Origin of the sequence: Pseudomonas sp. MONT-RG-20F-20-E-7-02 (genome assembly GCF_022662395.1) — a bacterium.
In the GTDB taxonomy this organism is placed as follows: Bacteria; Pseudomonadota; Gammaproteobacteria; order Pseudomonadales; family Pseudomonadaceae; genus Aquipseudomonas.
Map to the genome: position 1 here is coordinate 1 of NZ_JAKNQN010000013.1, position 57,671 is coordinate 57,671.

The following is a 57,671-nucleotide window of genomic DNA, read 5'->3' on the forward strand; positions in this document are numbered from 1 at the left end:
AAAACTAAACTTGTTCCATCATCCACTTCACAAACTCCCGCACCTTGGGCACCTCGGCCGAATGCTCCGGATACGCCAGGTAATACGCATCCTGGCTGGGCATCGCATGCTGCCAGGGGATCACCAGCTTGCCCTCGGCCAGTTCTTCTTCCACCAAAAACCGTGGCAGCAGCGCCACACCACAGCCCACCTGCGCCGCGCGGATGCACATATAAAAGGTGTCGAAACGCGGCCCGTGGTAGCTGTGCTCGGTGTGAAAGCCCTGGCTGGCAAACCAGTCATGCCAGCCTTGCGGCCGCGAGGCGTTCTGCAGCAGCACCAGGTCACTCAGTTGCGTGGGGTCGATGAACGGCTGCGCGGGCAGGCTTTCCGGCGCGCACACCGGCACAAGTTCTTCGCTGAACAGCTTCAAGCTCTCGGTGCCGGGGCGTGAGCCCTGGCCGAAGTAGAAGGCCATGTCGGCCTTGCCTTGCAGCAGTTCGTCCGGCTCCTGCTCGTTGCACAGGTCCAAATGGATCTGCGGGTGACGCAAGCGCCAGCCTTTAAGACGCGGCACCAGCCAGCGCGCGCCGAAGGTGTAGGGCGTGGAGACGCGCAGCACTTCGGTTTCGCCGCCGTAGGAGCGCAGGTAATGGGTGGACATCTCCACCTGTGTGAGGATTTTTCTCACTTCCACCAAATACAAATCCCCCGCCGGGGTCATCTGCAAACGACGGCGCACTCGGCGAAACAGCAGGTGTTGCAGCAATTCTTCCAGCTGCGCCACTTGTTTGCTCACCGCGCTCTGCGTGAGGTTCAGTTCCTCGGCGGCGCGGGTGAAGCTCAGGTGGCGGGTGGCGGCTTCGAAACACTGCAGGGCGGTGATCGAGGGCAAATGTCTTTTGTTCAGCACGGCACGCCTCTTTTTATTCTTTGCATGAATAAACGGAATGATATCTCGCCTAATCGTCGTTTGTTGGCAAGTCTTGGGCCAGCTACAAATAAGGCCTGGATCGCCGTGTCGGTGGCGGCGCGAATTTTCTGTTTGAGATTGAAGGAGTGACCCATGGTTGCCGCATTGCTTGACCGTCTCGGGGTGAACCCGGCGCTGTACCAGGCGGGGAAACAACCCGTGCATTCGCCGATCGACGGCAGCCGTATCGGCAGTGTGCACTGGGAAGGTGCCGCCGAGGTGGAGCAGCAGGTCAGTCGCGCCGAGCATGCATTCGAGGCCTGGCGCAAAGTGCCGGCACCGCGTCGCGGCGAGCTGGTACGCCAGTTCGGCGACGTGTTGCGCGAATACAAGGCCGACCTCGGCGAGCTGGTGTCGTGGGAAGCCGGCAAGATCACGCAGGAAGGCCTGGGTGAAGTGCAGGAAATGATCGACATCTGCGACTTTGCCGTCGGCCTGTCGCGCCAACTGTACGGTTTGACCATCGCCTCCGAGCGCCCAGGTCACCATATGCGTGAAACCTGGCACCCGCTGGGCGTGGTCGGCGTGATCAGCGCCTTCAACTTCCCGGTGGCCGTGTGGGCGTGGAACACCACGCTGGCACTGGTGTGCGGCAACGCAGTGATCTGGAAACCATCGGAAAAAACCCCGCTCACCGCGCTGGCCTGCCAGGCGCTGTTCGAGCGCGTGCTGAAAAACTTCAACGACGCGCCTCAATACCTGAGCCAAGTGATCATCGGCGGCCGTGACGCCGGCGCTGCGCTGGTGGATGATCCGCGTGTGGCGCTGATCAGCGCCACCGGCAGCACCCGCATGGGCCGCGAAGTGGCGCCGAAAGTCGCCGCACGTTTCGCCCGCAGCATCCTCGAGCTGGGCGGCAACAACGCGATGATCCTCGGCCCAAGCGCCGACCTGGACATGGCCGTACGTGCCATCCTGTTCAGTGCCGTCGGCACCGCCGGCCAGCGTTGCACCACCTTGCGCCGCCTGATCGCCCATGAGTCGGTCAAGGAAGAAATCGTCACCCGCCTCAAGGCGGCCTACTCCAAGGTGCGCATCGGCCACCCGCTGGAAGGCAACCTGATCGGCCCGCTGATCGACAAGCACGGCTTCGACAACATGCAGGACGCCCTGGAACAAGCCTTGAGCGAAGGCGGCAAGGTGTTCGGCGGCAAGCGTCAGCTGGAAGATAAATTCCCGAATGCCTACTACGTGTCACCGGCCATTGTGGAAATGCCCGAGCAAAGCGACGTGGTGTGCACCGAAACCTTCGCGCCGATTCTGTATGTGATCGGCTACAGCGACTTTGCCGAAGCCCTGCGTTTGAACAACGCCGTGCCGCAAGGCCTGTCGTCGTGCATCTTCACCACCGATGTGCGTGAAGCCGAGCAGTTCATGTCGGCGGTGGGCAGTGATTGCGGCATCGCCAACGTCAATATCGGCCCGAGCGGTGCGGAAATCGGCGGCGCGTTTGGTGGTGAGAAAGAGACCGGTGGCGGGCGTGAGTCGGGTTCGGATGCGTGGCGCGGTTACATGCGTCGCCAGACCAATACCGTGAACTATTCGCTGGAATTGCCGCTGGCGCAGGGTATTACCTTCGACTGACTTTCAGGCCGCAGTGAGGTCATGTGGGAGCTGGCTTGCCTGCGATAGCGGTGGTGACTGATACACCGCGATCGCAGGCAAGCCAGCTCCCACAGTTGATTGAGTTCGCAATTCAGAATAATGGTGGTTTGTTAGGTCTCATCGGAGTCTGGCAATGGCATTACGCGAAGCATGTTTATGGGAACAACTCACCCCTGGCCGACCGGATCGCGCCGCGCTCAAGGGCGAGGTCAAGGTCGATGTGTGCGTGATCGGCGCCGGGATCACCGGTTTGTCGGCCGCCATCCACTTGCTGGAGCAAGGTAAAAGCGTCGCCGTGCTGGAGGCCCATCGCACCGGCCATGGCGGTTCGGGGCGTAACGTCGGGCTGGTCAACGCCGGCATGTGGATTCCCCCGGACGAGATCGAAGCCGGTTTCGGCGAGGCGGTGGGCAGCCAGCTCAACCGCATGTTGGGCGCGGCGCCGTCATTGGTGTTCAGCCTGATCGACAAGTACAACATCGATTGCCAATTGCGCCGCGAGGGCACCTTGCACATGGCGCACAACGCCCGTGGCGAGGCGGATTTGCGCAGCCGTGAAGAACAATGGAAGCGCCGTGGCGCGCCGGTTGAATTGCTGACCGGCCAGGCGTGCGAGCACGCCACCGGGACCCAAAAGATTGCCGCCGCGTTGCTGGACAGGCGCGCCGGCACGCTGAACCCAATGGCGTACACCACGGGTTTGGCGAATGCGGCCGCCGGGCTTGGCGGGCAGTTGTTCGACCATTCCCCCGTCACCCAGCTGGAACGCCAAGGCGCGCAATGGTCAGTGCAGACCGCCCAAGGCGCTGTGCAGGCTACACAAGTGGTGATCGCCTCCAACGCCTACACCGAGGGCGAATGGACCGAGTTGCGGCGCAACTTCTTCCCCGGCTATTACTACCAGGTCGCGTCGGCCCCGCTCACGGATGCGGCGGCCGAACAGATCCTGCCGGGCGGGCAGGGCTCGTGGGACACGCGCCAGGTACTCAGCAGCATCCGCCGCGACGCCGATGGCCGCCTGTTGCTCGGCAGCCTGGGCAACGGCAACCAGAAACCCACGTGGTTTTTAAAGGCGTGGGCCGATCGGGTGCAGCAGCACTACTTCCCGTACCTCAAATCGGTGCAGTGGGAATGCACCTGGACCGGCTGCATTGCCTTCACACCTGATCACCTGATGCGCCTGTTCGAACCGGCGCCCGGCCTGGTGGCGGTCACCGGCTATAACGGGCGTGGCGTGACCACCGGCAGCGTGGTGGGCAAGGCATTTGCTGACTATTTGTGTCACCAGAACCCCCAGGCCTTGCCGATTCCCTTCGCACCGATGCAACCGCTGGCCGGGGTGGGCCTGCGCAGTTGCCTCTACGAAGCTGGATTCTCGCTGTATCACGCCGGCCAATGCCTGCGGATCGTGATCTGATCAGCGAAATACCTGTCAAAAGCCTGCATTTTCTTAGCAGCCTACTAATCTGTATTGGTGCAAGTCGTAGCAATCACGCACTGTAAATGTGCAGTTCCGTTACGCACATTGTTACAGGTGCAGGAACTGTCGTTTATCTGCCTGGTTGCAGGTGCGACCTGTCAGGGTTGTACTTATTGGATCCATCGGTTGCACCTCTCGATGCTAGACGGTTGCACGTCCTGGCAAAAGGAGCCGAAACGCCTGTAATAACAATGACACCGTGTCTTTTTGAAGAATAAAAAACTAATGGCACGCGCCTTGCTCTGGGCTTTCCCGTGAAAGTTCGTCGTGAATTCGTAGTGCCAATTAACAAAAACCTCGGAGCACCACTCATGTCCCAGACGTTTTACAAGAAAGGTTTTCTGGCCCTCGCCGTTGCAGCGGCGCTGGGTGTTTCTGCGTTTGTTCAAGCTGATGTGAAGATTGGCGTAGCGGGGCCGATGACTGGCGCCAACGCAGCTTTCGGTGAGCAGTACATGAAGGGTGCCCAAGCGGCAGCCGATGTGATCAACAAGGCCGGCGGCATCAACGGCGAGCAGATCAAACTGGTACCCGGCGACGACGCCTGTGAGCCGAAGCAGGCTGTAGCGGTCGCCAACCGCCTGGCAGACCAGGACAAAGTGATCGGCGTGGTCGGGCACTTCTGCTCGTCCAACACCATCCCGGCTTCCGAGGTTTACGACGAAGCAGGCATCATCATGATCACCCCGGGCTCCACCAACCCACAGGTCACCGAGCGTGGCCTGGGCGCAGTGTTCCGTATGTGCGGGCGTGACGACCAGCAAGGCATCGTGGCCGGCGACTACATCGTCGACGTGCTCAAGGGCAAGAAAGTCGCGGTTATCAACGACAAGGACACCTACGGCAAAGGCCTGGCCGACGCCACCGCTGCCCAGTTGACCAAGCGCGGCGTCAAGCCGGTGCTGGAAGAAGGCCTGACCCGTGGCGAGAAAGACTTCAGCGCCCTGGTGACCAAAATCCGCTCCACCGGTGCTGACGTTGTGTACTTCGGCGGCCTGCACCCGGAAGCCGGTCCACTGGTTCGCCAGATTCGTGAAGCCGGCCTCAAAGACGTCAAGTTCATGTCCGATGACGGCGTTGTCACCGACGAACTGGTCGCCACCGCTGGCGGCAAGCAGTACGTAGATGGCGTCTACATGACCTTCGGCGCCGACCCGCGCCTGCTGCCTGACAGCAAGACTGTGGTGGAAGAGTTCCGCAAAAATGGCACCGAGCCTGAAGGCTACACCCTGTACGCCTACGCCTCGATCCAGGCCCTGGCCGCCGGCTTCAACGGTTCCAAGTCCAACAAAGGCGAAGACGCCGCCAAGTGGCTCAAGTCTCACCCGGTGAAAACCGTCATGGGCGAAAAAGCCTGGGACACCAAGGGTGACCTGAAAATCTCCGACTACGTGGTTTACCAGTGGGACAAAGACGGTAAGTACCACCAGCTGGAAAAGCAGAAGTAATAGCGCGATCTAACCGGCGCCCCTGAACTCCAGGGGAGCCGGGCTTGTGTGGGAGCTGGCTTGCCTGCGATTGCATCGCCTGGGTATTGCTGAAGTACCGAGGTGTCTGCATCGCAGGCAAGCCAGCTCCCACAGAAGGCCAGCTCCCACAGGGAACCTGGTTGCCTGCTCCATCGTGTTCGGCAACAGATCTGTCTTTTCCTCCAGAAGCGCCGCACACCCCTCGGTGTGCAGGTGCTCACCGCGTGAGATTGCGTTATGGATGGTATTTTCCTGCAGCAACTGGTCAACGGCCTGGCCCTCGGGTCGGTCTATGGCCTGATCGCCATCGGCTACACAATGGTCTATGGCATCATTGGCATGATCAACTTCGCCCACGGCGAGGTTTATATGATTTCCGCTTACCTCGCGGCGATCAGTCTGGCACTGCTGGCTTACTTCGGCATCGAATCCTTCCCGCTGCTCATTCTCGGCACTTTGATATTCACCGTGGTCGTCACCGGCGTTTACGGTTGGGTCATCGAGCGTGTCGCCTACAAACCGCTGCGCAACTCCACCCGACTGGCACCGCTGATCAGCGCCATCGGTATTTCCCTGATCCTGCAAAACTATGCGCAGATTGCTCAGGGCGCGAAACAACAAGGCATTCCAACCCTGCTGGCCGGCGCCTGGCGCGTCGATATCGGCAGCGGTTTCGTGCAGTTGACCTACACCAAGGTGTTCATCCTGGTGGCCGCGTTCCTCGGCATGGGCCTGCTGACCTACGTCATCAAATACACCAAGCTCGGCCGCATGTGCCGCGCGACCCAGCAAGACCGCAAGATGGCCTCGATCCTGGGCATCAACACCGACCGCGTGATCTCCTACGTGTTCGTCATCGGTGCCGCCATGGCCGCCCTGGCCGGCGTACTGATCACCCTCAATTACGGCACCTTCGACTTCTATGCCGGCTTCATCATCGGCATCAAGGCGTTTACCGCAGCGGTACTCGGCGGCATCGGCTCCCTGCCTGGGGCGATGCTTGGCGGGATCATCCTGGGTATCTCCGAGTCGCTGTTCTCGGGGTTGATCAACTCTGACTACAAAGACGTGTTCAGTTTCTCCCTGCTGGTGGTGATTCTGATTTTCCGTCCTCAGGGCCTGCTTGGTCGCCCACTCGTGGCGAAGGTGTAAACATGTCTGCTGCCAAATCGATTGATATCAAGAAAAGTGTGGTCGATACGGTCCTCGCCGGGCTGATTTCGTTGATCGTGTTCGGTCCGATCGTCGGCGTGGTCCTCGACGGCTACAGCTTCAACCTGGAACCGGCGCGCGTGGCCGTGCTGGTCGCCATCGTCATGGCCGGGCGCTTTGCCCTGAGCCTGTTCCTGCAAACCCCCAAGGGCCTGAAGATTCTGCAGGGTTTCGAGAGCAGTGGCTCTGGTGTGCACGTGCTGCCGCCGGACTACAAGTCGCGCCTGCGCTGGATCATCCCGGCACTGATCGTGATCGCCATCGTGTTCCCGATCTTCGCCAACAAGTACCTGCTGACGGTGGTCATCCTCGGGCTGATCTACGTGCTGCTGGGCCTGGGCCTGAACATCGTGGTCGGCCTGGCCGGCTTGCTCGACCTGGGTTACGTGGCGTTCTACGCCATCGGCGCTTATGGCCTGGCGCTGGGTTATCAATACCTCGGCCTGGGGTTCTGGACGGTGCTGCCATTGGCGGCAATCTGTGCGGCGCTGGCGGGGTGCATACTCGGGTTTCCGGTGCTACGAATGCACGGTGACTATTTGGCCATCGTGACCCTGGGCTTCGGCGAAATCATCCGGTTGGTGCTCAATAACTGGCTGTCATTCACCGGCGGCCCGAATGGCATGCCGGTGCCGTCACCGACCTTCCTGGGCCTTGAGTTCGGGCGCAAAGCCAAGGACGGCGGGATTCCGTTCCACGAATTCTTCGGCATCGATTACAACCCCAACATCAAGTTCATGTTCATCTACATCGTGCTGTTCCTGGTGGTATTGGCCGTGCTCTACATCAAGCATCGCCTGACCCGCATGCCGGTCGGCCGTGCCTGGGAAGCCTTGCGCGAAGATGAAATCGCCTGCCGTTCCATGGGCCTGAACCACGTGCTGGTCAAGCTCTCGGCGTTCACCATTGGCGCGTCCACGGCGGGTCTGGCCGGGGTGTTCTTTGCCAGCTACCAAGGCTTCGTCAACCCGTCATCGTTCACCTTCTTCGAGTCGGCGCTGATCCTGGCCATCGTGGTGCTGGGCGGCATGGGCTCGACGGTCGGCGTGGTGATTGCGGCGTTCGTATTGACCGTCGCGCCAGAGTTGCTGCGCAGCTTCTCGGAGTACCGCGTGCTGCTGTTTGGCGTGTTGATGGTGGTGATGATGATCTGGCGACCGCGCGGCCTGATTCGGATCAGCCGTACCGGTGTGACGCCACGCAAGGGGGTAGCGCCATGAGCAAGGAAGTCGTGCTCTCCGTGGAACATTTGATGATGCACTTCGGTGGCATCAAGGCCTTGAGCGATGTGAGCCTCAAGGTCGAACGCAACTCGATCTTCGCCCTGATCGGCCCTAACGGCGCCGGCAAGACCACCGTGTTCAACTGCCTCACCGGCTTCTACAAAGCCAGTGGCGGCAAAATCGAACTCAACGTGCGGGGCAAGCAGACCAATGTGATCCAACTGCTCGGCGAGCGTTTCAAAGCCGTCGACTTCGTATCGCCGAAAAGCTTCCTCAGTCGGGTGTACTACAAGATGTTCGGCGGCACCCACCTGGTCAACCGCGCAGGCCTGGCGCGGACCTTCCAGAACATTCGCCTGTTCAAGGAAATGTCGGTGCTGGAAAACCTGCTGGTCGCCCAGCACATGTGGGTCAACCGCAACATGCTCGCCGGCATTCTCAACACCAAAGGCTACCGCAAGGCCGAAAGCGACGCCCTCGACCACGCCTTCTACTGGCTGGAAGTGGTCGACCTGGTGGACTGTGCCAACCGCCTGGCCGGCGAGCTTTCCTACGGCCAGCAGCGCCGCCTGGAAATCGCCCGCGCCATGTGCACGCGGCCGCAGATTATCTGCCTGGACGAACCGGCAGCGGGCCTCAACCCGCAGGAAACCGAAGCGCTCAGCGCGATGATTCGCCTGCTGCGCGACGAACACGACCTCACGGTGGTGCTGATCGAACACGACATGGGCATGGTAATGAGTATTTCCGACCACATCGTGGTGCTCGACCACGGCAACGTGATCGCCGAAGGCGGCCCGGACGCGATCCGCAACGACCCGAAAGTGATCGCCGCCTACCTGGGCGCAGACGAAGAGGAGTTGGTATGAGTGCACCTATCCTCGAAATGAAGGACCTGGACGTGTTTTATGGCCCGATCCAGGCCCTGAAAAAAGTCTCGCTGCACATCAACGAAGGCGAAACCGTGAGCCTGATCGGCTCCAACGGCGCGGGCAAATCCACGCTGTTGATGTCGATCTTCGGCCAGCCACGCGCCGAGTCGGGGCAGATTCTCTATAACGGCGTCGACATTACCCACAAGTCGTCCCACTACATCGCCTCCAACGGGATTGCGCAGTCGCCGGAAGGGCGGCGGGTATTCCCCGACATGACCGTTGAGGAAAACCTGCTGATGGGCACCATCCCTATTGGCGACAAATACGCGCAGGAAGACATGCAGCGCATGTTCGAGCTGTTCCCACGCCTCAAGGAGCGCCGCACCCAACGCGCCATGACCATGTCCGGTGGTGAGCAGCAAATGCTCGCCATCGCCCGCGCGCTGATGAGCCGGCCCAAGCTGTTGCTGCTGGACGAACCGAGCCTGGGCCTGGCACCGATTGTGGTGAAGCAGATTTTCGCCACCTTGCGTGAACTGGCGGCGACCGGCATGACCATCTTCCTGGTGGAGCAGAACGCCAACCATGCGCTGCGCTTGTCAGACCGCGCTTATGTGATGGTCAACGGCGAGATTCGCCTGACGGGCACCGGTAAAGAGCTGTTAGTGAATGAAGAGGTGCGCAACGCCTACCTCGGCGGGCACTGATCTGCTGGCTTGATGCAGGAACCCCTGTGGGAACCGGCTTTATGTGGGAGCAGGCTTGCCTGCGATGCAAACACCTCGGTATGTCTGGCAAACCGAGGTGATGCTATCGCGGGCAAGCCCGGCTCCCACATAAAGCCGGTTCCCACAGTTGTTTTTAGGGTGTCCACACGCTTCCAGCCAAATTGTGGAAAACAAATCCAGCCACCCTCCAAAGCGCGACATATAGCCGCCGCAAATCCCTGTTTTGTCACAGTTTTGACTTGTCCCCATTCGCTGTGGAACCGGCTGTGGGTAACGTGGGAGTAGCTGGCTGAAAGCCTTTAACGGCGTGGCCTGTAGCGCGGTGGTTGTTTTCTGATCAGCGGGTTTTTCGTGACCACACAACCCTTTTGTCAACCTGTTTAAAGACACAGGTATGTGACCGGAATATGTCCGCCAAGCCTGTGGATAAGTCTGTGACTAAACTCTGGAAAGAGTGCCGCAGAGGCCGGAATGACTGGCCTGGAGCCATCGTTCGGATTTTCCCTCTTTACGTGCGCCTACATATGCCCCGCGCCAGGTCAAGCAAAAAACTTTCTAAAACTGGCTGCAAGCCTTGTATACAGCGGCTTTTGGCTTTTTACACTTGCCCCCAAAGACTGTGGGCGCAGTTGTGGATAACCTGCGCGCATATGGCTGCAGGCCACGGGGGATAAGGCTTTGCTCGCGATGATCAAAAAATGATCAGCTGTGCGTGAAGATGTGTGCTTAGCGGTTGCCGCAATCGTGGCGTAAGGGCATTCTGCTGGCAACTTTTTTCCCGATGCCCGCAAGGAGAACACCATGTCCGACACGCTGTTTATTACTGGCGCCACCTCAGGTTTCGGCGAGGCTTGCGCCCGTCGTTTTGCCGAGGCCGGCTGGAAACTGGTGCTCACCGGCCGGCGTGCCGAGCGTTTGAATGCCTTGGTCGAAGAGCTTTCCAAGCAGACCGAAGTGCATGGCCTGGTCGTCGACGTGCGTGACCGCAAGGGCATGGAAGACGCCATCGCCAACCTGCCGCCCTCGTTCGCCAAACTGCGCGGCCTGATCAACAACGCCGGCCTGGCCGTGGGCACTGACCCGGCGCCCAAGTGCAGCCTCGACGATTGGGAAACCATGGTCGACACCAACATCAAGGGCCTGCTGACCACCACCAGCCTGCTGCTGCCGCGCCTTATCGCTCACGGCCGTGGCGCCGGGATCATCAACCTCGGCTCTATCGCCGGCAGCTACCCGTACCCGGGCAGCCACGTGTATGGCGGCTCCAAGGCGTTTGTTAAGCAGTTCTCGCTGAACCTGCGCTGCGACCTGCAAGGCACCGGCGTGCGCGTCACCAACATCGAGCCAGGGCTGTGTGAGAGCGAGTTTTCGCTGGTGCGCTTCGGTGGCGACCAGGCGCGTTATGACGCGACCTATGCCGGTGCCGAGCCGATCCAGCCGCAGGACATTGCCGATACCATCTTCTGGGTGTTGAACACGCCGGCGCATGTGAACATCAACCGCCTGGAGCTGATGCCGGTGAGCCAGACCTGGGCTGGGTTTGCGATTGAGCGTGGGGCCAAGTAAGGCTCAAGACCGCGTCGCGTGCATCGCAGGCAAGCCAGCTCCCACATGTGATGTGGGAGCTGGCTTGCCTGCGATGGCGACAAATCGGCCAAAACACGACATAAGGTACACTCCACGCCTGAAAACCCCTCCGCACTGTGCGGTTTAAAGGTTTTGACAGGAGGAAATGTGAGTAACCGAGGTGAGCAGGCACTGCTCAAACAATCGACCATCCTGATGTTCGCCGTGGCGATCGCCGGGATTGTCACGGGTGTGATGTCTGGCGCCCAATCCATTCTATTCGACGGCTTTTTCTCGCTGATCGCCACCGCCATCAAGGTGTTGATGCTGATCACGGCCAAGCTGATCGCCAAGAAAAGCAACGAGCGCTTCCAGTTCGGCTATTGGCACCTGGAGCCGATGGTGCTGCTGATCGAGGGCAGCTTCCTGCTGCTGATTGCCATCTACGCGTTTCTCAACGGCGTGTTCGGCATTATCAATGGCGGGCGTGAAATTGAGCTGGGGTTGGTGATCGTCTACGCGGCGGTGTTTACCGTTGTCGAATTCGGCTATTTCTTCTACGTGCGTTATCGCAATCGCACGCTGAAATCTTCATTGATCCAGTTCGACAACATCAGCTGGCTGGTGGACGCGATGCTGTCGGTGGGCTTGCTGATCAGCTTTCTTGCCGCGCTGTTGCTCAAGTCCCAGGGCTATGGCGAGTGGGCGGTGTATGTCGACCCGTTGATCCTGATTCTGCTGGCCCTGAGCATGCTGGCGCCGGCGTTCAAGATCCTGCGCCCGGCCTTGCGCGAGGTGCTGGGGATCGCGCCGGATCACTTGGACGACAAAGTACGTGAAGTGATGGACGCGGCCCAGGCCAGGCATGGCTTCGACGACTACGTCTCCTACGTGCAAAAGCACGGGCGGGCGCGGTTTATCGAGATTCATGTGGTGTTGCCGGCGAATTACCCGGTGGATAACGTCGCCACCCTTGATGGGCTGCGCGAAGAGATATCCACAGGTCTCGGCACGCCGGATGCGGCGCGCTGGTTGACGATCAGTTTTACTGGGGATCGCAAGTGGATTGCGTGAGGTCAGTTAGACCGAGGTGAGGCCATCGCAGGCAAGCCAGCTCCCACAGTTGAATTGTGAACCGATTCAAAATGTGGGAGCTGGCTTGCCTGCGATAGGGCCCTAGAGGTCAGCCCAAATGCTGGATCAACCCCTGATAACAAGTCGCCAGGTGATACGGCGTAGTCGACGGCATGTCCCGGCGGCTCACGGCGCCCTTGGCATCCAGGCATTCATGCCAGCCTTTGTCATGCAAAAAGTGCTGCTGCAGCGCCAGCAATTGGCGTTGCAACACCGCGTCACTGGCAGGCCGCAAGGTCAGTGCCCGCAGGTATTCAGCCTGGGCCCAGATTCGTTGCGTGCCGTCGCGCACCGTGCCGTCAAGGGCGAGCATGCCGCTGACCGCGCCACTCGATTTATCCACACCCTTGAGCTCGGCGTAGGCAAACGCTCGCGTCAGTGAGGCGTGCAACGGCGTGCCGCGCAGCACCGCTGAGGATTCCAGCAAATAGAACCATTCGAACTGGTGCCCCGGCTCAAACCAGTTATCCACAGCACCCAGCGGTTTCTCCATCATCACGCCGTGCTGGCGGTCGATGAAGCGCTTTTGCATGGCCGTGGCCAGGTCCAGCAGTGCATCTTGCGTGACGGCGTCTTCACGCACGGCCAGGGTGGCGAGAAAGCCTTCGGCCAGATGCATCAGCGGGTTCTGCAGCGGGCCGGACTTGAGCGACGACCAGTTGCGTTCCAATACCGCTTCGTACAGGCCGTCGCCGGTGGCGAAGCGTTTGGCGACGACTTCGAGCGCCGCATCGAGCACCGATTCCACCAATGGCTCGCGGGCTTTGGCCCAGTAGTGGGCGCAGGCAAAGATGATGAAGGCGTGGGTGTAGAGGTCTTTGCGCTTATCCAGTGGTTTGCCGTGGGCGTCGATGCTGTAGAACCAGCCGCCATGCTCGGCATCGTGGAAGTGCCGCTGCAGGGAGCGGAACAGCGCCGCCGCGCGTTCTTCGGCGAAGGCCGCGCCGGGCTCGCCGATCTGGCTGGCGAACAGGTACAGCTGCCGGGCACAGGCCATGGCGCGGTAGCGTTGTGGGGGCAACGGCCGGTGGTCGGCGTCGAGCGCCTCATAGGGCAACGCCAGCTCGGCATTCCAGCCCGGGCCTTGCCAGAGCGGCACGATCAGGTCGTGGAAGTGCGTGAGCACGGTGTTCAAGGAAGTTTGAGAAGCGATGGGCATCGGCTGGCGTCTTCACGGCAGGGGCGTAGGCGCGCATGGTAGCAGGCTGATCGTTCCCACGCTCTGCGTGGGAATGCATTTTCTGACGCTCTGCGTCAGGCCTTGGGACGCGGAGCGTCCTGGGCTGCATTCCCACGCGGAGCGTGGGAACGATCAAGGTCAGCCTGCCAGCAACCAAACCCCGGTGGCCGCCGACGCCGCCCCGGCCACCCGCACCAACGGTGCAGCCGCAGCCGGCAGAAAACGCACCAGCGCATACCCGGCAGCGTGCAACACCGCCGTCGCGCCGACAAAACCGGCCGCGTACGCCCACGGGCTGGACATGTCCGGCAGCTCCAAACCGTGCGCCACGCCATGGAACAGCGCAAACAACGCCGTGGCAGCCACCGCCACAAACAGCGGCGGCCGTACCGCCAGCGCCACCGCCAGGCCCAGCGCGAGTACCGAGGCGGCAATTCCGCTTTCCAGCGCCGGCAGTTCCAGGCCTTCAAAGCCGAGCAAGCCGCCAATCAGCATGGTGCCGACGAACGCGCAAGGCAGTGCCCAGCGTGCGTTGCCTTTTTGCTGCGCGGCCCAGAGGCCGACCGCGACCATGGCCAGCAAGTGATCGATACCGCCCAACGGGTGGCTGATGCCGGCGACCAGCCCGTTATCGCCATGCCCGGGGTGAGCGAAGGCGAGGGCCGGGGCGAGCAGCAGGGCGGCGGTTGCGAGAAGTTTGTTGAGACCCATGTACAGGCTCCTTTCAGGGTGAGATCAGGCCGCAGTGAGCAAGCCCTGACGTTCGATAAAGGCGACGATTTCATCCAGGCCGACGCCGGTTTTCTGGTTGCTGAACACAAAGGGTTTGCCGTTACGCATGCGCGTGGTGTCGCTGTTCATCAATTCCAGCGAGGCGCCCACCAGTGGGGCCAGGTCGATCTTGTTGATCACCAGCAAGTCGGATTTGCAAATACCGGGCCCGCCTTTGCGCGGCAGCTTGTCGCCGGCCGACACATCGATCACGTAGATGGTCAGGTCCGACAGTTCCGGGCTGAAGGTTGCCGAGAGGTTGTCGCCACCAGACTCCACCAGAATCAGGTCCAGGCCGGGAAAGCGCCGGTTGAGCTGGTCGACGGCTTCGAGGTTGATCGAGGCGTCTTCACGAATTGCCGTGTGCGGGCAGCCACCGGTTTCTACGCCGATGATGCGTTCCGGCGCCAGGGCCTGGTTGCGCACCAGGAAGTCAGCGTCTTCGCGGGTATAGATGTCGTTGGTGACCACGGCCAGGTTGTAGCGGTCACGCAGGGCCAGGCACAGCGCCAGGGTCAGCGCGGTTTTGCCGGAGCCTACCGGGCCGCCGATGCCGACACGCAGGGGTTGTGTGTTCATGTGCTTCTCCACTGAAGTAAAAAGGCTTAGGAACGGAACAAGCGGCTGTACTGGCGCTCGTGGGCCATGCACGCCAGGGACAGGCCGAACGCGGCGCTGCCGAAATGGTTGGGGTCGATACGGGCTGCGTCCTGCTGGGCCTGTTGCAGCAACGGCAGCAGTTCACTGGTCAGGCGTTGGGCGGCTTGCTGGCCCAACGGCAGGGTTTTCATTAATACGGCGAGTTGGTTTTCCAGCCAGCTCCACAGCCAGGCGGCGAGGGCGTCGTCAGGGCTGATGTGCCAGGCGCGCGCCGCCAGGGCCCAACCCAGTGCCAGGTGCGGTTCGGCGCACTGCGCCAGAAACCCACGCGCTGCGTCGTCCAGTTCCGGCAAGCCGTTGAGCAACTGTTGCAGGGAGTAGCCCATCTGCCGGCTTTCCTGGTACAGCTCGCGGGTCTCGCGGCTGGCGCGGTGCTCTTCGCACCATTGCGCCAGGCGCGGCCAGTCCTGTTCAGCGGCGGCGCGGCAATGGGCAAGCAGCAGCGGCGCTTCGAAGCGGGCAAGATTGAGCAGCAACTGGTCGCTGATCCAGCGTCGGGCGCTCGCGGCATCATGGACGCGGGCATTTTCCACGGCCATCTCCAGGCCCTGGGAATAGCTGTAGCCACCAATCGGCAACTGCGGACTGGCCAGACGCAACAGCGCCCAGGCTGGGTTCATAGACGTACGCCGAACTGGTGCAGCTTGGGCGGGTAGTTGAAGTCTTCATCGCCATGGCGCGAATGGTGATGGCCACCGCCATAGGCGCCGTGTTCCGGTTGGAACGGGGCTTCGATGGTTTCGGTGTGCGCGCCCAGCTGTTCGAGCATGGCCTTGAGCACGTAGTCATCGAGCAGGCGCAGCCAGCCGTCGCCGACTTGCAGGGCAACATGGCGGTTGCCGAGGTGATAGGCCGCGCGGGTCAGTTCAAACGCATTGCTGCAGGTGACGTGCAGCAGTTGTTCAGGGCGGGCGACGACGCGTACGACGCGTCCGTCTTCAGCCTGTAGGCATTCGCCATCGTGCAACGGCGGCTGGCCGCGCTCCAGAAACAGGCCGACGTCTTCGCCATCGGCACTGAAACAGCGCAGCCGGCTCTTGCTGCGTGCTTCGAAGTTCAGCAGCAGTTCAGCGGCCCAGAGGGCTTGGGGGGCGATTCGGCGGTGGATCACCAGCATCAGGAGGCTTCCAGCTATGAGCGATAAAAGAGCTAGAGCAAGGGGCTTGCCAACCGCACGCGCGAATGGGAATTCCCTGTAGGCAAGCACGGTCGCGCTACCGAACAGGGCGTCAGTCAATTCCTACTGCGCCTCTAAATGGTGCGTTAATGGATTTATAGCACCAGATGTGGGCGTTCTGCGTTGAGATCCGCTGTGTACTGCATGAAATTTCTTTCATCCAATTCCCATTGGATTTTTCTCGGATATGTCCTACGCAATAGCGGGATTTGTCGCTCAAAAAGTTACGCGCTGTTTCACTACGATATGCGCCGTATTCAATTCACAGCGACGCCCTCATGTTTAAAGTATTGTTATGTTCACTCATTGTCAGTCTGGCCTGTGCCGTCTTCCCTGCCTCGGCCAATTTGAAAGTGCCTGCGAACTCCGGTGCTACGGCCTCTATCGACAACATGATCGATCGCGCCCAAGCGTTGCTCGGCACGCCCTATAACGGCAGTGGAAACTCGGTTGATCAGGGGTTTGATTGCAGCGGCTTCCTGGTTTATCTGTTCAAGACCGAAGCCAATATTCGTTTGCCGCGCACAACGACGGCCATGCACCGGTCCAGTGCCAGGACGATCCCGCGAGAGGCGCTCAAACCGGGCGATGCCGTGTTTTTCAAGGGCAATGGACGCAGCGGTGTCAGCCATGTCGGCCTTTATATAGGCCAAGGCAAATTCATCCACTCGCCCAGTAGCGGCAAGCGCGTTCGCATCGATTTATTGAACAGCCACTACTGGAAAAAACACTACACCACCGCCAAGCGCTTTCACCCGGCTGGCTGACGGCTTACTCGGTGCTGCCCAGGCCTTGCCAATGCTTGAGGCCGATAAAGATAAAGCGCAGTTGCTGGGTGATCTTCGCCTGGGGCGTGAGATGGGCGGGCAGGGCTTGGGCGGGCGGGTCGATGATGTCGGGCAGGGTGGCAAACACACTCTTGACGATCAGGTCGGCCATTACGTGCAAACCGTCGGGATCGAGATGCTGGAGTTTGGGCATCAGCGTGAGGTCAGCGGCGAGGTCGCGGGTGATGTCTTCGCGCAAGGCGCCGATGGCCTGGCGCACGGCCAGGCAGCCACCGTATTGTTCACGGGCCAGGAACAGGAATTGCGAACGGTTGGCCGAGACCACATCCAGGAAAATCCGCACGGACGCATCGATGATGCCGCCCATCACGAACTCGTTGTGGCGTACCAGGCGAATCGTGGCGCGAAAGGTCTGGCCGACTTCACTGACCAACACAAGCCCAAGCTGGTCCATGTCGTCAAAATGGCGGTAGAACCCTGTTGGCACAATGCCGGCGGTCTTGGCCACTTCGCGCAGGCTCAGGCTGCCGAACCCACGGCCACACTCCATCAGATGGCGGGCTGCGTCCATCAAGGCGAGGCGGGTTTGTTGCTTCTGTTCGGCGCGGGGCAGCATCGGCGGGTTGGCTTTGTCGGCAAGTACAGCGACGCACTCTAGCAAAACCGCTTCGTCGGCGTCGAACTTGGCGGGGTGAGGCGGGACGCGGTCTATCAAAAAGCAAAAGCCCGATCGGCTGATCGGGCTTTTTTCTCGGCCACCACGGGCTTAGCTCTGTGCTTGATGCAGTTCTTGCAGACGGTCAGCACCGCCTTCGGCAACACCTTGGGTGTAAGCGCGGTCGTTGGCTTGTTCAGCACCGCCTTCTACCAGGCCTTTCTGTTCCAGGCGATCACGGCCACCTTCTGCAACGCCTTCGGTGTAAGCGCGTTTGTTGGCGTGTTCCGAACCGTTTTCTGCAACAGCGCCTTTGGCGTAGTCACGATTTTCGTCTTCTTGCGAACCGCTGCGAGCCAGGGTTTGGCTGGCCTGAACGGCTTGAGCTTTGTTCTGTGGGGTGGCTTGTTCAGCGGCTGGCAGGGCAAAAGCACTGGAAGCCAGGACAGACAGCAGAACGGTAGCGAGTAATTGGCGTTTCATGATGGTTGCTCCTTGGGAGGGCGATAAAGTGGGTACAGGGCTAATGCTACTCTCGATAAGTCGATATAAAAGTTCATAAACACAATGGTAATAATCAACAGAATTGATTGTTCCCGGCAGAGGCTCTAGGACGCACCTCTCAAGCCCGCGGTTTTGCACCATGGTGGGTATTTTCGACCCGTTCGTGGGTAACACCGGTGCAGTGTTGATGGTTTGGTCGACTTGAGCTGTAGGAGGAATCGCTTTTTTTGCGATGAATTCGAACTCCGGGTAAACCCCCAGACCATTTGTCAGTCGTAGCCCTATAAGCTGTAGTCAAAAGGTGCGCGGCAGCGCGCGCCCTCAGTCGTAATCAGGAGTCCTGTGCAATGACGCGCACTCGTAAAATTGTCGCTTGGAGCTGCGCCAGCTTCGTTCTGTTAATCGCCGTGGTGGTGTTGTTGCTGGTGTTCTTCGACTGGAACCGCATCAAGCCGCCCCTCAATGCCAAGGTCTCCGAAGAGCTGCATCGCCCCTTTGCCATTAATGGCAACTTGGCGGTGGTGTGGGCGCGTGAGCCGGATGAGGGCGGTTGGCGCGCCTGGGTGCCATGGCCGCACGTGATCGCCGAAGACCTGACGCTGGGCAACCCCGACTGGTCGAAGAAACCGCAAATGGTCACGCTCAAGCGCGTTGAATTGCGCATTTCACCGTTGGCGCTGTTGGTGCAACGCGTGGTGATCCCGCGTATCGACCTCACTGAACCCAGTGCCGACTTGCAGCGCCTGGCCGACGGCCGTGCCAACTGGACCTTCAAATTCGACCCCAAAGACCCCAACGCCGAGCCTTCCAGCTGGGTGGTCGACATCGGTGCCATCGGCTTCGACAAGGGCCACGTGACCCTCGACGACCAAACCCTCAAGACCCAGCTCGACGTGATCATCGACCCGCTGGGCAAGCCGATTCCTTTCGGTGAAATCGTGGGCGACGCGGATGCCAAAAAGGCCCTGGAAAAAGGCTCGGCGCCCCAGGACTACGCCTTCGGCCTGAAGGTCAAAGGCCAATACCACGGCCAGAAACTCGACGGCACCGGCAAGATCGGCGGCCTGCTGGCCTTGCAGGACGCGGCCAAGCCGTTCCCGCTGCAAGCCCAAGTGAAAATCGCCGACACCCGCATCGCCCTGGCCGGCACCCTGACCGACCCGCTGAACCTCGGCGCCCTGGACCTGCGCCTGAAACTGGCAGGCAGCAGCCTGGGTAACCTTTACCCGCTGACCGGCGTGACGCTGCCGGATTCTCCCGCCTATTCCACCGACGGTCACCTGATCGCCAAGCTGCATGAAGCCAGCGGCGCTTCGTTTACCTATGAAAACTTCAACGGCAAAATCGGCGACAGCGACATCCACGGCAACCTGAGTTATGTCGCCAGCCAACCACGCCCCAAGCTCAGCGGCGCGCTGGTGTCCAACCAACTGCTGATGACTGACCTCGCGCCGCTGATCGGCGCAGACTCCAACGCCAAGCAAAAGGCCCGTGGCGGTGAAAGCAAGCAACCGGCGACCAAGGTGCTGCCGGTGGAAGAGTTCCGCACCGAACGCTGGCGCGACATGGACGCCGACGTCGAATTCACCGGCAAACGCATCGTGCACAGTGCCGATTTACCCTTCACCGATCTCTACACCCACCTGGTGCTCAACGATGGCGAACTCAGCCTGGAACCGCTGCGTTTCGGCGTGGCGGGTGGCAAGCTGGATGCGCAGATTCGCCTGAACGGCCGCACCGTGCCGATGGAAGGGCGCGCCAAACTCACCGCGCGCAATTTCAAGCTCAAGCAGCTGTTCCCGACCTTCGAACCGATGAAAACCAGCTTTGGTGAACTCAACGGTGATGCAGATATTTCCGGGCGCGGTAATTCCGTGGCGGCGTTGTTGGGTACCTCCAACGGCGACCTGAAAATGCTCATCAACGATGGCGCAATCAGCCGTGGCTTGATGGAAATCGCCGGGCTCAACGTGGGCAACTACGTGGTGGGCCGCCTGTTCGGCGACAAGGAAGTGAAGATCAACTGCGCGGCGGCGGACTTCGGCATCAAGACCGGCCTGGCCACCACCCGCCTGTTTGTGTTCGATACCGAGAACGCGATCATCTACATCGACGGCACGGCCAACATGGCCACCGAGCAGTTGGACCTCACGATCACGCCTGAATCGAAAGGCTTTCGCCTGTTCTCGCTGCGCTCGCCGCTGTACGTCAACGGGCCGTTTATCAAGCCGAATGCGGGTGTGAAGGCGGTGCCGCTGATGCTGCGTGGCGCAGGCATGGTTGCGCTGGGTGTGATCGCCGGCCCGGCGGCTGGGTTGCTGGCCTTGGTCGCGCCAAGCGGCGATGAGCCTAACCAGTGCGCGCCGTTGCTGCAGCAGATGAAGGAAGGCAAAGCGCCGAAAACTGTGAAAAGTAACTGACAAAACCCGAAACTAAATGTGGGAGCTGGCTTGCCTGCGATAGCGGAGTAACAGTCGGCAGATGTGCTGACTGTTCGATTGCTATCGCGGGCAAGTCGAATCGTCGCACCGCCGCTCCCACAGGGGTTCAGCGGTGTTGGGGATTACAGGTCCGCAGATTGTCGGCGCTGACAGCGGCGACGTAACTGACAAAACCCGAAACCAAATGTGGGAGCTGGCTTGCCTGCGATAGCGGTGTAACAGTCGGCAGATGTGCTGACTGTTCGATTGCTATCGCGGGCAAGCCCGCTCCCACAGGGGTTCAGCGGTATTGCGGGTTACAGGTCCGCAGATTGTCGGCGCTGACAGCGGCGACGTAACTGACAAAACCCGAAACCAAATGTGGGAGCTGGCTTGCCTGCGATAGCGGTGTAACAGTCGACAGATGTGCTGACTGTTCGAACGCTATCGCGGGCAAGTCGAATCGTCGCACCGCCGCTCCCACAAGGGTATTGAGGTATTGCAGTGTTGCGGGTTACAGGTCTTGCAGAATGTCGGCCATGTCGTCGGCGTGTTCTTCTTCCTGGGCCAGGATCTCTTCGAAGATGCGACGCGTGGTCGGGTCTTTGTCGCCGATGTACTGGATGATTTCGCGGTAGCTGTCCACCGCAATGCGCTCGGCTACCAAGTCTTCGTAGACCATTTCTTTCAGGTTATTGCCGGCCACGTATTGGGCGTGGGAGTTCTTCGACAGCAGGTCGGGGTTGAACTCCGGCTCGCCGCCCAATTGCACGATGCGCTCGGCCAGTTTGTCGGCGTGCTCGGCTTCCTGGGTCGCGTGCTCAAGGAATTCATCGGCGGCGACGCTGGCTTTCAGGCCGGTGGCCATGAAGTAGTGACGCTTGTAGCGCAACACGCAGACCAGCTCAGTGGCCAGCGAGGCGTTGAGCAGGCGGATGATTTCTTCGCGATCGGCGTCGTAGCCTTCGGTCACGGCGCCGTTTTCGACGTTCTGGCGGGCGCGTGAGCGCAGGGTCGCAACGTCAGTCAAATGTGCTTCAGTCATCTCAATCTCCTGGTGCTAATCCGGTTTTACGCCACGCTCTGCCGGCGTGATCGCTCCCAGTTGTGAGTCCCGCGCAACGCAAAAAGTTTTATCGGATTTCACGGATTCCTGCGCGCCCGTCACGAAGACGAGCACCAGTTGCACGACCTGGCCGGGCATTTCTAAAGCGCTGGCGGTCATGGGGCGGTCATGTCGAGTGGTCTAGGATGACGTTATCGCCACCAATCAGGATGCCCGCCGCATGCCCGAATCCCTCGCCACGCGTTACCCGCTCGTGCTGGTGCCCGGCATGCTGGGCTTTGTGCGCCTGGTGCTGTTCCCTTACTGGTACGGCATTGTCCCGGCACTGCGGGCGGGCGGTGCGCAGGTGTTTGCCGTGCAGGTGGCGCCGCTGGATTCCAGCGAAGTGCGCGGCGAGCAGTTGCTGGTGCAGATCGAGCGCATCCGCCGCGAGACCGGCGCCGACAAGGTCAACCTGATCGGCCATAGCCAAGGCTCGCTCACCGCCCGTTATGCCGCGGCCAAGCGCCCGGAATGGGTGGCGTCGGTGACGTCGGTGGCCGGGCCCAACCACGGTTCGGAATTGGCGGACCATTTCCACACCCACTATCCGCCGGACAGCTGGAAAGGCCGGGTCGTGAGCGCGGTGTTTCATCTGGTTGCCTGGGTGATGGGCCTGCTGGAAACCGGCTATCGCGGGCCCCGCTTCAAGGCGGATTTGCAGGCGTCGCACCAGTCCCTTACCTGCGAAGGCGTGGCCCGGTTTAACCGCCAGTATCCCCAAGGGCTGCCGGAAACCTGGGGCGGGCAGGGCGCCGAGGTGGTCAACGGCGTGCGTTATTACTCGTGGTCCGGCACCTTGCAGCCGGGCAAGACTGATCGTGGGCGGAACCTGCTGGACGGCACGAACCGCAGTTGCCGGTTATTCGCCCGCAGTTTTGTCCGGGAGAAGGGCCAGTGCGACGGCATGGTTGGACGCTACAGCTCGCACCTGGGCGTGGTGATTGGCGATGACTATGCGCTGGACCACTTTGATATCGTCAACCAGTCGTTGGGCCTGGTCGGCAAGGGCGCGGAGCCGATTCGGTTGTTTGTTGAGCATGCGCGAAGGCTGAAGGCGGCGGGGGTTTAGCAGGTGGACCGCGTTATCGTTCATCGCAGGCAAGCCAGCTCCGACATTCCAAGGTTGAAACACGGTCAACTGTGGGAGCTGGCTTGCCTGCGATAGCGGTGTATCAGGCCACACTGACCTCACGGCGCACCGGCGTCGTCCAACGCTCCGACAAAATCACCCCGCCCAGCGTCAGCAAGCCGCCCACCAAGTGGTACAGCGCCAACTCTTCCTTCAGCACCACCGCCGCAATCAACGCGGTAATCAACGGCAGCAGGTTGAAAAACAGCGTGGTGCGGCTTGGCCCCAGGGTTTTCACCGAGTGCATCCACGCCAGCGGCGCGAGCATCGACGCCAGCAAGCAGGCGTACAGCACCAGCGGAATATTCGCCCAGCCCAGGCCCGCCTTGGTCGAGAACAGGAACAACGGGAACAACACCACCACCGCCACCAGCACCTGCAAATACAGCAACACCAACGGCGGCAGGCGCAGCTGCCATTTTTTCAGCAGGGTGCTATAGACCGCGTAGGCCAGCGTGGCGATCAGCATCATGCCGTCGCCCAAGTTGAGCCCGTGTTGCAGCAGTGCGCCGAGGTTGCCGGCCGAGACCACCACCACCACGCCTGCGAACGACAGCACCGCGCCGGTCAGCGCGCCGAAGGTCAGGCGCTGGCCGAGGCTGATAATGGCGGCGGTCAATGACATCAACGGCATCAGCGAGAGGATGATGCCCATGTTGGTGGCGCTGGTCAGGGTCGCGGCGTAGTAAGCCAGGCTTTGGTACACCGCCATGCCCAGCACGCCGAGGATAAAGACTTTGCCCAGGTTCGGGCGGATCAGCGCCCAGTTGGCAATCACCGGCTTGAGCATGAACGGGGTAAACAGCAGCGCCGCCAGCAACCAGCGGTAAAAGCCGATTTCTGCGGGGAAGATCGTGCCCACGGCCAGTTTGTTGACCACGGTGTTGCCGGCCCAGATAAAAATGGCCAGCAGGGGATAGGCGTATTGCATCGAAAGAAACCAGGTGTGTTGATGAGGCAGGATTATCCCTTGTCTGGATCGAAGCCTATACTGCGATCCAGACAAACGACCGTTGTATCCAGACAATATGGCCAGACACACCGTACGCCTCGCGGATTTCCACAGCCTGCCGAGCCCGGTCTACTTCCGTTACTCGGATTTCGCCCCCGACACCGAGTGCACCCCGCACCGGCATTTCTGGGGTTCGCTGGACTATTCGGCCAACGGCGTGATGCGCATGGAGGTCGCCGGCAGCCGCTTTATGTCGCCGCCGCAGTACGCGGTTTGGATCCCGCCGAACACCGAGCACAGCTCCTACAACGCCCAGGCGATAGTCTATCGCTCGGTCGGTTTGGCCCCGGAACTCTGCGAGCAATTGCCGCAGGCGCCTTGCACCCTGGCGATCAGCGAGATTCTCAAGGCCATCCTCAGCGACTTTGCCCAGCGTGACGTCAACATCGCACAGACCGAAGCCGATATCCGTTTGGCCCAGGTGCTGGTGGACCAGCTCAAGCAAGCGCCGATTCACGATTGCTTCCTGCCCTATGCGCGCCACCCCGGGCTGCTCGGCGTGCTCGAAGGCATGCAGGCTGAACCGGGCGATAACCGCCCCCTGGCGCAGTGGGCCGAGCAAGTGCACGTCAGCGAGCGCACCTTGGCGCGCCAGTTTGTGCGCGAGTTGGGCATGAGCTTTGGCGAATGGCGCCAGCGCCTGCGCTACCTGGCGGCCATCGAGGCCCTGGACAGCGACCACAGCGTGCAACACGTGGCGTTTGACCTGGGTTACAGCACCGCCTCGGCGTTTATCGCCATGTTCCAGCGCCACGCCGGCTGCACGCCGGAGCAGTATCGGCGAACAAATATTCGCAGCCGGTGAAGATGTAACAGGCTTTGACTACACTCCTGCGTAGGCCGTGCCCCCCGGCACGGTAACAGGGAGAAAACTCCATGAAGATGTTGCGTATTCCGCTGTTGATGATGGGCCTGCTGCTGTGTTCCCAAGGGTTTGCCGCCACCGCTGCACAGACCGCCCAGCAACAAAAAATGACCACGTGCAACGCCGAAGCCAAAGGCAAGACCGGCGACGAGCGCAAAACATTTATGAGCACCTGCCTCAAGGCCGCTCCGGCAGCCAACGACGCCAAGACCCTGACGCCGCAGCAGCAGAAGATGAAAGACTGCAATGCCACGGCGAAAACCAAGGCGTTGACCGGCGATGCACGCAAGACCTTTATGAGCACTTGCCTCAAAGGCTGATCACGATTTCGCCAACGCTGGAGCTCAATGTGGGAGCTGGCTTGCCTGCGATAGCATCACCTCGGTAAGTTTGCTGCACCGAGGCGCCTGCATCGCGGGCAAGCCCGGCTCCCACAGTTGATCGCATTCACACCCTGGCCTCTCGCTTGATTCCCTCAAGGCTGGCAGACTGCCCATCCTTTAACGCCGTTCGTTTTGAGGCTGTATGCCAACGTTTTCTCAGCGTCACGTGTTGTTGCTGGTCAGTTGCATCATCATTTTCGGTGGATTACTGCTGGTCCTGCCGCTCAAACTGCTGCCCAGCCTGTTGGCCGGCCTGCTGGTTTATGAACTGGTCAACATGCTCACCCCGCAGTTACAGCGGCTGATCGAAGGTCGGCGCGCGCGTTGGCTGGCTGTGGCGTTGCTCGGCACCTTGATTGTCAGCGTGCTGACGTTGATCTTCGCCGGCGCCATCAGCTTCCTGCTTCACGAAGCGGAAAACCCCGGGGCTTCCCTCGACAAATTCATGGGCGTGGTCGACCGTGCGCGCGGCCAGTTGCCGCCGTTCCTCGACGCCTATCTGCCCGCCAGCGCCGCCGAATTTCGCGTGGCCATTGGCGATTGGCTGAGCAAACACCTCAGCGAACTGCAATTGGTCGGCAAAGACGCCGCGCACATGTTCGTCACCTTGCTGATCGGCATGGTGCTCGGCGCGATTATCGCGCTGCAGCGCGTGCCCGACCTGACCAAGCGCAAACCGCTGGCTGCCGCGTTGTTCGACCGCCTGCATCTGCTGGTCCAGGCCTTTCGCAATATCGTCTTCGCCCAGATCAAAATCGCCGCGCTTAACACCATGTTCACCGCGATCTTCCTCGCGGTGGTGCTGCCGCTGTGCGGGATCCACCTGCCGCTGACCAAAACCCTGATCGTGCTGACGTTCCTGCTTGGCCTGCTGCCGGTGATCGGCAACCTGATGTCCAATACGCTGATCACCATCGTCGCGCTGTCACTGTCGATTTGGGTGGCGGTGGCGGCGTTGGGGTATTTGATCGTGATCCACAAGGTTGAATACTTTCTCAATGCGCGCATCGTCGGCGGGCAGATCAGTGCCAAATCCTGGGAATTGCTGCTGGCAATGCTGGTGTTCGAAGCCGCATTCGGCCTGCCGGGTGTGGTGGCGGGGCCGATTTACTATGCGTATTTGAAGAGTGAGCTGAAGCTCGCCGGAATGGTTTGACGCACTCACTTGAACTTTAAAGGGACTTAAGGGGAAACAAGCAGTGAGCGACAATATCTACGCTCCGCCAACGGCGGAGCTGACCGAGACGGTACACACGTCTTCAGAGTTTTACGTCATTTCCAAAACCAAGCTGCTGGTGTTGAGCTTGCTCAGCTTTGGGCTGTACACCTACATCTGGTCGTATAAAAACTGGAGCTCGTACAAGAAAGCCAATCAGGCGGATATTTCGCCGTTGGCGCGGGCTATTTTCTTTATTTTCTTCATCCACCAGCTCTATCGCCGGGCCGATGATAGCGTGGCCCGCAGCGGTCGAAAGTTCGATTTTGACTTTGAGCAGTGGGCGACGGTATTCGTCGTGGTCACGGTAGGTGCCAGGCTTTTCGAAATGGCCGCTGACCGTTTTCAGCCCTGGTTTGCCTATAAGCCCCTGATGCTCCTGGCCGTTCCGCTGTGTGCCTACATCCTTCAACACGCCCAAGGCCTGGTCAATTTCGCGGCCGGTGACCCGGAGGGGCAGAGCAACGCGCGTTTTAACCTGTGGAACTACCTGGTGATCGTGCCCGGCGCGGTGATGTGGTGCCTGACGTTGCTTGGGGTGTGGGCGGCCTATCACCACTAGGCGGTGTGGGAGCGGGCTTGCTCGCGAAAGCGGTGTGTCAGTCAGTACATCTGGTACTGAAGCACCGCCTTCGCGGGCAAGCCCGCTCCCACATTTGATTTTCGGTGTGAGTGAAATCGGGGAGGGTCAGCTGCCGTAGCGCTTGCTGGCCTCGATCGCCAAACCGCTGCCGATACTGCCGAAGATATTGCCTTCCACATGCCGCGCATTCGGCAACATCGCCGAGATGCTGTGGCGCAGTGCCGGGATGCCGCTGGAACCGCCGGTGAAGAACACCGTGTCCACTTGCGCCACTTCCACCGAGGCATCGTTGAGCAATTGCGTGACGCTGTTGCGCACGCGCTCCAGCAAGCCATCAATCGCCGACTCGAACAGTGCGCGGCTCAGCTCAACGCTCAGGCCCGGTTCAACCCGGTCCAGCAGCACGTGGCGGCTGTCGGCGTGGGTCAGCTGGATCTTGGTTTCTTCCACTTCCATCGCCAGCCAGTGCCCGGCGCGCTGTTCGATCAACTTGAACAGGCGGTCGATGCCGCCGGTGTCTTCGATGTCGTAGCGCATGCTGCCCAGGGCCAGCTGGGATTTTTGCGAGTACACCGAGTTGATGGTGTGCCAGGTGGCCAGGTTCATGTGGTGGCTGGTGGGCATGTAGGCGCCGCTTTTCATGCGGCTACCGTAGCCGAACAGCGGCATCATGCCTTGCAGGCTGAGCTGTTTGTCGAAGTCGGTACCGCCGATGTGCACGCCGCCGGTGGCGAGGATGTCGCTCTGGCGGTTGTCGTTGTGGCGGCGGTCCGGTGACAGGCGCACCAGGGAAAAGTCAGACGTACCACCGCCGATGTCGACGATCAGTACCAGCTCTTCTTTTTCAATGGTGGACTCGTAGTCGAACGCGGCCGCAATCGGCTCGTACTGGAACGAAATATCCTTGAAGCCGATTTTGCGCGCCACGTCGACCAGGGTGTTCTCGGCTTCCTGGTCGGCCATTGGGTCGTCATCGACGAAAAACACCGGGCGGCCCAGCACCACTTCTTCGAACTCGCGGCCGGCATTGGCTTCGGCGCGGCTCTTGAGCTGGCCGATAAACAGCGCCAGCAAGTCGGTGAACGGCATGGCCGTGCCGAGTACGCTGGTGTCGTGCTTGATCAGCTTGGAACCCAGCAGGCTCTTGAGCGAGCGCATTAGCCGGCCTTCGTAGTTTTCCAGGTATTCGTGCAGGGCCAGGCGACCGTACACCGGGCGACGCTCCTCGAAGTTGAAGAACACCACCGACGGCAACGTGATCTTGTCGTCCTCCAGCGCAATAAGCGTCTCCTCGCCGGGGCGGATCCAGCCGACGGTGGAGTTGGACGTGCCGAAGTCGATACCGCAGGCACGGGCTGGGGATGGGTTTTTCATGTCTATCAGGTTCCGGTTGAAAAACGGCCGCGCAGTGTATGCCAGTCGAAGGCGGATGCGTAGGCCAGCCATCCGTTAAATTGAGCTTGAAAGTTCGGGATTTGCCCCCACATCTGTTGCATACGGCTAGCGCCGATAACACTTTGACGCACCCCCGGGCCACAACCCTCAACAAGTGCAAAGCAGCGCACGTTGTGCCCCGGGCTGTGCGATCTCGATTGAGGATGGTGAACCGCCGATGGATTTCAAAGACTACTACAAGATTCTGGGTGTCGAGCCGACGGCCGATGACAAGGCAATCAAGGCCGCGTACCGCAAGCTCGCGCGCAAATATCACCCGGACGTGAGCAAGGAAAAAGACGCCGAAGAAAAATTCAAGGACGCGTCCGAAGCCTATGAAGCGCTTAAAAGCGCGGATAAGCGCGCGGAATACGACGAACTGCGTAAATACGGCCAGCATGGCCAGCCGTTCCAGGGTCCGCCGGGCTGGCAGAGCCGTGGCGGTTTTGGCGGCGGCGCAGGCACTGAAGACTTCTCCGACTTCTTCAGCTCGATCTTCGGCAACCGTGGCGACGCCTTCGGTGGCGGCCAGCGCCGCCCGACCGGGCGCAAGGGCCAGGACGTGGAGATGCAGCTGTCGGTGTCGCTGGAGGACACGCTGTCCACCGAATCCAAGCAGATCAGCTTCCAGGTGCCGCAGTACGACGGCTCGGGTCGCCACGTCAGCAACACCACCAAGAGCCTGAACGTGAAGATCCCCGCCGGCGTGGCCGACGGTGAGCGCATCCGCCTCAAGGGCCAGGGCGCGCCGGGCATTGGTGGGGGAGCGAATGGCGATCTGTACCTGATCATCAAGTTTGCGCCGCACGCCAAATTCGAAGTGGATGGCGAAAACCTAATCATCAACCTGCCTTTGGCGCCGTGGGAACTGGCGTTGGGCGCGGAGGTGGCAGTGCCGACCCTCACCGGCAAGATCAACCTCAAAGTGCCTGCCGGCAGCCAGAACGGCCAGCGCATGCGCGCCAAGGGCCATGGCTTGCTGAACAAGGCCGGGCAGCGCGGCTATCTGTTTGTGCAGCTCAAGGCCGTGATGCCTAAAAGCAGCGACGAGGAGGTCAAGGCGTTGTGGCAAGAGCTGGCGCAGAAAGCCGCGTTCAACCCGCGTGAGCATTTCTGAGCCGCGATAAATACCTAGTGCTTTTCAGGCAGGGCTATTCGATAGGTTGGTGGTTTTACAGCCCGTCATGGATGGCCTGATATGCCAGAACAACCCGTTACAACTACCCCCGAAGGCAGCTTCAACGTTGACCTTCGGGGCGTGCATTACGACTTCCTCAAAGACCGCGTACCTGCGTGGTTCAGCCAAGGCTCGACCCAGCGCCAGGAAGAACTCGCCAACCACGAAATGGAGCTGCCCAGCTGGTACCTGACTGCCACAGCGCAGCAGAAGGCTGACCTGGCCGACAGCCACACCCGTTATCGCGAGACCTTGAACCAAGTGGAGAACAGCCTGGGCAACATTCAGGATGTGCTGGCTTTTGCCGAGCAGCCGCTTAAAGACGCGATCAAGCAACGCTTCAACCTGGAACTGGACGTGCGGAACGTCTATTTCGCGCGCAAGTATGGGTTTAAAAGCCGTGATGATCTGTTCGGTGTGCTGGTCTTCGACCAGGCCCCGGATCCGTCACTGAGCTATGAGTACCGCGGTGTTTCGTTGCTCGAGGCTGCCCTGGCCAATTTCACCCCGGACGAAGAACGCGCCAGCCTTTGTAATGATTGCCAGGTGATTACCACCTGGAACTCGTATGACGGCGAGGTCATCGCGACGCCCCATGCGGTCAACTCCCAGGCCTTGGCCATTCCCGCCCATGAGTTTGCGCAGATGTGCCGCACTCTGGATCTGGGCAATTTGTACCAGCAGCACCTCCAGGCCATCGTCCAGCCCGATGACGAAACCCAGCGCACGGCGCTGGAGCAGCAACTGCAAGAACACCAGCGCCAACTGCTGGCACTGAGCGCCGAGGTTGCCTCTCACCAGGCAGAGTGGGGCATCGGCGCGGACGCTTACCGGATGATCAAACAGGTCATCACTGACCCCGCCACTGCCACTCTTGATGGCAAGCCGGTGACATTTGCCGCGCTGAAGGTGTTTGGCTGTGTCTTGGTGGGGCCTTTGCTGATCGGGCCAGCGCGTAAAGACAGTGACAGCGCCGAGCGCCTGCTGGTGTTCATCCCCAATGACCCACAACAGCCGCTCAAGGAATATGCCGACAGCGGCGCCTTTATGGCCGACCTGCGCACCCGCTTGCACAGCGCTTCGTACCGGCGGTTTTTCAGCCGCTTCGTACCCCAACGTGAGCAGGGCCTGTTTTTTCAGCAGTTCAATCGGTTGTACAAACCCACCAACGGCAACGGTGCGGCGGGCGATTATCCGCTGGCGCCAAAACCGTCGAAATTGCCTCTGGATGAGCAACGCATCAACGGCAACCTGTGGGAGCAACTGCGCAAGGCGCAGGTGAGCAAAATATTCTCCGACGCCCGCGCCGTGGCCGTGCCCACTGGCGATGAAGACCGCAAGGCGCGCATGGACCGGATGGCAAGCTATGCCGACGCAGTGAACAGCGCGTTCAACTTCCTCGCGTTCGTGGTGCCCGGGCTGGGGCCGATCATGCTGGTGGTGGGCGCGGCGCAGATGTGCACTGAAGTGTATGAAGGTATCGAAGTCGCCAATCAAGGCGACCTGAAGACGATGTGGGCGCACTTTTCCAGCGTGGCGCTGAATGTTGCGATGCTGGGCACCGGGGCCAAGGTGTTGCCCGAAGTCAAACTGTCGAGCAGGGTCGACAACCTCCGGCCGGTGACCATGCCATCAGGCAAGCAGCTGCTGTGGAACCCTGATCTGACGCCCTATAAAGTGCCTGTCGAATTGCCGGCGGATGCCAAACCGGACGCCCTGGGCCTCTACCAGCACAACGGGCAGGCGGTGTTGCCCCATGAAGGTGACTACTATCAAGTCCGACAGGAGCCCGAGACCGGGCAGTACCGCATTCAGCACCCCAGCCGCCCTGGTGCGTACGAACCGCAACTGGAACATAACCACGCGGGTGCCTGGAGCCATGAAGTCGAAGAACCCCTGACCTGGGATTCGCCGACCCTGATACGACGCCTGGGGCTGGATCAGCGTGGCCTCGATACCCAAACGCTGGAACAGGCCCGCATGGCCAGTGGCGTCGAAGAAGACGCCTTGCGCCAGACCTTTGTCGAACACGAGCCGGTGCCCTTGCTGCTGGAAGACTCGATCCAGCACTTCAAGGCCCACCAGGCGCTGACGACGTTCGTTGAGCACATGCACAGCAGCGACCCGGCGGTGTACAGCCAGGCTGATCCGGTGCTGCAACTGAACATGCTGCAGCGTCGTGGAATGCTGACCGCCGATACGCCCCTTCGCGTCATGCGCGGCGACGGCCGCCTGCTTTGGGAGAATGATGCGCCGGTTACGGCGTCCAGGCGCGTGGTGGTTGTCTCTGACAGCCAAATGGCACGTGGCGAGTTGCTCAAGGAAGTCTTGAACACCTTGCAGGGCGTTGACCCCACGCTCAAGGAAATCCCCGGCAGCGCCGCCGACTCGCTGGAGGTGCGCGCCGGCACGCTACGTCAGTACATTGGCGACACCGTTGAGACGTTCAAAGGTCCGCTGGCGGAGGAACGCTACAAGGCGTCCACTTCGTCGGCTGATCCCGATGTGCAAATGGTACTGCTCAGTTATCCCAAGTTGCCGACAGCGGCCGCCGAGCATCTGCTCAAGCGCCTGAGCAGCGAGCAATTGCAGGCTTTGCGCCGCACCGGGATGTTGCCTAAACAGCAAGCCGAACAAGCCAAATGGTGTGAACAGGAAACCCGCGTTTCTCGCGCCTACGAAGGCTTGCATCTGGACACCCTGGCGGATGTTGACAGCCAGCGCCTGGCCTTGCGTACCCTCGAAACCTTGCCCGGCTGGCCGAGCGGAGCGCGGGTGGAACTGCGTCAGTACTCGGCCACGGGGCCACTGCTGGATGCTGTCGGCCCGCCGGACGCACCGGTAAGCAAGACGCTGGTGGTGATGAACAACGGCCAGTTCCAGGCGCCCACGCCCAGGGACTTCTACTCGGCGACCTGGGACCTGTTGTCTGCCACCGAGCGCCAGGGCCTGGGGTTTATCGACGCGTCGCAAATGAAGGCCGCGATCCAGCAAACGCCCCTGCCGCGTGCGTCGCTGCGCACGGTATTGCTGGAGCATCCGCTGCTCAAGCCGAACGTGGACCCGACAGTGCGCCTGCTGGGCGGTGGGGGCGGCGTTCGACGATGGGCGCGCGGCACCTCCAGTTCTGCCCAGGCCCGCGCTCGAAAACTTTACCCCACGCTCAGTGAGCCAGAGATCACGGCCATTATCGAGCGGTTAGGCGATGACGTCAGCGGCGGGTTATCCCGGTTGGAGGCCGAGTATCGAGGCCTGAAGAACGCCTTGAAGGTTTGGGAGAGAGCTCAGCCCAGGGACTCGGCCTACGATCCAAGCGCAGAGGCAGCGGCTATCAACGTCAAGAATATCTTGAGCTGCTGGCGTCGAGAGGGCCGCGCTCACACGCTTTCGTTAGTGGGGATGGATCTGCCCGCATTGAAGGCCGATTTCAACCATGTCGAGTCACTCGAGCTGTTAACTATGAAGTGGTCCGACAATGCCGATACGTTCCTTCAGAATTTTCCCCGTCTGAAACGTTTGAACATCGATGGGTCCATCGGGCTGATGTCATTGCCTGATGTGATCGGCGGCATGAATAACCTGACTGTATTGAGCCTGGGCTTCAACGATATCCGTTTGACCTCGCAAAGCGCGGCCAAACTGAGTGCCCTCAGCAACCTTGAGGTCCTCATGCTTCACCACAATCCACTGGGTATGTGTCCCGATTTTAGTGCTATGTCCCGGTTGAGACAGGTGAGCCTCCTTGGTACCGGGATCGACCAGTGGCCAGTGGGGCTGCGTGCTGATACAGGGTTGGATTACGTCAACCTGGAGGGTAACAGGCTCAGTGAGGTGCCTGCGATCAATCTGGACCCACCGCCTGATCAGCTTGAGGCGATTGCCCGGATCAATCGTGTCACCCTGCTTGATAGAAACAATTTTCCTGCCGAGTACTGGCAAAAATTTGATAGCTACTGGCTGCGCCTGAGCCGGGAACGGCCTGATCTGTTGGAAGGCACGCTGTCCAGCGCGTTCGACGTTGGCGGCCCCAGCATTGAACGGTATCAGAGCGTGTACCCCGCAAGGACGCGTCAACAAGCCCGGGAGTTTCTCAGAAACCTGGGGGCAGGTGCCGACGCGGAACTGCTGAGGCTTGAGCAAGAACACTCTACGTTAAGCAACAAGTTGTACGATTGGGTTTACGAGCTAACCCCGGTGCGCCAGCAATTCGGTGCGCCCTTCCAGCGCGGTCTCGAGGCGCCGAACAGGGTTGATCGAGCGACAGCCAAGGAACGTATTCTGCAATGCTGGCGACAGGAAACGGAGCAAATGCTGGCCAGTGACGGTACGGGGCCGGGTTATACGCTCGACCTGTCCCACTTGAATTTGCCGAGCTTGCCGGACCTTGGCGTGGACTTTAGTCATGTTGCCTCACTCAAATTGAGGTTCATGAATCTCAGCACTTCGCCCGAAGGTTTTCTCTCCCGCTTCCCGAATGTGCGGCATCTGGACATGGCATTCAACGAGCTCAGGGAAGTGCCCCTTGCTGTGGGCAATATGAATGCGCTGACCAGCCTGTACCTTAATTCCAACCGAATCAGTTTGACCCCGCAGACGTCCGCGATCCTGTCCGCACGCACTGCCCTTCAAGCGTTACGCCTGGGGAACAACCCGCTCGGCATGACCCCGACTTTCAGCGCGATGACGGATTTGCGCGTCCTCAGCCTGCACAACACAGGCATTGACGCCTGGCCAAATGGGCTGCTTGAACTGCAAGCGTTGGAGGAGGTGGACCTGCGGAGTAACGAGATCACGACGATCCCTGACGCGATCATTGCACCGACAGACGAGTTGTTGGCAACGGCAAGGCGCATCAACGATTTAACCAATGCCAGCAACAACCCACTGTTACCTGCTACTCAGCAGAAAGTGCGGGATTACGCTGAGCGACTTCACCAAGAGGGGCTGGAGACCACGAACTCGTCAAATGTGTTTGCGGTGCGTGCGCTGAACGTACGCGGCGTTGAAGTGATCGACACGGGCCCACACGATGCGTTTCTGCGCTGGACCGAAGGGATGCCCACTGATGAGGTGGCAAGCAAGAGGGCCCAGTGGTTTGCATTGCGTGGCGCGCAGAAGGCCGATGGTTTTTTCAATCAGCTTGATCGGCTGGAGACAACGCCCGCAAGCCATGCCGATCAGCAGCGACGAATATGGGAACTGATCGAGGCGATCAGTCCAAATACCCCTGAATCCGGGCGGCTGCGCGCGGAGGTTTTCGAGTTGGGCGGGGAGGCGAAATGCTGTGACCGTGCGGTGTTTACCTTCAGCAATATGGAACTCGCGGTGATGGTTTCCAAGGCTCGCGTAACGGCCGGCGACCTGACGCAAGGCCCGCAGTTGCGGACATTGGCGCGGGGGCTGTTTCGCCTGGACGCGCTGGACCGGATCGCCTCGGCCGATATCGCCCGCAGCCAGGCAATCGTAAATGATCCGGCGGTAAGCCTGGCTGACAAACTCCCCCACACTCTGCGCCTGAGTGAAGAGGTCGAGATAAGGCTGGCCTATCGTGTCGGCCTCAAGGACCGTCTGCAATTACCGGGTCAGCCGCAGAAAATGCAGTTCGCCGACCTTGCCCACGTTACCCCGGCGATGCTGGAGGCGGCGTATAACGAAGTTGTGGCGCTGGATCACTCACCGAAAGAGTTCCACGCATTGCTGGCGAGGACCTTCTGGCAGGACTACCTCGCCAACAAATACCACGTGCAATTTGAAGCCCAGCGCCAACCCTATCATGCGCGAATGGCCGATCTCACCCGTCGCTTTGAGGCGCAGACGTTGGCCGAGGCTCTGTACCGGCAACAGGCCGATGACCTGCAGGCGCAGTGGGCGATTAAGAACGCGGCACTGCTCAATTCCCTGACCCGTCAAGAAATCGCCCACGCCTTGCTGCCACGGGGAACCCTTGAAGTGCTGGAGAATCCGGTGTCTGGCTTACAACTCGCCCAGGCGCAAGCCATTGAGTTCGGCGGCAAGCCGTACTTCATTGCGAGCATGCCCGATGCAGGCGATGGTGAGCACTACGTGTTATGGGTGCAGGCGCCGGATAATCCGTTTGCCTTGGTCAGTAGCGCGATTATCGCCAAGCCCGATGTCGCCGGGGTCTGGAAGCGCAGAGGCTCGACGGGCGGGATGCGGCCGGGAGTTTCCCAGGAGGTGTTCGAAGATGCTTCGGAGTCTATGCCGATGCAGCCCTACACCGCGGACGAACTCATTGCCATGCGCCAGCAAACTCACTTCGCACAGCTGCGCAATACGCCGGGCAGTTACAGCCGCGTGAACAACGCCCGATATCCGCTCAGGGATTTACAGGGCAAACCGATACGAATTCGTAAACTGCAGAGAAAGGTTCGGTCGGCGTCCGGTGTTGAATACACCTCGGAGCAGATCAAGCCTTACATCAAGTTTGAAGGCTATGAGGGCGTTGGGGCTCTGTATGAAGCGAAGCTGCAGCGGCGTGTGTTCACTGCGCACGATATGAAGGCGCCTGGGGAGAAGTCGCTGATCGGCCAGTCCATGGTGGTTGCCAACCGCCGAATCGCCAAAGGGGAAATAGTCGGTGTTTATGGCGGGACCGTCCTGCCCTCTCAAGTGGCAAGCCCTGGTGGGCAGACTTACATCCTGCTGGCAGGCTCCCGGCCGGCTTCAGGAAGGCTTGGAAGGGAGCCGATCGAAATATCGGGGGACAACATTATCTCCAGGATAAATACCAACTTTGAATATGACGCCAATGGCAAACCGGTGCGTCAGGCCGCAGGCGGTTACAACGTTGAAGGTGTCGGGTTCGACATCGAAGCGGATGAAGTGTGGGGCGCAAAAACCACCAGGACGGATTTTATCCTGACGGCGGTGTTTGCGACTGAAGACATTCCGGCGGGCGCTGAGCTGCGCATGAATTACGACTACAGCGAGGGCATGATTCGAAACACAATTTGCGTAAGCAACACTGCGACTGCGCCCCGAGGACCCACAAGCGTGTTCGGGGCGCAGTCGTCTGCGCTAAAACAAAAAGTACCGCTGCGCCATCGGCAGCACATCCGCAGGCTCACACCACAGCAACACGCCGTCGGCCTTGACCTGGTAGGTTTGCGGGTCCACCTCGATATCCGGCAGGTAATCGTTGTGGATCAGGTCGGTTTTCTGCACGTTGCGGCAGCCTTTGACCACGGCGATTTGCTTCTTCAACCCCAATGCTTCGGGCAACCCCGCGTCGGCCGCTGCCTGGCTGATAAAGGTCAGGCTGGTGGCATGCAGCGAGCTGCCGAAACTGGCGAACATGGGGCGGTAGTGCACCGGTTGTGGCGTTGGAATCGAGGCGTTGGCGTCGCCCATCAGGCTTGAAGCAATCGCGCCGCCCTTGAGAATCAGGGTCGGCTTGATGCCAAAAAACGCCGGGCGCCACAGCACCAGGTCGGCCCACTTGCCCACCTCGATGGAGCCGACAATATGGCTGACGCCGTGGGTAATTGCCGGGTTGATGGTGTACTTGGCGATGTAGCGCTTGGCGCGGAAGTTGTCATTGCCAGGCCCGTCGCCAGGCAGCGCGCCGCGCTGTTTTTTCATCTTGTCGGCGGTCTGCCAGGTGCGCGTGATCACTTCGCCGACGCGGCCCATGGCCTGGCTGTCGGAGCTGATCATCGAGAACGCGCCCAGATCATGCAGGATGTCTTCGGCGGCGATGGTCTCGCGGCGGATGCGGCTTTCGGCGAACGCCACGTCTTCGGCGATACTCGGGTCCAGGTGATGGCAGACCATCAACATGTCCAGATGCTCATCGATGGTGTTGCGCGTGAACGGGCGGGTCGGGTTGGTCGAGCTGGGCAGCACGTTCGCAAAGCCGCAGGCCTTGATGATGTCCGGCGCGTGGCCGCCACCGGCACCTTCGGTGTGATAGGTATGGATGGTACGGCCCTTCAGCGCGGCCAATGTGGTTTCGACAAAGCCGGACTCGTTGAGGGTGTCGCTGTGGATCGCCACCTGCACGTCATATTGGTCGGCGACGCTCAGGCAGTTGTCGATGCTGGCGGGCGTGGTGCCCCAATCCTCATGCAGCTTCAAACCGATGGCGCCGGCCTTGACCTGCTCGATCAACGGCTCCGGCAAACTGGCGTTGCCCTTGCCGGTAAAACCAATGTTCATCGGGAACGAGTCGCTGGCTTGCAGCATGCGCGCCAGGTGCCACGGCCCGGAGGTGCAAGTGGTGGCGTTGGTGCCGGTGGCCGGGCCGGTGCCGCCGCCGATCATGGTGGTGACGCCGCTGGTCAGCGCCTCTTCGATCTGCTGCGGGCAGATGAAATGCACGTGGGAGTCGATGCCGCCGGCGGTGAGAATCATGCCTTCACCAGCGATCACTTCGGTGCTGGCGCCGATGGCCATGGTCACGCCCGGCTGGATGTCCGGGTTGCCGGCTTTGCCGATCGCGTGAATGCGGCCGTTCTTCAAACCGACGTCGGCCTTGACGATGCCCCAGTGGTCGATGATCAACGCATTGGTGATCAAGGTGTCCACCACCTCATGGGCGAGCAATTGGCTCTGGCCCTGGCCATCGCGGATCACCTTGCCGCCGCCGAATTTCACTTCTTCGCCATAAATGGTGAAGTCCTGCTCGACTTCGACGAACAGATCGGTGTCGGCCAGGCGGACCTTGTCACCGACGGTGGGGCCGTACATGTCGGCGTAGGCTTGTCTGGAAATCTTCATGTGCATGCCTTGAGATTCAGGAAAGTTTGAAATCGTTCGCTTCGCTCTCTATCGCGGGCAAGCCCGCTCCCACATTTGGAACGCATTCCCCTGTGGGAGCTGGCTTGCCTGCGATGAGGCCCGAGCAGACACCAGAAAAACTACAGGTCGCCCATGATGCGTCCGGCAAACCCGAACACCCGGCGCCCACCGCTCAAATCCACCAACTCCACTTCGCGGCTCTGCCCCGGCTCAAACCGAACCGCCGTGCCCGCCGGAATATTCAGGCGCATGCCACGGCTCGCGGCGCGATCAAACGTCAGCGCGTCATTGGTCTCGAAAAAATGGTAATGCGAGCCCACCTGAATCGGCCGGTCGCCGCTGTTGGCCACGCTGAGGGTAACGGTGCGGCGGCCCACGTTGAGTTCGATGTCGCCAGGCTGGATCTGATATTCACCAGGAATCATGCAGGTTGCCCCAGGGTCTTGAAGTAGATGGCGGTCGGGCTGTAGCGCCCGTCCGGGCTTTGGCAGTAGTCGGGCAGTTCACCGATCTTGGTGTAGTGCAGCGACTGGTAGAAGGCTTCGGCGCCCGAGCCGGCCTCGGTGTCCAGGTACAGCAGGCCGCGCCTGTGCTGGCGCGCGGCGAGTTCCAGGGCGTTCATCAATTGCTGGCCCAGGCCATGGCGACGCGCCGTGCTGTGCACCAGCAGCTTTTGCACTTCGGCGCGGTTGAGGCCATTGGCTTTCTGGCACAGCGCCAATTGCACGCTGGCGATCACTTGCTCGTCGCGCACCACCACCCACAGCAGCAGGCTGGCGCCTTCAACACTGGCTTGCACGCCTTTGAGGTAGTCGCGGGCCTGGGCTTCGTCGAAGTCGGCCATGAAGCCAACCGAGGCACCGTGCTGCACCGCGTCGAGCAATAGCTCAATCAAACCCAGGCGGTAATGGGCAAAACTTTCAGCATTGACTCGACGCAGTTGTGCAGCGCTCATCGATCTCACTCCTTGGGCGGTTCGGCGCCCGGATTCAATGTCAGTTGCATAAAGGTCAGGTCCAGCCAGTGGCCGAACTTGATGCCCACTTGCGGCATCTGCCCGGTGGTGATGAACCCCAGGCGCTCATGCAGGCGAATAGACGCCTGGTTGCCGCTTTCGATGGCAGCGACCATCACGTGTTTACCGCAGGTGGCGGCGCGTTCGATTAACGCGTGCATCAGGCGCGGGCCAAGGCCTTTGCCGCGTTGGTCATTGCGCACGTACACCGAGTGCTCGACGCTGTAGCGGAAACCCTCGAAGGGCCGCCAGTCGCCGAATGAGGCATAGCCGGTGACTTCATCGTTTTCGACGCTCACCAATATCGGATACGCCTGGGCCTGGCGCGCATTGAACCAGGCCTGGCGGTTGGCCAGGTCCACGGGTTGCTCGTTCCAGATCGCCGTGGTGTTGAGCACCGCGTCGTTGTAGATGTCTCGAATGGCCGGCAGGTCTTGCTCGGTTGCATCACGAATCATGGCTGGCCTCACGCGATAGGCTGGTGGACGGTGACCAGTTTGGTGCCGTCGGGGAAGGTGGCTTCCACCTGGATATCCGGGATCATTTCCGGAATGCCTTCCATCACTTGTTCACGGCTGAGCAGGGTGGTGCCGAAGTGCATCAGCTCGGCGACGGTGCGCCCATCGCGGGCGCCTTCCATCAAGGCGGCGGAAATGTAGGCGATGGTTTCCGGGTAGTTGAGCTTCACGCCACGTGCCAGGCGACGCTCGGCGACCAGGCCGGCGGTGAAGATCAGCAGTTTGTCTTTTTCCCGTGGGGTCAAATCCATGGTTCAAGGTCCTTCAAAGAATGCATTTTTAACCACAACAAAGATCAATTGTGGGAGCCAGCTGCCACAGGGGGCCTGCTCCACTTCAGATCTTCATGTGCTCCAAATTCTCGGTGCCACGGCCTCTCGCCCCAATACCGAGGGGCGCAACAGTTTCCACAAATCAATCAACCAACCCCGCGCCAGCAGCGCCTCACTGGCCAGGCAGCGGGCGACCAGCAAGCCGGGCAGTTGGGTCAGGTCACCGCGCACCGCATGCGGCAAGGCGCGGCAGGTTTCCAATAATTCAGGTTCGATATCAGCAGTCAGCAACAGCGTGGCAAACACCGGTTGCCCGTCCAGCCCGATGGGCGAGTCGAGCAAGCCATCGGCGCCTACAATGCGCTGGCGCTCATGCCAGAGCAACTGGCCGTCGCGGCGAATATCCAGGTGCGATTGAAAGTGGCCGAGGTCGAACCGCTCGCCACTGGCGGGGCGGCCGAGGGCGACCACGTCCCAGTAGAACAGCCGCGCATCGCCTTGCAGTTCAATGCGCGTGGTGATTTCGGCCTGCGCGGCGCTGAACACGATGGTTTCCTGGGGCAGCCATTCCAGGGTGGCGCCGGCTTGCACGGTCAACTCCAGCTGTTGATACGCCGGGCCACTGGCGCGATACCACTTGGCCGCGCCGGGGCTGGTCAATTGCGCCCAGGCACCGGCGCCAACATGGGCGCTGATGTCCAGGCGATCACCGCCGGCAATCCCGCCGGGCGGGTGCACGATGATGTGTTGGCACACTTCGGGGCCTTCGGCGTACAAGTGCTTTTGCACCCGCAGCGGGCCGAGGTGGCGGCGCATCACCGGGCGCGTGGTATCGCCGAAACGCGCGTAGCCGAGCTCCAGCTCGGCGTGCCAGCTGGGGGTGAACAGGGCAGGGGTTACGGGCAAGTTCATGTGCTTGTGCTTATCGTTAGGACGCTACAGATTAGATGGTAACCAGCCCGCGTACACCCTCACTTTGCATATTTTCACCTCGGCCTTGCTGCACGATTTCACCACGGGACATCACCAGGTATTGATCCGCCAGTTCGGCGGCGAAGTCGTAGAACTGCTCCACCAGCAGGATCGCCATATCGCCACGCGCCGCGAGTTTCTTGATCACCATGCCGATTTCCTTGATCACCGACGGCTGGATGCCTTCGGTGGGCTCATCGAGAATCAACAGGCGCGGGCGGCTGGCCAGCGCGCGACCAATCGCCAACTGTTGCTGCTGGCCACCGGATAAATCGCCGCCGCGCCGATGTTTCATCTGCAGCAAGACCGGGAACAGCTCGTAGATAAACGCCGGCACTTCCTTGGCTTCGGAGCCTGGAAAACGCGAAAGGCCCATCAACAGGTTCTCTTCCACTGTGAGTCGGCCAAAAATCTCGCGGCCCTGAGGCACATAGGCGATGCCGGCGTGCACGCGCTGGTGCGGCTTGAGGCCGGTGATGGCTTTGCCTTCCCAGTTCACCGCGCCTTCTTTGGCCGGCAGCAAACCCATCAGGCACTTGAGCAGGGTGGTTTTGCCCACGCCGTTACGGCCGAGCAGGCAAGTGACTTCGCCGATCTTCACATCAAACGACAGCCCGCGCAGGATGTGACTACCGCCGTAGTACTGGTGCAGCTTGTCGACTTGCAGCATATTCAAACTCTCCTCAACGATCGTTCCCACCCTTGATCGTTCCCACGCTCTGCGTGGGAATGCATACCGTGACGCTCCGCGTCACACAGCGGACGCAGAGCGTCCAGGGCGGCATTCCCACGCGGAGCGTGGGAACGATCAGCGGCCCAAATAAACCTCAATCACCCGCTCGTTTTCCTGCACCTGTTCCAGCGACCCTTCGGCCAGCACGCTGCCCTGGTGCAACACGGTGACGTGGTCGGCAATCGAGCCGACAAAGCCCATGTCGTGTTCCACCACCATCAGCGAATGCTTGCCCGCCAGGCGCTTGAACAGTTCGGCGGTGAATTCGGTTTCGGCGTCGGTCATGCCTGCCACCGGCTCGTCCAACAGCAACAGCTGTGGGTCTTGCATCAGCAGCATGCCGATTTCCAGGAACTGCTTTTGCCCGTGGGACAGCAGCCCGGCCGGGCGCTGCACCGAGGCGGTCAGGCGGATGGTGTCGAGCACTTCATCGATGCGGTCTTTCTGCTCGCCGCTCAGGCGCGCGCGCAGGCTGGCCCACACGGACTTGTCGGTTTTCTGCGCCAGCTCCAGGTTTTCGAACACGCTGAGGGCTTCGAACACCGTGGGTTTCTGGAACTTGCGCCCAATGCCGGCCTGGGCGATCTGCACTTCGCTCATGCTGGTCAGGTCCAGGGTTTCACCGAACCAGGCCTTGCCGTGGCTGGGGCGGGTCTTGCCGGTGATCACGTCCATCAGCGTGGTCTTGCCCGCGCCGTTGGGGCCGATGATGCAGCGCAATTCGCCGACGCCGATGTACAGGTTCAAGTCATTGAGCGCCTTGAAACCATCGAAGCTGACGCTGATGTCTTCCAGGGTCAGGATGGTGCCGTGGCGGGTGTTGAGACCCTTGCCGGCGGCCTGGCCGAGGCCGATGGCATCGCGGCTGCTGCCCGCATCGAAAATAGGTTCGAGCATGACATTCCTCATTTCTTCAGCAAGCCGATAACGCCCTTGGGCAGGTACAGGGTGACGATGATGAACAGCGCCCCGAGGAAGAACAGCCAGTATTCCGGGAACGCCACGGTGAACCAGCTCTTCATGCCGTTCACCACGCCGGCGCCGAGCAGCGGGCCGATCAGCGTGCCGCGCCCGCCCAAGGCCACCCACACGGCGGCTTCGATGGAGTTGGTCGGCGACATCTCGCTGGGGTTGATAATGCCCACTTGCGGTACGTACAACGCACCCGCCAAACCGCACAACACCGCGCTCAACACCCACACAAACAGCTTGAAACCGCGCGGGTCGTAGCCACAGAACATCAGGCGATTTTCGGCATCGCGCAATGCCGTCAGCACGCGGCCGAACTTGCTCTGCGCCAGGCGCCAGCCGGTGTACAAACTCGCCACCAGCAACACCACGGTGGCAAAGAACAACACCGCCCGCGTGCCCGGCTCGGTAATCCCAAAACCCAGGATGCTGCGGAAGTTGGTGAAGCCGTTATTGCCGCCGAACCCGGTCTCGTTACGGAAAAACAGCAACATCCCGGCGAACGTCAGCGCCTGGGTCATGATCGAGAAATACACGCCCTTGATCCGCGAACGAAAGGCGAAAAAACCGAACACCAGCGCCAGCAAACCCGGCGCCAGCACCACCAGGCACATGGCCCAGAGGAAGTGTTCGGTGCCGACCCAATACCAGGGCAACTCGGTCCACGACAAGAAGGTCATGAACGCCGGCAGCTCATCCCCGGAGGCCTGGCGCATCAAGTACATGCCCATCGCATAACCGCCCAGGGCAAAGAACAAACCGTGGCCCAGGGACAACATGCCCGCATAACCCCACACCAGGTCCAGCGCGAGGGCGACGATGGCGTAGCAGAGGATCTTGCCCACCAGTGTCAGGGTGTAGGCCGACACGTGCAGCGGGTTTTCCGGCGACAGCAGCGAGCACAACGGCAGCGCCAGCAGCAGGATCAGGATCACCACGCCGACCGCTATCGTCACCTTGGGGCCGGCCTTTTGTGTGGCCGTAAGCATCAATGGCTGGTTCATCAGTCGATCACCCGTCCTTTCAGTGCGAAGAGTCCTTGCGGGCGTTTCTGGATAAACAGAATGATCAGCGCGAGGATCAGGATCTTGCCGAGCACGGCGCCGATCTGCGGTTCGAGAATTTTGTTGGCGATGCCCAGCCCGAAGGCGGCCATCACGCTACCGGCCAACTGGCCGACACCGCCGAGCACCACCACCAGGAACGAGTCGATGATGTAGCTCTGGCCCAGGTCCGGGCCGACGTTGCCGATCTGGCTCAGCGCCACGCCACCGAGACCTGCGATGCCGGAGCCCAAGCCAAACGCGAGCATGTCCACGCGCCCGGTCGGCACGCCGCAGCAGGCGGCCATGTTGCGGTTCTGGGTGACAGCGCGCACGTTGAGGCCCAGGCGGGTCTTGTTCAGCAGCAGCCAGGTCAGCACCACCACGCACAGCGCGAAGGCGATGATCACGATGCGGTTGTACGGCAGCACCAGGTTAGGCAGCACTTGAATGCCACCCGACAGCCATTCGGGGTTGGACACTTCGACGTTCTGCGCACCAAACACCAGGCGCACCAGCTGGATCAGCATCAAGCTGATGCCCCAGGTGGCCAGCAGGGTTTCCAGCGGGCGGCCGTAGAGGTGACGAATCACTGTGCGTTCCAAGGCCATGCCGATAGCGGCGGTGACAAAAAACGCGACGGGCAGCGCAATCAACGGGTAGAACTCGATGGCCGCGGGCACGTAGCGCTGCATCATCAACTGCACTACGTAGGTGGAATAGGCGCCGAGCATCAGCATCTCGCCGTGGGCCATATTGATCACGCCGAGCAGGCCGAAGGTGATCGCCAAACCCAAGGCCGCGAGCAACAGGATCGAGCCCAGGGACATGCCGCTGAAGGCCTGGCCGAGGATTTCGCCGACCATCAATTTGCGTTTGACCTGGGCCAGGCTGGTCTCGGCGGCGGTGTGCACGGCGGCGTCGGTTTCTACGCCGGGCGCGAGCAACGCTTCGAGGCGCGTGCGCGCCAGCGGGTCGCCGGTGCCGCCGAGCAAACGCACGGCGGCGAGGCGCACCACGGGGTCGCTGTCCACCAGTTGCAGGTTAGCCAGGGCCAGGCTGAGGGCGGTGTGCACGTCCTCGTTGGTTTCGGCGGCGACTTGCTGGTCGAGGAATTTTAGCTGGGCAGGTACAGCACTTTTTTGCAGGGTTTGTGCCGCTGCCAGGCGCACCTTGGGGTCGGCGGCGAGCAGTTGCTGGCTGGCTTGTACGTTGTCGATCAGGCCACGCAGGCGATTGTTCAGGCGCACGGTCTTGGTTTCGCCATTGACCGTGATCTGGCCTTGTTGCAGGGCGTCCACCAGCTCGATGCGTGCGGGGTCGGGCTGTGCGGCCCAATCCTGGAGCAGCTTGGCTTGTTGCATCGGGTTGGCAGCGAGGAAGTCGTCGGCGTCGCCGGCGTGTGCTGCAAAAGGCAGCAACAGCAGGGCGGCGAGGATGAAGCGGTAAAGGGCAGTGGGCATAAAATTTTCCTGTAGATCGTTCCCACGCTCTGCGTGGGAATGCCGCCTTGGACGCTCTGCGTCCGCGTTGTGACGCAGAGCGTCACGGGATGCATTCCCACGCGGAGCGTGGGAACGATCAGCGGATTAGTTGCTCTTCACGGCGTAATCCGGCTTCTTGTCATTGCCCGGAATGTACGGGCTCCACGGCTGGGCGCGGATCGGTTTCTCGGTCTGCCACACCACCGAGAACTGCCCGTCCGATTGGATCTCACCAATCATCACCGGCTTGTGCAGGTGGTGGTTGGTCTTGTCCATGGTCAGGGTGAAGCCCGACGGCGCGGCGAAGGTCTGGCCGGCCATGGCTTCGCGCACTTTGTCGACATCGGTGGACTTGGCTTTCTCAACCGCCTGCGCCCACATATGGATGCCCACGTACGTGGCTTCCATCGGGTCGTTGGTCACGGCTTTATCCGCGCCCGGCAGGTTGTGGGCCTTGGCGTAGGCCTTCCAGTCGGCGACGAATTTCTTGTTCACCGGGTTCTCCACCGACTGGAAGTAGTTCCAGGCCGCGAGGTTGCCCACCAGCGGTTTGGTGTCGATGCCGCGCAGTTCTTCTTCACCCACGGAGAAGGCCACCACCGGCACGTCGGTGGCTTTCAAGCCCTGGTTGGCCAGCTCTTTGTAGAACGGCACGTTGGAGTCGCCGTTGACGGTGGAGATCACCGCGGTCTTGCCACCGGCCGAGAATTTTTTGATGTTGGCCACAATGGTCTGGTAGTCGGCGTGGCCGAATGGGGTGTAGACCTCTTCGATGTCTTTATCCGCTACGCCTTTGGAGTGCAGGAACGAACGCAAAATCTTGTTGGTGGTGCGCGGGTACACGTAGTCGGTACCGAGCAGGAAGAAGCGCTTGGCGCCGCCGCCTTCTTCGCTCATCAGGTATTCCACCGCCGGGATCGCCTGCTGGTTCGGCGCCGCACCGGTATAGAACACGTTAGGCGACATTTCTTCGCCTTCGTACTGCACCGGGTAGAACAGCAAGCCGTTGAGTTCTTCAAATACCGGCAACACCGATTTACGCGACACCGAGGTCCAGCAGCCGAACACCACGGCGACCTTGTCCTGGGTCAGCAACTGGCGGCCTTTTTCCGCGAACAGCGGCCAGTTCGACGCCGGGTCGACGACCACCGGTTCGAGCATCTTGCCGTTCACACCGCCTTTGGCGTTGATCTCGTCAATGGTCATCAACGCCATGTCTTTGAGCGAGGTCTCGGAGATCGCCATGGTCCCGGACAGCGAGTGCAGGATGCCGACCTTGATGGTCTCGGCGGCCTGCACGGTCCAGGTCAACCCCATGGCGAGAATGGATGCCGACAAAGTAAAAGCCTTGATCAAGCTACGACGCTGCATGGTGCGATCTCCGTAAACCGATTTTTTTGTGGGGCAGATACACAGGACTTTGCAAAGGCTGTGCCTGCGCGACTTAACACGCGTAATGGCGGGGGCCGGCCGATACCGACGTGGGAGATGCGCACCAACTTGGCGCCGCGATGAGCGTCGTGTGCACCCCAAGCCCTGAAAAAGGGCGCAGGCGTAGATATGCAGCGCAAGTGGTCGGCAAGGATGTTTCAGCATGAGGCCCTACGTGAGGCGCACCGACGCGCCCGCGACCCTCTTGTCAGCGAGACACTTATGGACATTACTCAAGCCCACCCCTCACATGACCTTGGTAAGTTACCTGCCCTGAGCCCGGCCTTTATCAGCGCCGACGACGCCGCGCATTGGGCACACGAGGCCATCGGCACACGGCGCGATGTCGAGTACGGCGGCGTGATTCTCAAGCGCGCCCATCGCTACTACGCCACCCACCCGGTGCCGGACCAGCGTAATAGCTTCGATCACCGGATCCTGTTGGCCGTGGACAGTGGAGGCAACTTCATCACCCCCGATGGCTACAGCGCCGAGGCGTTCTACCACTCCCATCCGGCGGATGCGGCACAGATCCAAAGGATGTTTCCCTACTTCACGACCGACCAAGTCGTGGTGTTCAACAATTTCTACTCCATGCCGGACCAGCTCTTCAGCTTCAGAAACAGAGCATTCGCCAAGACCCACTATTTCTCCGGGCCCGATAACGTGCTGCTCAAATATGTCAGCAGTGGCTCGGCAGCGGAAAATACCTTCGCCCAGCAAGTGCGCGATGGCACGCTTGAGGGCAAAAGTGATTTCGAGAACCCGATCTGGAACCTGGCGCAGATCGGTGAGCTGTGGGTGCTGATTGCGAACAAGGTGTGGGGCGGCATGCGCGGCCGGGTGAAAACAGGCTGGCGAATCAACACGCCTGTGACCAGCAGCAGTACTGCACAACAACCCTTTTTTACCTCGGTGTTCCCAACGGCGGATACGGCCGTTTTGGGTGCGCTTTCGGCTGCTGGCTCGCCCACTGCAGGCGCCATGGGTTTTGTCCTCAAGCACACCCGTGAGGACGCCTTTGTGGCGACGCTGGCAGTGCCCAAGCGTCAGCCGCTGTTTTCGCCAAACGAAGTGTTCCCAAAACGCGCCGACGGCAAACTTCGATTGCCTTCCAACTTCCGATTAGAGGCTATTTACTTCAATAGCTGGTACGAGAAGGACGAAGTCGCGGCGCGGGAAAACTGGCTGGCCAGCACCTTCTTTACCCCTGCACAGGTGGTGGCCGCGACCCGTCAGGCGCGGGCCACCCTGGGCATTCAGGACCCGGCGCGTGGGTTACGCCTGTACATGCACGCTTCAGACGGCGCCCTGTTGGCCTTCAAAGTGCCCGAGGCCACGGCCACTACTGAGCTGGTCAGGCAAAAAAACGAGGGTGAGCTTGACGATAACGGCGCACAGGCGGCCATGGTCGACGGCACGCTGAGCCCCCGAAACTATGTGCGCCGGGTCATTGCCGAGACCGATCTGTCGGTGGTTCAGGCCGGAGGTTTATGGCGCACGGTGGGCATGTTGGATAACCGCTCCAACCTGCTGATGTCGTTTTACAAGGCCACCTTGAGCCGTTCGTTTCTCTCTGCACGGGATGCGGCCGTGTATGCCCACGAGCAAATTGGCAACTGGCGAGCCCGCAGCTACGGCGGTTATATCCTCAAGGACGCAGACGGTCGTTTTGTCATCACCGAACCCATCGCCAGTGTGGCCAACCCGTTTGCCTTCACGCTGTTCTTTCCGTTCGACAACCAGGGGCCGCTGATCCCGCCGGAACCCTATGTGTTGCACGGGCGCTACGGTTCCCACACGGCCCTGTCGATGGCCGACCCGACCTGGGTCGCACAGCGTGGCTGGACGCGGGATGAGGCGCAGATCATCCAGCAAGGGTTTTCCGACGCGGAAATGTACTCGATCATCACGGCCGGCCGGGTGGCGTACCTGTCGGGTGCGCAGAATTGCCTGTTGGAATACACCCCAAACCATTCGTCCCATGAAGAGGTGCTGCTGGGTAACATCGGCCCGGAAGTCGGCAGCAGCAGCCTGGCCAAGCGCCTTGAAAACGGGCAGATCCGGCCCGCCGACTGGGTCCGGCGCGTGGCCGAAGCCGGGGATTTCAAGATCATCCAGGGCAACCCATTGTGGGGGCCGCGCTCGGTGATCTACGAAGACTGGACGCCCAGCTACAGCTACACGCCACGGTCTGGCCCGCCCGACTACGCCACCTACGGCGCCGTGTTCAACAGTGCCGACGCGGCTGCGCGTAACCTGCACGGGCGAGTGCATGGGCGAAACTTTGCCGAGCAGGCCTGCTTTGCCTTCATTCTCAAGCACAAGGACCAGGAGCAGTACATTGCCAGCGAAGTCGTGGGCGTGGCGGGGCAGCAAAAGTTGTTCAATCTCAACAGCCTGTTTGAGCGCACCGCCGATGACGGCTACCGCCTGCCTGACGGGTTTGTGTTGTATGGGCTGTTTCGTTCGCAGCAATGGTCGCCGACCGGGCTGAATACCTCGAACGCGTGGCTGACGCTGTTTTTTGTCACGCCCGATGTGTTGTACACGGCCCTCTACGCGGCTAATCGGCAGGGCGTGAACACCCTGCCGATTTACTTCTCAACCCTGGATGGCGCGCTGCTGCGGTATGTGCCTGCGCCGATGGACGTGAGAAGTGCGGGCCTGGCCGACAGGTCGCTGATTCAGGCGCAGGAACAGTTGAACTCCGGTCAGAAAGCTCCAGCGGACTTTGTTCGGGAGTGGGCCGTGAAGGGCGCGCTGCACGTGGTTCGCACGAGTCAGTGCTGGGACAAAACCGGGTTGGTCGACAACAACTGGAGGAACTATGCGACGTTGTCTGCGCGCCGGTTAAGCCCGGCTTTCGCCACCCTCGATGACGCGGCCCGCTATGCCGCCGCCATGATCGGCAACGGCTGGCAGCGGGCGTATGGCGGGGTGATTCTGCGGTTACCCAACGGGTTGTTCGCCGCGACTGAGCCGCTGGCGCTTCCGATGCAGGGGTTTGCGCTGAACTGGATTTACCCGGACCAGGCGGTTGCGGTAGGGCTGTACCCCGGAGGCAGCGCGATGGTGGCGCGCTATCGGTCTATGTTGGATCAAGAGGTCCCGTTGCTGCTGTCCGCCGAGCAGAAAGCCCTGTACAAAACCATGCTGCCGAGCGCGGTGCTGTCGAGCCTGTTGCACCGCCAGGACCCGATCAAACAGGAGTATGTGTTCGGCGCCACGGGTTCGATCCTCAGCTACCAACTGTCGGACTCTGCCGAGGAAGTGCTGCTCAAGCAGCGCCTGACGCCACTGAGCCCGGTCAAGTTGGACTTCAGCGACAACCTTGTCGAAGAGCAGCTGCGCAGCGGGGCGCTTTCGCCACAGGCGTTCATCATTGAGACGGCCAAGGCCGGTGAACTGCGTGTGGTAAAGGGCGACAGCGTATGGGGCGAGCCCAGGAAGATAACCGCGGGTTTTGTGCCGTATCAAACGCAACCCCAGCCTGGGGATATTCGCCAGGTATTCGCCGACGCGCCTTGCGGCCCGATCTTCACCCAGGCGTATGACGCCGTTCGTTACGCCCAGCGCCATTGCGCGCCGCAAACCGACGTGGCGTTCGGTTATGTACTCAAGTCAGTCAACAAGCCGCTGTACATGACGACGCTGGCGCTGGTCAGAGAAAACCTGGCCGACTTCAAGCAGGTTTTTCTCGACGGCCAGTTGCCCCAAGGGTATGTGCTCGATGGCCTGTATCTCTGCGCTTCGACGGTTGCCGTCGCCCCGGCCGATGATGAAATGGCATACAGTTTTTTCCCGCCTCACTACATCGCCAAGGCCCTGCAATTCACTCTGTATGCGCGCAACGGTGGTGTGCTGCCGCTGTATTTGCTGTGCGGCGACGGCGCGTTGCTCAAGTACGTGTTTCCCAAGACTTCGCCACTCTACCCATGGACGAGCGCGGACTACCGCCTGCAATTACTCGAAGGCTCGTTGAAGGTCCAAGACTATGTGCGCCGCCTCGCCGGTGTGGGTGAACTGGACATTCGCGGCACCAGTGAAGTCTGGGGCAGAAAGGAGCGGGTCACGGCCGATTGGGTGCCGAAAAGAACGCCCCACACGTTTGCCGACGACCCGCATGTTCATTCGTACTGCGGGCCGGTGTTTTATTACCCCGATGACGCAGCCCGCTATGCCCAACGGCTGGTGGCGCCCTACAAGACCAAGCAGTATGTGGGCGCGGTACTGGTTCCGGGGCAAACGCCGGGGTATGTCGCGATCGAGCCGGTGGAAGATCAGGGCACCGGCGCTGCACGCAGCCTGGAACGGTTATTCCGGGTTGATCATCCAGGCCTCGACGTGCCGCCGGGCAACGTGTTGAGCACCTATAAAATTGCCGCCGTGCAGGCGTTCTACAAGGCGATACCGTCGACGTCCAGCTATGCGCAGATTGATAAGGATCTGCTGGAGAACTTCGTCTCCAAGGATGATCTGCGCGACTACCTGGCGCTGGTCAAAAGGAATGCGCCCGATGCCAAGAGTTGTTACCTGTCTTGCCGAGGTGGGGCGATGCTCAAGTATGTGCCGGCGTTTACCGCGGCTGAAACGGAGCTGCTGGAGGCGGGGGGCGCGCCGGACCCGAGTGTGTTGGTCAGTCGATTGCGCAGCCAGGGCAGTTTGTCGGTGCAGGTCCCCGACGCCTTCTGGTCGCGTCCGGGCTTGCTCGCTGAAGAGTGGAGCGTCGGTGAGTTGCAGGCAGAACCGGAAGCCGACGAGTTCTGGTACGCACCGGCAAAAGACGAACTCTGACTTCAGCGCTTGCGCATCAGGCCGATAAAAAACAACCCGCCAATCGCCGCCGTCGCCACGCCAATGGGCAGGTCTTCGGGGGCGATCAGGGTGCGCGCGGCGACGTCGACCCACACCAGGAACACACTGCCCAGCAGCACGCACACGGGCAGTAACCGCCGATGCTCGGCACCGACCAAACGCCGGGCAATGTGCGGCACCATCAACCCGACAAAACCGATGGAGCCGCTGATCGACACCAGCACGCCGGTCATCAGCGACGCCACCAGGAACACCTTGAGCCGCACGTTGCGCGCGTTCAGGCCCAGGGTCACGGCGGTCTGCTCGCCGGCCATCAACGCATTCAGCGGCCGCGCCATGCCCAGCAGCAACAGCAATCCCAGCAGCACGGTCGCGGCGGGGATCGCCAACAGCTCCCAGCGGGCCAGGCCCAGGCCGCCGAGCATCCAGAACATCACCGCCGACGCGGCGCGGTGGTCGCCCATGAACAGCAGCAAATTGGCCACCGCCATCATCACGAACGACACCGCCACGCCGCACAGCAGCAGGCGATCACTTTCCAGGCGCCCGTTGCGACTGGCCACGGCCAGCACCACCAGCATGCTCAGCAGCGCACCAATAAACGCAGCGATGGGCAGGGTCAGCAGGCCGATGATTTCACCCACATGCAGCACCACGATCACCGCGCCAAGCGTGGCGCCGGAGGTAACCCCGAGCAGGTGCGGGTCGGCCAGCGGGTTGCGCGTTACTGCCTGCAACACTGCGCCGATCAACGCCAGCCCGGCGCCCACCAGCGCGCCGAGCAACATGCGCGGCACGCGGATCAGCCACACGATATGTTCCTGGCCGGTGCTCCAGTTCACCGCACCGATACCGAACGCCTTGTTCAGCAAAATCCGCCACACCACGTCCACCGGCACCCGCGCCGAGCCGAACCCCAGCGAGATCACGCAAGAGACCAGCAACAACGCGCCAAGCGCGACCAGCAACAAGGCGTAGCGCCGGGTAATCATTCGCCGTGAAACCCCTTGGCCAGGGTTTCCACCGCCAGCACGTTATCGATGCCCGGCGTGGCCTGCACATACGGGATCACGATAAACCGCTGGTTCTTGATGGCGTCCACCGATTGCAGGGCCGGGTTGTTGAGCAGGAACTGCTGTTTTTGCTCGGCGGTGACTTCGCTGTAGTCGACGATCACGATCACCTGCGGGTTGCGCTCCACCACGGTCTCCCAGTTGACGCGGGTCCAGCTGGCGTCGATGTCATCGAGAATGTTGCGCCCACCGGCCGCGTCGATCAGCGCCTGCGGCATGCCCAGGCGGCCGGAGGTCATGGCGCGGTCTTCACCGCTGTCGTAGAGAAACACGCGCGGCTTGTCGACGGGCAGGTCCTTTTGCACCTCGGCGACTTGCGCCTGCATCTGCGCGATCAAAGCATTGGCGCGGTCCTGCACGTCGAAGATCTTGCCCAGGTTGCGCAGGTCGTTATAGGTGTCTTCCAGGGTTGCGGGCGGGCGCTTCATCACAAACGCACACGACTCGGTCAGTTCGTACACGTTGATGCCCAGGGGTTGCAGGGTTTGCGGCGTCAGGTCGCCGCCCACGCGCATGCCGTAGTCCCAGCCAGCGAAGAAGAAATCCACGCTGGCATTGAGTAAGGTTTCCACTGACGGGTACTTGCTGGCCAGTTCCGGCAGGCCGTCGAGCAGGTGGGCCATCTCCGGGGTGACCGACTTCCAACCGGTTACGCCGCTGTAGCCGGCCATATGCGACTTGAGGCCCAGGGCGAGCATCATCTGGGTCATGTTGATGTCGTGGCTGACCGCGTGTTTCGGCGCTTCCTGGAAGGTCACGTCGCGATTGCAGCTTTTGATTGTCAGCGGGTAATGGGTCGCGTCGGCGAAGGCTTGAGCGGTGCCGAACGACAGGGCGAGAGACAGCAGGGCGCGCAGGATCATGGTTGGGTTATCCAGGTGATTCGGGGGTAGCCGGACAAGGGATGCGTGTCTATCAGGGCTTCGACGCCAAACACGTCGCGCAGTAATTCGGCGGTCAGTACCTGGTGTGGCGTGCCGCTGGCGACGATGCGCCCGTGGTTGATCACGTACAGGCGATCACAAAAGGCGGCCGCAAGGTTCAGGTCGTGGATGCTCGCCAGGGTGCCGATATTCAAGCGTTTGACCAGCCGCAGCAGCTCCAGCTGATAGCGTGGGTCGAGGTGATTGGTCGGCTCGTCGAGGATCAGCAAATGCGGTTGCTGGGCCAAGGCGCGGGCGAGAATCACCCGCTGTTTTTCACCGCCGGAGAGGGTGGCAAAGGCATGGTCTTCGAAGCCCTGCATACCCACCGACGCCAGTGCCTTCTGGATCAGTTGCTGGTCGTGCAGCGTGTCGCCATCGAACAAACCCTTGTGCGGCGTGCGGCCCATGGCGACCACTTCATCCACGCGCAAACCGAAGGCGTCGGGAAACTCCTGCAGCACCACGGCGATGCGTTGCGCGCACCACTTGGCGCTTTGCTTCCACACGTTCTGGTGGTCGAGCAGCACGTCACCGTGCTCCGGTTTGCTGAAGCGATACGCGCACCGCAACAGGCTGGTCTTGCCACTGCCATTAGGCCCTATCAACCCGACAAACTCCCCCACAGCGACCTGCAGGCTGGCCTCACGCAGCTGGAACCGGTGATTGCAGTGGTCGTGACCCGGTGGGGTCCAGCCAAGCTGGGTGAGGGTGAGTGAGGTCATCGTTATTCTCTGGTTCAACACAGTTCAACTGTGGGAGCTGGCGTGTGTGACATTCCGTTAAAAGGTGTAATCCGCCGTCACGAAGAACGAGCGCGGCTCGCCCAAAATCCACTGTTGGCCGTTGTTGTACTGGCTGACGGCGTAAGTGCGGTTGAACAGGTTGTTCAGTTCCAGCCCCAGCGTGGTGTTGCGCATGGCCTTCCACGACATGCTCGCATCGGCCACGGTGTAGCTCGGCACTTCGCGGGTGTTGGCGGTGTCGGCATACCGCGCGCTGACGTAACGCATGCCGGCGCCGGCACGCACATTGTCGCTCACGGCCTTGCTCAGCCACAGGTTGGCGGTGCGGTTGGGCACGTCCACCGGACGGTTGCCGGCGCGGGACACGGCCTGGTCATTTACCGTTTCGGAAAAGTCATCGTACTTCGCCCGCACAATGGCGGCGTTCGCCTGCAATTGCCAGGCGTTAGGCAGTTGCAGGTCGAGGCTGGCTTCCAGGCCCGTTGAAGATTGCTGCCCGACTTGTTGTTGCAGCGTGGTGCCGGGGATGTCTGTCAGCAGCTTCTTCTTGACGATGTGATAGGCCGCCAATGTCCATTCGCCGCGCGAGTCCCAGAACGCCTGCTTGATGCCGACTTCGGCCTGCTTGGCGGTGGATAAGCCAAACTGCTGCTGGCTTGGGCTCAAGCTGATCAGGCTGCCGACGCCGTCGGTGCTGGTCGCGTACTGGCCGTAGACCGAGGTGTCCGGCGTGATCGCGTAGACCAGGCCGGCTTTCCAGTTGTTGCCGGTGAGGGTTCTGTCGGCGTCCTGGTTCGCGGTGGTCAGGTCGTTGCTGTCGATGTGCAGATAGTCACGGCGCGCGCCGGTGATCAGCGAGAGTTTGTCGGTCAACTGCAGGCGGTTTTCGGCGAAGGCGGCGAGCTGTTTGGTGGTAGTCACAGACTGCGCAATAAACGGGCTGGCGCTTTCAAACGGCTGCGGCACTGGGTGGTTGATATCCACCGGTTGGCCTTGCTCCGTTGCATCGGTGAACGGCGCGTTGCTGGCCAGGCGGAAGCGAATGCGGTTGTACTCGACGCCCGTCACTGTCTGGCTGTCGAGGCCAAACAGCGTGTGCTTGAAGGTAAAGGTCTGGCGATCGCCGACCTGTTCCTGATCGTGCTTGATGCCCAGGTAGCTCTGGCGCGCGAGGCCGCCGTCGACATAGTTGTAGCTCTCGGCGTTCTGCCAGCGGCGCTGGTTTTTCAGGTACGACAGCTCGTTGGTGGCGGTGACGTTGTCGTTGAGCTGCCACTCGCTGGTCAGGCGCGTCCACTGGTCGTTGTAGTGCTGTTTGTCGTCGCTGACGTTGTAGTTCTTGTCACGCAGGCTTTTGTGCAACTGGCCGTTGATCAGCGGTGTGCCGTAATAATTCTGTGGGGTCTGGTCGCCGTAGTCGTGAGCCAGGGTGAAGCTCAGGTTCTCGGTCGGTTGCCAGCGCAGGGCACCGCTGACGAAATCGCTGGAGGAGTCGCCACGCGCGATGAAACCGTTGCTGCGCAGGCGGTTGACGTTCAGGCGATAGCTCAGCGTATCGGTCAGCGAGCCGCCGCTGTCCAGGGCTTGCTGCTGGCGGTCGTAGGAGCCGTAGCCGAGGCGGATATGGTTTTCGATCTCGCCTTCAAACGGCTTTTTCGCGAGGGTGTTGATCACCGCGCCGGTAGCGCCCTGACCGTACATCACCGAGGCCGGGCCGCGCAGCACGTCAACGCGCTCGACCGACCAGGTGTCCACCGGGAAGGTGGACGTGCCGGCGCCGTCGAACATGCGCTGGCCGTCGTACAGCTGCAGCACCGAACTCTGCCCGGTAAACCCGCGCGCCTGCAACGAGGTGCCGCCGTCACCGGGTGTGCCGGTGCGGCTGATGCCGGTAGCGCGGGAGATGGCGTCTTGCACGCTGGCGTCGCCGCGTTCGCGGATCTTCTCGCCGGTCTGGCTCTCGACACTGCCGGGGGTTTGCAGGGCCGTGAGGTTCAGGCGCGAGCCGGCGGTGGTCGGGGTGTTAAGGTCGACGCGTTCGTCATCCACGGCGGGCGCGGTCACGGGGCTGGCGGGCAGAGTCAGGGCCTGGGCGCTGTTGTGCAAGGCGAGCAGGCACAGGCCGGACGCTAGGTACTTGTTCATCGGTCGATCAATCGCTTCTTGAAGGGTGTACTCGCCGCCGGGCGCGGCGAGCAACGATAACGCAGAAAGTGTTATAAGTTAACACTTATTGGCTGCGCGACGAAAGTCGCGCAAGGCTACAGAAAGGCTCTGATATAGGCATCTCGCCGGCTTCATGCAGAACCTGAGGCAGATTCACGTTGGCCAAAAAAGCGCGCCAACACCAGGCGATCCAATGCCCACACCACGATCAACGAAGCGCCCACCAATGGGAAAATGATCGCGAGACCCAGCATGATCACCATCGCGGTTTTCCACTTCGGCAGGTCATGACGCAACGGCGGCACACCCAGCCCACCCGCAGGCCGACGCTTCCACCAGATCACCACGCCGCTGACGGCGCTGAGCAAAATCATCAGGCAGATCAGCAGCACGATCAGTTGGTTTACCCAGCCGAACATCTTGCCCTCATGCAGCATCACCCCGGTTTCGGTGGCGCGGGCGACGGTGTTGTAGTGTGCCCAGCGCACATCCGCGAGCACCTTGCCGGTGTATTGGTCCACATGCAGGGTGGCGTCATTGCGCGGGTCGTTGGCGAATACCGCAATGGTGAACACGCCCTCGGCGGTGGTGGGGAAGGTGATGCTGTAGCCGGGCTCGACCTTGCGCGCGTTGGCCAGGTCGACCACTTGTTGCAGGCGAATCGTGGGCGCCGCCGGGCCGGAGTGCATGGCGCCGTGGTTCATGTGCTCGGCGTGGTCGCCGGACATCGGCATCGGCGTGTTTTCCATGGCCCAGGGCACGGTCTGTTGGCTGGCGGTATTGAGCACGCGCGCCTGTTGGTCAGACTGCGGCACGTTGTTCCACATCGCCGCCGGAAAGCGATTCCACAGCTCGGCATATTGCTTGCCCCAGAAGCCGGTCCAGGTCATGCCGCTGAGCAGCATCACCAGCAAAAACGCCGCGCCCCAGAACCCGGCAACCGCGTGCATGTCGCGCCAGAACACTCGGCCACGGGTGTTGAACCTCGGCCATAACACCCCGGCCGACGACTTGCCGCGCGGCCACCACAGGTACACGCCGGACACTACCAGCATCACGCCCCAGCCTGCCGCGAGTTCCACCAAACGGTCGCCGACGGTGCCAATCATCAGCTCGCCGTGGAGTGCGCGGGCGATGGCTTGCAGGTTGTATTTGGCATCCTGTTCGCCGAGTACGGTGCCGCGATACGGATCGACAAACACCGTCACTTCACGCCCTTCGTTGTGCATCACCAATTGCGCGCTGCTGGTGGCGTCGGCGGGCGGCAGGTACTTGCTGATCTTGCCTTGGGGATACGCCGCCTGGGCGCGTTGCAATTGTTCGTCGGCACTCAGTGCGTGCTCGGCGGCTTGTACCTTGAGCAGGTCGCCATACATCAGCGGGTCGAGCTGGGGTTTGAACAGGTAGATGATGCCGGTCAGGGCCAGCAGCACCATGAACGG

The 57,671-nt window shown here is 61.1% G+C and carries 46 protein-coding genes and 1 pseudogene (1 of these 47 running past the window's edge); 19 read left to right on the forward strand and 28 right to left on the reverse strand.

Features of this window, described 5'->3' with window-relative positions; genetic code table 11:
* Nucleotides 1-4: 4 nt before the first annotated feature.
* Nucleotides 5-892 carry a LysR family transcriptional regulator gene (locus L8I05_RS27015; RefSeq protein ID WP_242174961.1) on the reverse strand — a complete coding sequence of 296 codons (888 nt, stop codon included), beginning with the start codon at nt 890-892 and terminating at the stop codon, nt 5-7.
* Between the two features lie 153 nt (nt 893-1,045).
* Between L8I05_RS27015 and L8I05_RS27020 the strand changes: the two genes are divergently transcribed.
* The 9 genes from L8I05_RS27020 to L8I05_RS27060 all read left to right on the forward strand — a co-directional run bounded on the left by L8I05_RS27020 (nt 1,046) and on the right by L8I05_RS27060 (nt 12,184).
* Nucleotides 1,046-2,536 carry an aldehyde dehydrogenase family protein gene (locus L8I05_RS27020; RefSeq protein WP_242174962.1) on the forward strand — a complete coding sequence of 497 codons (1,491 nt, stop codon included), beginning with the start codon at nt 1,046-1,048 and terminating at the stop codon, nt 2,534-2,536.
* Nucleotides 2,537-2,690: 154 nt separating this feature from the next.
* Complete coding sequence (locus tag L8I05_RS27025; RefSeq protein WP_242174964.1) at nt 2,691-3,974, forward strand: FAD-binding oxidoreductase; 1,284 nt, start codon at nt 2,691-2,693, stop codon at nt 3,972-3,974.
* Nucleotides 3,975-4,348: 374 nt separating this feature from the next.
* On the forward strand, nt 4,349-5,485 hold the full coding sequence (locus L8I05_RS27030) for a branched-chain amino acid ABC transporter substrate-binding protein (RefSeq protein ID WP_159953903.1): 1,137 nt from the start codon (nt 4,349-4,351) through the stop codon (nt 5,483-5,485).
* Nucleotides 5,486-5,743: 258 nt separating this feature from the next.
* Entirely contained in the window at nt 5,744-6,658 is a 915-nt protein-coding gene (locus L8I05_RS27035) for a branched-chain amino acid ABC transporter permease LivH (RefSeq protein ID WP_242174965.1), read from the forward strand.
* Nucleotides 6,659-6,660: 2 nt separating this feature from the next.
* Complete coding sequence (gene livM, locus L8I05_RS27040; protein ID WP_177017379.1) at nt 6,661-7,938, forward strand: high-affinity branched-chain amino acid ABC transporter permease LivM; 1,278 nt, start codon at nt 6,661-6,663, stop codon at nt 7,936-7,938.
* A complete protein-coding gene (locus tag L8I05_RS27045; protein ID WP_177017380.1) occupies nt 7,935-8,810 on the forward strand; it encodes an ATP-binding cassette domain-containing protein in 876 nt (291 codons plus the stop codon). Before livM ends, L8I05_RS27045 begins: the two co-directional genes overlap by 4 nt.
* Nucleotides 8,807-9,523, forward strand: coding sequence for an ABC transporter ATP-binding protein (locus L8I05_RS27050; protein WP_069786861.1), 717 nt, complete (start codon nt 8,807-8,809; stop codon nt 9,521-9,523). Before L8I05_RS27045 ends, L8I05_RS27050 begins: the two co-directional genes overlap by 4 nt.
* Before the next feature lie 822 nt (nt 9,524-10,345).
* Entirely contained in the window at nt 10,346-11,110 is a 765-nt protein-coding gene (locus tag L8I05_RS27055; RefSeq protein WP_197625726.1) for an SDR family oxidoreductase, read from the forward strand.
* A 168-nt stretch (nt 11,111-11,278) separates the two neighbouring features.
* Nucleotides 11,279-12,184, forward strand: a complete 906-nt coding sequence (locus tag L8I05_RS27060) for a cation diffusion facilitator family transporter (RefSeq protein ID WP_242174966.1) — start codon at nt 11,279-11,281, stop codon at nt 12,182-12,184.
* A gap of 109 nt (nt 12,185-12,293) precedes the next feature.
* On the opposite strand, the gene L8I05_RS27065 is transcribed toward L8I05_RS27060, so the two are convergent.
* From L8I05_RS27065 to ureE, 5 genes are all read right to left on the reverse strand, one after another.
* Nucleotides 12,294-13,403 carry an AGE family epimerase/isomerase gene (locus L8I05_RS27065; RefSeq protein WP_242174968.1) on the reverse strand — a complete coding sequence of 370 codons (1,110 nt, stop codon included), beginning with the start codon at nt 13,401-13,403 and terminating at the stop codon, nt 12,294-12,296.
* Between the two features lie 159 nt (nt 13,404-13,562).
* Nucleotides 13,563-14,135 (reverse strand): HupE/UreJ family protein, encoded by a 573-nt coding sequence (locus L8I05_RS27070; protein WP_242174970.1) that lies wholly within the window; start codon nt 14,133-14,135, stop codon nt 13,563-13,565.
* A gap of 24 nt (nt 14,136-14,159) precedes the next feature.
* Nucleotides 14,160-14,774: an urease accessory protein UreG gene (gene ureG / locus L8I05_RS27075; protein ID WP_028615537.1), complete on the reverse strand. Its 615-nt coding sequence runs from the start codon at nt 14,772-14,774 to the stop codon at nt 14,160-14,162.
* A gap of 26 nt (nt 14,775-14,800) precedes the next feature.
* Entirely contained in the window at nt 14,801-15,475 is a 675-nt protein-coding gene (locus L8I05_RS27080; RefSeq protein ID WP_197625720.1) for an urease accessory protein UreF, read from the reverse strand.
* The gene (ureE, locus tag L8I05_RS27085) at nt 15,472-15,972 is read right to left on the reverse strand and encodes an urease accessory protein UreE (RefSeq protein ID WP_177017385.1); all 501 of its coding nucleotides are present in this window, start codon (nt 15,970-15,972) and stop codon (nt 15,472-15,474) included. The genes L8I05_RS27080 and ureE overlap by 4 nt, the downstream gene beginning before the upstream one ends.
* 338 nt (nt 15,973-16,310) lie before the next feature.
* On the opposite strand from ureE, the gene L8I05_RS27090 reads away from it, so the two are divergent.
* Nucleotides 16,311-16,799, forward strand: coding sequence for a C40 family peptidase (locus L8I05_RS27090; RefSeq protein ID WP_242174972.1), 489 nt, complete (start codon nt 16,311-16,313; stop codon nt 16,797-16,799).
* A gap of 4 nt (nt 16,800-16,803) precedes the next feature.
* Here L8I05_RS27090 and L8I05_RS27095 read toward each other — a convergent pair whose 3' ends face one another.
* Nucleotides 16,804-17,436: a TetR family transcriptional regulator gene (locus L8I05_RS27095; protein WP_159961303.1), complete on the reverse strand. Its 633-nt coding sequence runs from the start codon at nt 17,434-17,436 to the stop codon at nt 16,804-16,806.
* Nucleotides 17,437-17,586: 150 nt separating this feature from the next.
* Nucleotides 17,587-17,958, reverse strand: a complete 372-nt coding sequence (locus tag L8I05_RS27100) for a hypothetical protein (RefSeq protein WP_159953913.1) — start codon at nt 17,956-17,958, stop codon at nt 17,587-17,589.
* Nucleotides 17,959-18,326: 368 nt separating this feature from the next.
* Here L8I05_RS27100 and L8I05_RS27105 point away from each other — a divergent pair, with 368 nt between their 5' ends.
* Complete coding sequence (locus L8I05_RS27105; RefSeq protein WP_242174973.1) at nt 18,327-20,399, forward strand: AsmA family protein; 2,073 nt, start codon at nt 18,327-18,329, stop codon at nt 20,397-20,399.
* Nucleotides 20,400-20,913: 514 nt separating this feature from the next.
* On the opposite strand, the gene L8I05_RS27110 is transcribed toward L8I05_RS27105, so the two are convergent.
* Nucleotides 20,914-21,444 (reverse strand): ferritin-like domain-containing protein, encoded by a 531-nt coding sequence (locus L8I05_RS27110; RefSeq protein ID WP_106577657.1) that lies wholly within the window; start codon nt 21,442-21,444, stop codon nt 20,914-20,916.
* 15 nt (nt 21,445-21,459) lie between these two features.
* Entirely contained in the window at nt 21,460-21,624 is a 165-nt protein-coding gene (locus tag L8I05_RS27115; protein WP_242174976.1) for a hypothetical protein, read from the reverse strand.
* Nucleotides 21,625-21,685: 61 nt separating this feature from the next.
* Here L8I05_RS27115 and L8I05_RS27120 point away from each other — a divergent pair, with 61 nt between their 5' ends.
* On the forward strand, nt 21,686-22,576 hold the full coding sequence (locus L8I05_RS27120; protein ID WP_197625706.1) for a triacylglycerol lipase: 891 nt from the start codon (nt 21,686-21,688) through the stop codon (nt 22,574-22,576).
* A gap of 103 nt (nt 22,577-22,679) precedes the next feature.
* Here L8I05_RS27120 and L8I05_RS27125 read toward each other — a convergent pair whose 3' ends face one another.
* Entirely contained in the window at nt 22,680-23,567 is an 888-nt protein-coding gene (locus L8I05_RS27125; protein ID WP_197625704.1) for a DMT family transporter, read from the reverse strand.
* A gap of 97 nt (nt 23,568-23,664) precedes the next feature.
* Between L8I05_RS27125 and L8I05_RS27130 the strand changes: the two genes are divergently transcribed.
* The 4 genes from L8I05_RS27130 to L8I05_RS27145 all read left to right on the forward strand — a co-directional run bounded on the left by L8I05_RS27130 (nt 23,665) and on the right by L8I05_RS27145 (nt 26,674).
* Nucleotides 23,665-24,453 carry a helix-turn-helix transcriptional regulator gene (locus L8I05_RS27130; RefSeq protein ID WP_242174978.1) on the forward strand — a complete coding sequence of 263 codons (789 nt, stop codon included), beginning with the start codon at nt 23,665-23,667 and terminating at the stop codon, nt 24,451-24,453.
* A 71-nt stretch (nt 24,454-24,524) separates the two neighbouring features.
* Nucleotides 24,525-24,833, forward strand: coding sequence for a PsiF family protein (locus L8I05_RS27135; RefSeq protein ID WP_145160232.1), 309 nt, complete (start codon nt 24,525-24,527; stop codon nt 24,831-24,833).
* Between the two features lie 205 nt (nt 24,834-25,038).
* Nucleotides 25,039-26,052, forward strand: coding sequence for an AI-2E family transporter (locus L8I05_RS27140; RefSeq protein WP_159953919.1), 1,014 nt, complete (start codon nt 25,039-25,041; stop codon nt 26,050-26,052).
* 43 nt (nt 26,053-26,095) lie between these two features.
* The gene (locus L8I05_RS27145; RefSeq protein ID WP_242174980.1) at nt 26,096-26,674 is read left to right on the forward strand and encodes a hypothetical protein; all 579 of its coding nucleotides are present in this window, start codon (nt 26,096-26,098) and stop codon (nt 26,672-26,674) included.
* A gap of 126 nt (nt 26,675-26,800) precedes the next feature.
* Here the strand turns inward: L8I05_RS27145 and L8I05_RS27150 are convergent, their stop codons facing one another.
* Entirely contained in the window at nt 26,801-28,069 is a 1,269-nt protein-coding gene (locus L8I05_RS27150; RefSeq protein ID WP_159953921.1) for an Hsp70 family protein, read from the reverse strand.
* Nucleotides 28,070-28,307: 238 nt separating this feature from the next.
* On the opposite strand from L8I05_RS27150, the gene L8I05_RS27155 reads away from it, so the two are divergent.
* The gene (locus L8I05_RS27155; RefSeq protein ID WP_159953922.1) at nt 28,308-29,246 is read left to right on the forward strand and encodes a DnaJ C-terminal domain-containing protein; all 939 of its coding nucleotides are present in this window, start codon (nt 28,308-28,310) and stop codon (nt 29,244-29,246) included.
* A 228-nt stretch (nt 29,247-29,474) separates the two neighbouring features.
* A pseudogene (locus L8I05_RS27160) lies at nt 29,475-35,030 on the forward strand (DUF6543 domain-containing protein); the annotation flags it as partial.
* A 1,314-nt stretch (nt 35,031-36,344) separates the two neighbouring features.
* Here the strand turns inward: L8I05_RS27160 and ureC are convergent.
* From ureC to urtA, 11 genes are all read right to left on the reverse strand, one after another.
* On the reverse strand, nt 36,345-38,045 hold the full coding sequence (gene ureC / locus L8I05_RS29560) for an urease subunit alpha (protein WP_347341221.1): 1,701 nt from the start codon (nt 38,043-38,045) through the stop codon (nt 36,345-36,347).
* 140 nt (nt 38,046-38,185) lie between these two features.
* Entirely contained in the window at nt 38,186-38,491 is a 306-nt protein-coding gene (locus L8I05_RS27165; RefSeq protein ID WP_049710249.1) for an urease subunit beta, read from the reverse strand.
* Nucleotides 38,488-39,021, reverse strand: coding sequence for a GNAT family N-acetyltransferase (locus tag L8I05_RS27170; protein ID WP_242174986.1), 534 nt, complete (start codon nt 39,019-39,021; stop codon nt 38,488-38,490). Before L8I05_RS27170 ends, L8I05_RS27165 begins: the two co-directional genes overlap by 4 nt.
* Nucleotides 39,022-39,026: 5 nt before the next feature.
* Nucleotides 39,027-39,539, reverse strand: coding sequence for a GNAT family N-acetyltransferase (locus L8I05_RS27175; protein ID WP_242174987.1), 513 nt, complete (start codon nt 39,537-39,539; stop codon nt 39,027-39,029).
* 8 nt (nt 39,540-39,547) lie between these two features.
* Nucleotides 39,548-39,850 carry an urease subunit gamma gene (gene ureA / locus L8I05_RS27180; RefSeq protein ID WP_032878149.1) on the reverse strand — a complete coding sequence of 101 codons (303 nt, stop codon included), beginning with the start codon at nt 39,848-39,850 and terminating at the stop codon, nt 39,548-39,550.
* A gap of 93 nt (nt 39,851-39,943) precedes the next feature.
* A complete protein-coding gene (locus L8I05_RS27185; protein WP_242174988.1) occupies nt 39,944-40,783 on the reverse strand; it encodes an urease accessory protein UreD in 840 nt (279 codons plus the stop codon).
* A gap of 31 nt (nt 40,784-40,814) precedes the next feature.
* Nucleotides 40,815-41,513: an urea ABC transporter ATP-binding subunit UrtE gene (gene urtE / locus L8I05_RS27190; protein ID WP_242174990.1), complete on the reverse strand. Its 699-nt coding sequence runs from the start codon at nt 41,511-41,513 to the stop codon at nt 40,815-40,817.
* 138 nt (nt 41,514-41,651) lie between these two features.
* The gene (urtD, locus tag L8I05_RS27195; protein WP_162530288.1) at nt 41,652-42,485 is read right to left on the reverse strand and encodes an urea ABC transporter ATP-binding protein UrtD; all 834 of its coding nucleotides are present in this window, start codon (nt 42,483-42,485) and stop codon (nt 41,652-41,654) included.
* Nucleotides 42,482-43,549, reverse strand: coding sequence for an urea ABC transporter permease subunit UrtC (gene urtC, locus L8I05_RS27200; RefSeq protein WP_242174995.1), 1,068 nt, complete (start codon nt 43,547-43,549; stop codon nt 42,482-42,484). The genes urtD and urtC overlap by 4 nt, the downstream gene beginning before the upstream one ends.
* Nucleotides 43,549-45,051, reverse strand: coding sequence for an urea ABC transporter permease subunit UrtB (gene urtB, locus L8I05_RS27205; RefSeq protein ID WP_242174997.1), 1,503 nt, complete (start codon nt 45,049-45,051; stop codon nt 43,549-43,551). The genes urtC and urtB overlap by 1 nt, the downstream gene beginning before the upstream one ends.
* Nucleotides 45,052-45,177: 126 nt before the next feature.
* Nucleotides 45,178-46,443, reverse strand: coding sequence for an urea ABC transporter substrate-binding protein (gene urtA / locus L8I05_RS27210; protein ID WP_159953932.1), 1,266 nt, complete (start codon nt 46,441-46,443; stop codon nt 45,178-45,180).
* 282 nt (nt 46,444-46,725) lie between these two features.
* Between urtA and L8I05_RS27215 the strand changes: the two genes are divergently transcribed.
* Entirely contained in the window at nt 46,726-51,300 is a 4,575-nt protein-coding gene (locus L8I05_RS27215) for a DUF4329 domain-containing protein (protein ID WP_242175006.1), read from the forward strand.
* A gap of 2 nt (nt 51,301-51,302) precedes the next feature.
* Here L8I05_RS27215 and L8I05_RS27220 read toward each other — a convergent pair whose 3' ends face one another.
* The 5 genes from L8I05_RS27220 to L8I05_RS27240 all read right to left on the reverse strand — a co-directional run.
* Nucleotides 51,303-52,313, reverse strand: coding sequence for an iron ABC transporter permease (locus L8I05_RS27220; protein WP_242175008.1), 1,011 nt, complete (start codon nt 52,311-52,313; stop codon nt 51,303-51,305).
* Complete coding sequence (locus L8I05_RS27225; RefSeq protein ID WP_242175009.1) at nt 52,310-53,257, reverse strand: ABC transporter substrate-binding protein; 948 nt, start codon at nt 53,255-53,257, stop codon at nt 52,310-52,312. Before L8I05_RS27225 ends, L8I05_RS27220 begins: the two co-directional genes overlap by 4 nt.
* Nucleotides 53,254-54,042, reverse strand: a complete 789-nt coding sequence (locus L8I05_RS27230) for an ABC transporter ATP-binding protein (RefSeq protein ID WP_242175011.1) — start codon at nt 54,040-54,042, stop codon at nt 53,254-53,256. The genes L8I05_RS27225 and L8I05_RS27230 overlap by 4 nt, the downstream gene beginning before the upstream one ends.
* Before the next feature lie 57 nt (nt 54,043-54,099).
* Entirely contained in the window at nt 54,100-56,208 is a 2,109-nt protein-coding gene (locus tag L8I05_RS27235; RefSeq protein WP_242175014.1) for a TonB-dependent receptor, read from the reverse strand.
* Nucleotides 56,209-56,360: 152 nt separating this feature from the next.
* A protein-coding gene (locus L8I05_RS27240; protein ID WP_242175015.1) for a PepSY domain-containing protein crosses the window boundary here: on the reverse strand, nt 56,361-57,671 show its 3' portion. 72 nt of this gene lie beyond the right edge of the window; the window shows 1,311 of its 1,383 coding nt (coding positions 73-1,383); its start codon lies off the right edge, out of view — the gene reads right to left on this strand; its stop codon occupies nt 56,361-56,363.

Excerpts from the sequence above, each read along its gene's own strand:
- urtD (WP_162530288.1), bottom strand. The coding sequence starts at position 42,485 with ATGAGGAATGTCATGCTCGAACCTATTTTCGATGCGGGCAGCAGCCGC.
- L8I05_RS27100 (WP_159953913.1), bottom strand. The coding sequence starts at position 17,958 with ATGAAACGCCAATTACTCGCTACCGTTCTGCTGTCTGTCCTGGCTTCC.
- urtE (WP_242174990.1), bottom strand. The coding sequence starts at position 41,513 with ATGCTGCAAGTCGACAAGCTGCACCAGTACTACGGCGGTAGTCACATC.
- L8I05_RS27095 (WP_159961303.1), bottom strand. The coding sequence starts at position 17,436 with ATGCTGCCCCGCGCCGAACAGAAGCAACAAACCCGCCTCGCCTTGATG.
- L8I05_RS27030 (WP_159953903.1), top strand. The coding sequence starts at position 4,349 with ATGTCCCAGACGTTTTACAAGAAAGGTTTTCTGGCCCTCGCCGTTGCA.
- L8I05_RS27230 (WP_242175011.1), bottom strand. The coding sequence starts at position 54,042 with ATGACCTCACTCACCCTCACCCAGCTTGGCTGGACCCCACCGGGTCAC.
- urtC (WP_242174995.1), bottom strand. The coding sequence starts at position 43,549 with ATGAACCAGCCATTGATGCTTACGGCCACACAAAAGGCCGGCCCCAAG.
- urtA (WP_159953932.1), bottom strand. The coding sequence starts at position 46,443 with ATGCAGCGTCGTAGCTTGATCAAGGCTTTTACTTTGTCGGCATCCATT.
- livM (WP_177017379.1), top strand. The coding sequence starts at position 6,661 with ATGTCTGCTGCCAAATCGATTGATATCAAGAAAAGTGTGGTCGATACG.
- L8I05_RS27020 (WP_242174962.1), top strand. The coding sequence starts at position 1,046 with ATGGTTGCCGCATTGCTTGACCGTCTCGGGGTGAACCCGGCGCTGTAC.
- L8I05_RS27025 (WP_242174964.1), top strand. The coding sequence starts at position 2,691 with ATGGCATTACGCGAAGCATGTTTATGGGAACAACTCACCCCTGGCCGA.
- L8I05_RS27235 (WP_242175014.1), bottom strand. The coding sequence starts at position 56,208 with ATGAACAAGTACCTAGCGTCCGGCCTGTGCCTGCTCGCCTTGCACAAC.
- L8I05_RS27035 (WP_242174965.1), top strand. The coding sequence starts at position 5,744 with ATGGATGGTATTTTCCTGCAGCAACTGGTCAACGGCCTGGCCCTCGGG.
- L8I05_RS27070 (WP_242174970.1), bottom strand. The coding sequence starts at position 14,135 with ATGGGTCTCAACAAACTTCTCGCAACCGCCGCCCTGCTGCTCGCCCCG.
- ureG (WP_028615537.1), bottom strand. The coding sequence starts at position 14,774 with ATGAACACACAACCCCTGCGTGTCGGCATCGGCGGCCCGGTAGGCTCC.
- ureA (WP_032878149.1), bottom strand. The coding sequence starts at position 39,850 with ATGGATTTGACCCCACGGGAAAAAGACAAACTGCTGATCTTCACCGCC.
- L8I05_RS27185 (WP_242174988.1), bottom strand. The coding sequence starts at position 40,783 with ATGAACTTGCCCGTAACCCCTGCCCTGTTCACCCCCAGCTGGCACGCC.
- L8I05_RS27090 (WP_242174972.1), top strand. The coding sequence starts at position 16,311 with ATGTTTAAAGTATTGTTATGTTCACTCATTGTCAGTCTGGCCTGTGCC.
- L8I05_RS27080 (WP_197625720.1), bottom strand. The coding sequence starts at position 15,475 with ATGAACCCAGCCTGGGCGCTGTTGCGTCTGGCCAGTCCGCAGTTGCCG.
- L8I05_RS27115 (WP_242174976.1), bottom strand. The coding sequence starts at position 21,624 with ATGACCGCCAGCGCTTTAGAAATGCCCGGCCAGGTCGTGCAACTGGTG.
- urtB (WP_242174997.1), bottom strand. The coding sequence starts at position 45,051 with ATGCCCACTGCCCTTTACCGCTTCATCCTCGCCGCCCTGCTGTTGCTG.
- L8I05_RS27215 (WP_242175006.1), top strand. The coding sequence starts at position 46,726 with ATGGACATTACTCAAGCCCACCCCTCACATGACCTTGGTAAGTTACCT.
- L8I05_RS27220 (WP_242175008.1), bottom strand. The coding sequence starts at position 52,313 with ATGATTACCCGGCGCTACGCCTTGTTGCTGGTCGCGCTTGGCGCGTTG.
- L8I05_RS27170 (WP_242174986.1), bottom strand. The coding sequence starts at position 39,021 with ATGAGCGCTGCACAACTGCGTCGAGTCAATGCTGAAAGTTTTGCCCAT.
- L8I05_RS27110 (WP_106577657.1), bottom strand. The coding sequence starts at position 21,444 with ATGACTGAAGCACATTTGACTGACGTTGCGACCCTGCGCTCACGCGCC.
- L8I05_RS27125 (WP_197625704.1), bottom strand. The coding sequence starts at position 23,567 with ATGCAATACGCCTATCCCCTGCTGGCCATTTTTATCTGGGCCGGCAAC.
- L8I05_RS27165 (WP_049710249.1), bottom strand. The coding sequence starts at position 38,491 with ATGATTCCTGGTGAATATCAGATCCAGCCTGGCGACATCGAACTCAAC.
- L8I05_RS27225 (WP_242175009.1), bottom strand. The coding sequence starts at position 53,257 with ATGATCCTGCGCGCCCTGCTGTCTCTCGCCCTGTCGTTCGGCACCGCT.
- L8I05_RS27120 (WP_197625706.1), top strand. The coding sequence starts at position 21,686 with ATGCCCGAATCCCTCGCCACGCGTTACCCGCTCGTGCTGGTGCCCGGC.
- L8I05_RS27050 (WP_069786861.1), top strand. The coding sequence starts at position 8,807 with ATGAGTGCACCTATCCTCGAAATGAAGGACCTGGACGTGTTTTATGGC.
- L8I05_RS27065 (WP_242174968.1), bottom strand. The coding sequence starts at position 13,403 with ATGCCCATCGCTTCTCAAACTTCCTTGAACACCGTGCTCACGCACTTC.
- L8I05_RS27140 (WP_159953919.1), top strand. The coding sequence starts at position 25,039 with ATGCCAACGTTTTCTCAGCGTCACGTGTTGTTGCTGGTCAGTTGCATC.
- L8I05_RS27175 (WP_242174987.1), bottom strand. The coding sequence starts at position 39,539 with ATGATTCGTGATGCAACCGAGCAAGACCTGCCGGCCATTCGAGACATC.
- L8I05_RS27155 (WP_159953922.1), top strand. The coding sequence starts at position 28,308 with ATGGATTTCAAAGACTACTACAAGATTCTGGGTGTCGAGCCGACGGCC.
- L8I05_RS27130 (WP_242174978.1), top strand. The coding sequence starts at position 23,665 with ATGGCCAGACACACCGTACGCCTCGCGGATTTCCACAGCCTGCCGAGC.
- L8I05_RS27055 (WP_197625726.1), top strand. The coding sequence starts at position 10,346 with ATGTCCGACACGCTGTTTATTACTGGCGCCACCTCAGGTTTCGGCGAG.
- L8I05_RS27135 (WP_145160232.1), top strand. The coding sequence starts at position 24,525 with ATGAAGATGTTGCGTATTCCGCTGTTGATGATGGGCCTGCTGCTGTGT.
- L8I05_RS27150 (WP_159953921.1), bottom strand. The coding sequence starts at position 28,069 with ATGAAAAACCCATCCCCAGCCCGTGCCTGCGGTATCGACTTCGGCACG.
- ureC (WP_347341221.1), bottom strand. The coding sequence starts at position 38,045 with ATGAAGATTTCCAGACAAGCCTACGCCGACATGTACGGCCCCACCGTC.
- L8I05_RS27105 (WP_242174973.1), top strand. The coding sequence starts at position 18,327 with ATGACGCGCACTCGTAAAATTGTCGCTTGGAGCTGCGCCAGCTTCGTT.
- L8I05_RS27045 (WP_177017380.1), top strand. The coding sequence starts at position 7,935 with ATGAGCAAGGAAGTCGTGCTCTCCGTGGAACATTTGATGATGCACTTC.
- ureE (WP_177017385.1), bottom strand. The coding sequence starts at position 15,972 with ATGCTGGTGATCCACCGCCGAATCGCCCCCCAAGCCCTCTGGGCCGCT.